This window comes from Acidocella sp. MX-AZ03, assembly GCF_027626035.1.
Taxonomy (GTDB): domain Bacteria; phylum Pseudomonadota; class Alphaproteobacteria; order Acetobacterales; family Acetobacteraceae; genus Acidocella; species Acidocella facilis.
On the sequence record NZ_CP110774.1, the window covers coordinates 3,645,462 to 3,699,281 of the forward strand.

A 53,820-nucleotide genomic window follows, 5' to 3' on the forward strand; every position below is an offset into this window, starting at 1 on the left:
CCTGGTGCTCTGGCGGATCGTCTCCGGGTCGGTGCTGGCGGGCAGGCCGAGGGCCTCCAGCACGGCGTTGGTCTTGTCCGGGCAGGCGGGGGCGTTGAAGGCCAGCGTATGCGGGAAGATCAGCGCGCAGGCCAGGCCATGCGGCAGATTATGGCGGCTGCCCAGCGGGTAGGCGACGGCATGGCCCGCGGTGGTGTTCACCGGGCCAAGGCAGAAACCGCCATAGAGCGAGGCCAGAGCCAGGCCGGCGCGGGCTTCTTTATCCGACCCATCCGCCACGGCGCGGGGCAGATAGCGGCCGACCAGCTGCGCGCCGGTCAGCGCGTAGGTGTCGATCAGCGGGTGCGCCTTGCGGCTGGTATAGGCTTCCACGCAATGGGCCAGCGCATCGACGCCGGTGGCGGCGGTGATGGCGGCGGGCACGCTCATCGTCAACTCGGGGTCGATGATGGCGAGGTCGGCCAGCATGTTGGCACTCTGCACCGCCAGCTTGTTGCGGGTGGCCGGGTCCGTCACCAGCGCGCGGATGCCGGCCTCGCTGCCGGTGCCCGACGTGGTGCTGATCTGCGCGAGCTTCACCTTGCGGGCGGGGCTTTGTCCGGGCCGACGACATCATGGATGCTCTCGCCGCTGCCGGGCAGCACCGCGACCAGCTTGGCCAGATCCATGGCGCTGCCGCCGCCGAAGCCGATGACGAAATCCGGCTTGAACTCTTCCGCCAGCTTCAGCGCGGCGTTGAGGTTGTGCACGTCCGGCTCGGGCTTCACCTCGCCAAACACCGCGACCTCGCCTTCCAGGCCGAGCAGATTGATGCGGGTAGCATTGAAGGCATCCGCCACCACCAAAGTGCGGGTGAGGCCGTGCCGGGCCGCGAAGCGCGCCAGCCGCGCCAGGGCGCCGGCGCCGAAGGCGATTTCGGCGGGCTGCAGCAGCTCGATCGGTGCGTGCAGCGCGACAGGTTGAAGCTTCATCTCAAACAATCCCTTTGCGGTGGCGAGCGCGCCCCAGGCTCTGCCTGGTGGGCCGGGCCGTCAATCCCGTAAGGGCAAAGCTGGACGTCACTTGTTGTAAATTTGTTCATTCCCTAGCGGCGGGTTCAGGCAGCGTCAAGTCTGGGTGGTGGGGCGGAGAGGGTCGGCTTGCTTTGGATTTAGCTTGTCCGCATCGCGATTCAGGCTTGACGATTCTTTCGGCGGCCATTATGGGGCAAGTTACAAATTTACAACAAGTCTTGCGCTGCGCGGCAATGCGGCGCTTCAACAAGGGAACCTGTCCTATGGATCTAGACCCCGCCCGCTCTGAGGCCGGCGCCGCCTCTTTGAATGTCGGCCAGCGCGCGCCCGCGCGCAATCCGGATCAGCGCGCCTCGCGCATCCGCTGGGGTGTGGCCACCTTCATGTGGTTCGCCATCGCGATCAATTATATCGACCGCACCGTGCTGGCCGCCGCCGCCCCCACGCTGATCAAGACGCTGTCGATCCCGGTCGACATGATGGGCATCGTGCTGTCCGCCTTCTTCTGGTCCTACGCGCTGATGCAGATGCCGGCCGGCTGGTTCAGCGACAAGTTCGGGCAGAAAAAGGGGCTGGGCTTCGCCGTGCTGCTCTGGTCGGTCGCCACCTCCGCCACCAGCATGGTGAGCGGCTTTGCCTCGCTGTTCGCGATGCGTCTGGGCCTGGGCATCGGCGAGGCCGGGGCCTATCCGAGCAATGCCGGCATCACCGCGAAATGGTTCCCGCTGCGCGAGCGCGCCACCATCGCCGGGCTGTTCGACAGCGCCTCCAAATTCGGCGGCGCGGTGGCGATGCCGCTGATTGTCTGGCTGATCGCCGCCTATGGCTGGCGCATGACCTTCCTGATCATCGGCGCCATGGGCGTGGTCTGGAGCATCGCCTGGTTCGGCTTCTTCCGCGAGACGCCGGAGCAGCATCCCGGCGTGAACGCGGCTGAGCTGGCTTATATCCGCGAGGGCCAGGCCCAGCATGCCACTGAAGGCAAGGCGCCGCTGCCCTGGTACGCGCTGCTGCGCCACCGCAATGTCTGGGCGATGTGCCTGGGCTTTTTCACCATCAACTATATCTCCTACTTCTTCATCACCTGGCTGCCGACCTATCTGGTGAAACAGGAGCATATGACGATGCTGAAGATGGGCTTCGTCGCCATGCTGCCGCTGCTGGTGGGCATGCTCATCGAGGTCGCGGCCGGCTGGGCCTCGGACCGGGCGCTGGAATCCGGCCGTTACAGCCTCACCGCCGTGCGCAAATTCTTCCTGATCTTCGGGCTGGTTCTGGCCATGTCCATCGGCCTGGCGCCGCTGACGCATAATGTCGTCGCCATCGTCGCCTTGCTCTGCCTGGCCAAGGCCGGCACCACCATCTCCGCCTCGCAGGTCTGGGCGCTGCCGGCTGACGTGGCGCCGCGCAGCATGACCAGCACGCTGGCGGGGTTGCAGAACATGGTGTCGAATTTCGGCGGTGTCGTCGGGCCGATCGTCACCGGCTTCATCGTCGCCAGCACCGGCTCCTTCAACGCGGCTCTGTTCGCCTCCGCGCTGATCGGTCTGGTGGGGATCCTGATCTATGCCTTCCTGCTGGGCAAGGTGAAGCCGATCGCGGTCTGAGACCGGCGGGCTGAAACGGGGGGCGTCGCGTGCGGCCCCCTATTTTGTTTGAGGAGAGATGCCTTGGGTTTGACTGTCGTGACATTGGGCGGTGCGCTGGCGCCGGAGGGTGAGGCGCTGCTGGCGCAGGCCGGGATCAAGAGCGTCTCCACCCAGCCTTATCCCGGCAAGGACGAGGTGATCGCCCTGCTCGCGCAAACCCAGGCCGATGCGGTGGTGGTGCGGCTGGTGGACAGGCTGGATGCCGAGATCATGCGGGCTTCGCCCAAGCTCAAGATCATCGCCAAACATGGTGCCGGCACCAATGATATCGATGTCGCCGCCGCCGGCGCGCTGAACATCCCGGTGATCGCCGCGGTCGGCGCCAATGCCCATTCCGTCGCCGAGCATACGATCGCGCTGATGCTGGGGCTGGCCAAGGATATGCGCAACCAGGATGCTTTCGTGCGCCAGGGCGGCTGGGACAAAACATTCTACAAGGGCCGCGAGCTGCGCGGCAGCGTGCTGGGGCTGATCGGGGCGGGGATGATCGGCCGGCTGGTGGCCGGCATGGCGCGCGCGCTGGGGCTTTCGGTGCTGTGCTACGACCCTACGCCCCGACCGGATCGCTGGGCGAGGGCATCGAGCGGACCGACAGCCTGGAGAGCCTGCTGCGCCAGAGCGATATTGTCAGCCTGCATTGCCCGCTGACCGAGGCCACGCGCGGGCTGATCAATGCGCAGACGCTGGCGCTGATGAAGCCCAGCGCCTTCCTGATCAACACCGCCCGCGGCGAGGTGGTGGACGAGCCGGCCTTGCTGGCGGCGCTGACCGGAGGGCGCATCGCCGGGGCCGGGCTGGACAGCTTCGCCCAGGAGCCGCCCGCCGCCGACAACCCGCTCTGGGGGCTGGAGAATGTCATCGTCTCCTCGCATTGCGGCGGGGTGACGCCGGAGGCGCGGCGTGAGGTCTCGCTGATGAGCGTGCGCAATGTGATGGCCTTCCTGAATGGCGAGGTGCTGGCGCAGCGCCTGTTCGTGAAGGGCTGAAGGGGTTTGAACATGCGGGCGCGGGCAAGCGGCGCCGGCATCGCATCGGTGCCGGGTTGATCGCGCGCTTCAAGGCGAGCTGGGGCTTGCCGGTGGCGATGACCGTGTTCATCATTGCCGGCGCGGTGCTCTCGGCGATCATTTCTGGCTTCCCGACGCAGAAATGGCTGGTGGAGGGCGAGGTAGAAGCCGGGCGCGCCGCCGCCTATAGAGCAATATGCATTTAGGTTGACGCGGCAGCGTCACCCTAAATGCATGAAATTGCTCGCCAAAACATGAGTAGAGCGAGTGGGTGTAAACCCATCTCGCTCTTGCCTGGAGAGCTGAGTTTGACGCAGACCGATCCCCGCTGGCCCGGCCAGACCCGTTATCCCGATCCCGCTTTCGAGATCCTGGATCAATCCTTCGTCCGCTACCGGCTGGATGCGGCGGCGGTGGAGCGGCTTTATACCGGGACGCGCTGGGGGAAGGGCCGGTCTGGGTGCCGGCCGGGCGTTATCTGCTCTGGTCGGATATTCCGAATAACCGGGTGCTGCGCTGGCACGAGACGAACGGGAGCGTGGACGAATTCCGCCGCCCGTCCGACTTCACCAACGGCGCCACCCGCGACCGCGAGGGAAGGGTGCTGTGGTGCGAGCATCTGCACCGGCGGGTGATGCGGTTGGAGCATGATGGCAGCACCACCGTGCTGGCGGACAGCTTCAACGGCAAGCGCCTGAACGCGCCCAACGATATCGTGGTGAAATCCGACGGCTCGATCTGGTTTTCCGATCCGACCTTTGGCATTCGCGGCTTCTATGAGGGCGAGAAAGCCGCGCCGGAGCTGCCGACCTATCTCTACCGGATCGACGGCCAGACCGGTGAACTGAGCGTTGCCGCCGACGATATCGAGGGCCCGAACGGCCTGGCCTTCTCGCCGGATGAGAAACTGCTTTACGTCGCGGAAACCGGTATCGCGCCCAGGCGGATGCGGGTTTATGAGCTGGCCGCCGATGGCAGGACGCTGACCAAAGGCCGTATCTTCATCGCCTGCCAGCAGGGCGAGCGGCCGGACGGATTCCGGGTGGATGTGGACGGCAATCTCTGGTGCGGCTGGGGCATGGGCGAGGGGCTGGACGGGGTGCGGATTTATAACCCGGCGGGCGAGGCGATCGGCCATATCCATCTGCCGGAGCGCGCGGCCAATCTCTGCTTTGGCGGCCGGCATCGCAACCGGCTGTTCATCGCGGCCAGCACCAGCCTCTATGCCGTCTACGTCAACACCCAGGGCGCGCTGGGGGGCTGAGGCGTGGCGGATGGTTTGCCGATAGCGCTAACATTTGTTAGGACCGCAGCGTGTTGGAAAAACCCGAAGCCGCGATGAAGCCGCAAGAGAGCCAGACCTCGGGTCTGGCTGACCAAGTCTATCACAGCATTCTCTCGGGCATTCAGAACGGCGCCTACGCGCCTCATAGCCGCCTGCCGAGTGAGCATCAGCTCGCCAGCCAATTCGATGTCTCGCGGCCGGTGGTGCGCACCGCTTTGGCGCGGCTCAAGCAGGAAAAATTCATCGTCTCCCGCCAGGGCGCCGGCAGCTTTGTCCGCCCGCCCGCCGTGCAGCCGCCGCTGGGCTTCGCGCCGGTGGAGAATATCGCCGATATTCAGCGCTGCTATGAATACCGGCTGACGCTGGAGCCGGAAGCCGCCAGCTTCGCCGCGCTGCGCTATAACCAGAGCGCCATGGCGAAGATCGAGGCGGCGCTGGAGACGATGGCGCAGGCCACCCGCCAGGGGCAGCATCGCGACGATGTGGATTTCGCCTTCCATCTCGCCATCGCCGAGGCCTCCAACAATCATTACTACCACCAGTCGCTGCAGGCGCTGCAGCCGCATATCGCGGTGGGGATGCATATTCACGGCATCTCGCTGATGGGGCCGAAACAAGGGCTGGATTACGTGCTGGAGGAGCATCGGCGCATCGCCGAGGCGATCAGATCTCGCCAGCCGGAGGCGGCGCGCACACTGATGGCCGCGCATCTGCGCGCCTCGCGCGACCGGCTGTTCGATGGGCGGATGCTCGACCTCTCATTGCGTTGATAAGGCCTGATTTTCGATGACGACGCCCGCCGGCGAGCGGGGCGATTTCGGCTGGCTATATGCTTAATTGCGTATTTTGAGCAAATTTTTGGTTGATGCGCGCATGTCGTGCTGTTATCCCGCCCTTCATTCGCTCAAATCAGTCAGTAAAATTAAAATTGGAGAACGCCCATGCAATTGCCCCTGAAAAAAATGATCGAGGCCGTGCCTGGCGGCATGATGATCGTGCCGTTGGCCATTGGCTGCTTGTTCAACAGCTTCGCGCCAGGCACGCCGCATTTCTTCGGCTCCTTCACCGGGGCGCTGTTCTCCGGCGCGCTGCCGATTCTGGCGGTGTTCTATGTCTGCATGGGCAGCTCGATCAGCGTCCGCACGCTGCCGATGGTCGCCGGCAAGGGGGGGTGCTGCTGGTGGCGAAAATCCTGCTCGGCATCGTCTGCGGCGTGGTGCTTGGGCATTTCCTGGGTGAAGGGCCGATCACGTCCGGCTGGTTCGCCGGTCTGTCCACCCTGGCCGTGGTCGCCGCCATCAATGACACCAATGGCGGGCTCTATATGGCGCTGATGGGCCAGTACGGCACCGCCGACGAGGCCGCCGCCTATTCCGTGATGTCGCTGGAATCCGGCCCGTTCCTGACGATGGTGACGCTGGGTGCCGCCGGGCTCTCCGCCTTCCCCTGGCAGACGCTGGTGGGTGCCATCCTGCCGCTGGCGGCGGGCATCATCATCGGCAATCTCGACCGTGAGATGCGCGATTTCCTTGGCCGCGCCACTCCGGTGATGATCCCCTTCTTCGCCTTTGCGCTCGGTGCCTCGCTCGACCTGCACAAGGTCTGGGCGGCGGGGCTGCTGGGGCTCTGCCTCGGGCTGTTCGTGCTGGTGGTCTCCGGCATCGTCATGCTGCTGGCGGATAAGGCGACCGGAGGCAAAGGCACGGCCGGGTTGGCCGCGGCCTCCACCGCCGGCAATGCCGCCGCGGTGCCGACCCTGGTGGCCAGCGCCAACCATGCCTATGCGGCGGCGGCGGCGCCGGCCACGGTGCTGGTGGCGGCGGCGGTGATCGTCACCTCCATCCTCACCCGCCGATGACCGCCTGGTGGGCGCGGCGCGTGGCGGCGAAGGCGGGGGCATGAGCCTGCCCCGCCGCAAATTGCTGATCGTCGCGGACGATCTTTCCGGCGCGGCGGATTGCGCCATTCCCTGCGTCGCCGCCGGGTTGAAGACGCTGGTGACGCTGGGCGAGACCGCCGCCGCCGCGCCAGCGGCGGAGGTGCTGTCGCTCGATGCGGATACGCGCCGCCTGGCCCGCATGAGGCCGCGGCGCGGACCAGCGCGCTGCTGGCCGATCTCGGCGCGGCCGGCCAGCTCTGGTTCAAGAAATTCGACTCGACCCTGCGCGGCAATATCGGCGCCGAGCTGGCCGCCGCCTTGGCGGCGCAGCGCGGCTTCGCGCCGGAGGCCTTCGCCCTCATCGCCCCGCCTTCCCGGCCACCGGCCGGCAGACGCGCGGCGGGCAGCAATATCTGCACGGTGTGAAGGTGGAAGAGACCGAGGTCTGGAAGCGCGAAGGCATTACCGGGCGCGCCCATATGCCGAGCCTGCTGGAAGAGGCCGGGCTGAGGACCGATGTGGTCGGGCTGGAGAGCGTGCGCGCCGGCCCCCAGGCGCTCCGCGCCGCCCTGGCCCGCGCCGCCGAGAGCCATGATGCCGTGGTTTGCGATGCGGAGAGCGATGAGGATCTGCGCGCCATCGCGCAGGCCGCCGCTGGCTTGGGCCGGCCGGCCTTGTGGGCCGGTGCCGCCGGGCTGGCCCGGCAGCTGCCGCTGGCCCTGGGCTTGAGCGGCGCGGTGGAGGAGGCCGCAATGGCGCCGGTCGAAGGGCCGATTTTGTTCGTCGTCGGCAGCATGTCCGGCGTCTCCCACCAGCAGGTGGCGCGGCTGATCGAGGATGAGAGCGTGCTCAACCTGCCGATCGCCCCGCAAATTCTGCGCGAGGGCGAGGGCAGCGAAGGCTGGCGGGCGGCGCAGGCGGCGCTGGCGGCGGCCTTGGATGCCGGCCAGGATGTCGCGGTGCAGCTCGGGCTCGAAGAGCAGGTGAATGTCGGCGAGGGGCTGCTGCTTTGCCACGCTCTGGCGCGGCTGGTCGCCCCCTTCGCGGCACGCATTGGCGGGCTGTTTTCCACCGGCGGCGAGACCGCGCGGGCCGTGCTGGTGGCGTTTGGCGCCGCCGGGCTGCGGCTGGTCGGCGAGATCGAACCCGGGGTGCCGCTCTCGGTCACCGAGGGGGCGCCAGCGGGCCGCACGGCCTGGCGGTGATCACCAAGGCCGGCGCCTTCGGGCAGCCGGAGACCATGGTCCGTTGCCGCGCCGTGCTGCGCCGGCCCGCGCTGCTGCACGCTTCTTATCGTAACGCCTGAAAAGGATGCCTCTTTATGTCTAAGCCCGTGATCGCCATCACCATGGGGGACGCCGCCGGCGTCGGCCCGGAAATCATCATGAAGAGCTTCACCCATCCGGACCTGTTGGCGAAGTGCCGGCCGCTGGTCATCGGCGATGCGGCGCGGCTGGAGGTGGCCGGCAGGATCGTCGGCGCCGCGCTGAAGGTGAACAGGCTGGCCCGGGTGAGGAGGACAAGGCCCTCTTTGCCCCGGGCAGCGTGGATTGCATCGATCTCGGGCTGATCCCGGCCGACATGCCCTGGGGCAAGCTCTCCCCGGTGGCGGGCGATGCCGCCTATCAGTTCATCAAGACCGCGACCGGGCTGGCGATGGCGGGCAAGGTGCAGGCGATCTGTACCGCGCCGCTGAACAAGGAAGCCTTGCATGCGGGTGGGCATAAATATCCCGGCCATACCGAGATGCTGGCGGCGCTGACCAACACGCCGGAAGTTTCGATGATGCTGACCGCGCCGAAGCTGCGCGTGATTCATGTCACCACCCATATCGGCATCATCGATGCGATCAAGAAGATCGAGCCGGGGCTGGTGGAGCGGGTGATTACCCGTGGCTACGAGGTGCTGGAGAAAGCCAAGCTGCCGCGCAAGAAGATCGGTGTCTGCGGCATCAACCCGCATGCGGGTGAGAACGGGCTGTTCGGTTATGGCGAGGAGGAGCAGAAAATCGTCCCCGCGGTGAAGGCCTGCCGCGCCAAGGGCTGGGACGTGGAGGGCCCGCTGCCGGCGGACACTTTGTTCTTCCGCGCCGGGCGCGGGGATTTCGACATGGTGGTGGCAATGTATCACGACCAGGGCCATGGCCCGGTGAAGGTGCTGGGGCTGGAAGCCGGGGTGAATATCACGGTCGGCCTGCCGGTGATCCGCACCTCGGTCGATCACGGCACAGCCTTCGACATTGCCGGCAAGGGCATCGTCGATGAGCGCTCGATGCTGGAAGCGATCCGCGCCGCCATCGACCTGGCGGCACGCTAAAGAGCAAAAGTTTTTTGGTGCCGCTTTTTTTCAAAAAAGCGGCGAAAACGTCTGGGGCGGTGGCAACGACGTTGCCAACCCCCGGCCTTCGTGGGGGCTTTTTGAAAAAAGCCCCCACACCCCAAAACTTTTGCCACTTTAGGTGCGGGGGTTTGGCGCTTGCCGGGGCTTCGACCCCAGGCTACGCCAGGGGGATGAGGGAGGGACGCTTTTGAGACTCGCCGGCCAGCGCCGCCAGACCATTCTCGCCCGGCTGCGCGCCGGTGCCCTTGATGTCGAGGCGCTGAGCGCTGAGCTGGGGGTTTCCGCCTCCACCATCCGGCGCGATCTCGCCCGCCTCGCGGCCGGCGGCCAGGTGCTGCGCACCTATGGCGGCGCCGCCGTGCCCGAACAATCTTTGCAGGTCCGCGCCGGGGTGAATATGGAGCAGAAACGCGCCATCGCCCGGCTTGCCGCCAGCTTCGTGCAACAAGGCGAAACCCTGCTGCTGGATGCCGGCACCACCACCGGCGCCCTGGCCGCCGAACTGGCCGGGATGCAAGGGCTGCATGTCATCACCAATGGCCTCACCGCCCTCAACGCTTTGGCTGGCAAGCCGGGCGTGGAGCTGAGCGTGCTCGGCGGGCAGCTGCGCCAGATCAGCCTCGGCACCGTCGGCCCGCCGCCGAGCACGCGCTGCGCCGCCTCACCGCCCGGCGCACCTTTCTGGGGGCGGATGGCGTCGTCGCCGGGCGCGGAATCTGCGAGGCAACGGACGCCCAATCCGCGCTGAAGGAGCTGATGGTGGCGCAGGGCCAGGAGGTTTACGTGCTGGCCGATGCCGATAAGCTCGGCCGCGCCATCTCGCCGAGCTGGACGCCGCTGCCGGCAAGCTGGACGCTGATCACCGATGCCCGCGCCAGCGCCGCGCAGCTGGCGCCGTTTCGCGCCTTGCCGGGTGTCACCGTTCTCATCGCCTGATCCCATCCCGCCGCGCCTGCGTATGAAGCGGATGACCCTCTCCGCCCGCCTGCGCGCCTATCTCGACCATCCGGATCCATTGGCCGCGACGGTCAATCTGGTCGCCTTCGTGGTCGGGGCGAATGGGCCGTTTTATCCGCTTTACGCGATGGCGCTGATCGGCCGGCCTGGCGCCTGGCTGTTCATCACCATGGCCGCCAGCCCGGTCTTTCTCGCCATCCCGGCTTTGGCCCGGCGTAACGGCCTGGCCGGGCGCATCGCGCTGCCGCTTTTTGGCACGCTCAACACGCTCTGGTGCGCAAAGCTGATCGGCCCGGCCTCGGGCGTGGAATTGCTGCTGCTGCCCTGCATCGTCATCGCTGGTCTTTCCTTGCGGCCCAGTGAGACACTCTGGCGCTGGGGGCTGATCGGGCTGCCGATGGCGGCACATCTGGCGCTCTCACCTGTCTACGGCACGGGGCTGCTCGGCTTCAGCCCGGCGCAGGAGGCCGCCTTGTTCCGGCTCGATCTCGGCAGCACGGCGACGCTGCTGGCCTTTCTCGGGCTGGTCTATGGCAGGCTGCTCCCCGTCGCGCCGGAAACATAAATCGCGCACGACTCAATTCGCTTGACGGGGTGGATCATGGGCTGTAGATGAATCGTACACGATTAAATCGTGAATAACTTAAATTGAAAGGATCAGACCATGAGCGTTGACGCGAAATACAAAACCACAGCCACCGCAACCGGCGGCGGGCGCGATGGCAAGACCAGCCTGGCCGATGGCACCATGGCGCTGCAGCTGAGCGTGCCCAAGGAGCTGGGTGGCCCGGGCGGCGACGGCGCCAACCCGGAAAAACTCTTCGCGCTGGGCTATTCCGCCTGCTTCCTGGGCGCGATGCGCGTCGCCGCCGGCCAGACCAACATCAAAATCCCCGAGGGCACCGAAGTCACCGCCACCATCGGCATCGGCCCGCGTTCGGACGGCGGCTTTGGCATCACCGCCGCGCTGGATGTGAAGCTGCCCGGCCTCGCCGCGGATGAGGCGCGCAAACTGGTGGACGTGACGCACGGGATCTGCCCTTATTCCAACGCCATCAAGGCCAGCGTGGACGTGCAAACCACCACCCACGGCTGAGGATACCGGACGGGGCGCCCCGCCACACGGCAAAGCGCGCCCCGCCGCACAAAACAGGAGGCGTGGATGAACCCGACCCGTGTGCCCGAGACCCGTTTCCACACCCGCGTGCGCAACGCGGCCCTGGGCGGCCCAACCCGTATGAGTGGAAAGAGATCGGCAGCCAGGATGTGTTCGCCGGCAAGCGCGTGGTGCTGTTCGCGCTGCCGGGCGCCTTCACCCCCTCTTGTTCGGACAGCCATTTGCCGGGCTATGAGCAGGGCTATGACGAATTCCGCGCCTTGGGTGTGGATGAGGTGGTTTGCCTCTCGGTCAACGACGCCTTCGTGATGTTCAACTGGGCGAAGAGCCGCAACATCGAAAAACTGCGCATGCTGCCCGACGGCAACGCGGATTTCACCCGGCTGATGGGCATGCTGGTGGACCGCCGGCGCCACGGCATGGGGCTGCGCAGCTGGCGCTATTCCATGCTGGTGGAGGATGGCGCGATCACCGCTTTGTTCGCCGAGCCGGGATTTCGCGACGATCCGGACGGGGTGGGGGTCAGCGTCTCCGATGCCGGAACGATGTTGGCGCATCTGCGGCGCCTTTGAGTTTTCCACCGCCGCCTTATGGTGTGGAATCAAGGGCTTGGTTGGGGGTTTTGAGACCAGAGCGATTTGCTTGGCCGATGTTTTTGTGTTTTAAATCAAAGGGTTGCTGGATTGCTGTCGCGAGCGGGCCGATTATTGCGCCGCCGTGGCGGGCGCGGGGCTTATCCCGGTTGTTGCACTGCAATCCACATAGATATCCACAAGCTTATCAAGCCTCTTGTGGATAAATCAGGCCTCGGCGATCAGCCGGCCGCTTTCATGCATGCCCAGGCTCTGCAGCGCCCGCAGCGACAGGTTGAGGCCGCGATGCAGCTGGCTCGCGCGGCGCGAGGCGCTGCCGGATTTGCGGGAGAATTGCGCCAGGGCGGCGCGCAGCTCCTCGGCCAGGCGGGCGGCGGGCAGGGCCTCGTTCTCGCGCAGCCGGGCGGCGGCGTCGTCGAAGGAGCGGGCCTGCATCTGCGTCATCGCCGCGGTGATGGCGGAGAAGACCGGCTGCGCCTCCTGCATGCGCTGCTCGATCTCGCCGGCTTCGCTCTGGATCTCGTGCGGCTGGCCGCTCAGCATCAGCCGGTCCAGCCGGTTCAGCCGCTCGTTCAAATCCCGCACCACCCCCAGCGCATCCGCGAGCGTGCCGGCGATGGCCTCCAGCCGTCCGGCATCCGGGAAGGGCGGGGTTTCCATCAGCGTGTGCCCTTCAGCACGGTGGCGATGGCCTTCGCCAGATCCTCCGGCTCGACACTGTAGGTGCCGGCGGCCAGCGCGTTTTTGATCTGCGCCACCGCCGCCTCGTCCACCCCGTCGCTGGCCTGGGCCGCGCTCACCAGATGCCCGGCACCGGCGGCGGCGGCGCTGAGGGTGACGGCGTCCGTCTCAGCGCCCTGGGGGCTGGCGCTCGCGCCGCCGGCAGCGCCGGTGCTGTTCGCCTGTTGCGCGTAGGCGGGACCGGACGGGCCGGGCAGGGAGCCGATCGAGTTGGTCATGCCGCATCCTGTGTCGGCAGATTGCTGCGCATGTCACGGTCCAGCTGCGCCAGCGCGCGGTCATAATCCTCCAAGGCGGCGGCATTGTTTTGCGCATTGGCACGCAGCAGGCAGAACATCAGCGCGGTATAGATGGTCTGCAGCGCCGCGCCCAGCTGCGCCTCCTCGCCGGACTGGGCGATGCCGGACATGGTGCCAAGCAGGGTTTGCGCGCGCATGATCATGTCGATCTTGGTCGGGCCATCGCCGGCCTCGATCGCCTGGCGGGCGCGCTTGCCATAGAGGCGCAGCGCGCGCCAGCCGGGGGCGAGCCAATCCATCGCGGCGGGACCATCGAACATGCTGGTGCGGTAGGTGGTGGAGCTGCTCATGGACATGTCCTATCGATTAACCGGAGCTCGAGCTGTTGCTGCTCAGGAACACGGAAAGGTAGGCCTGCGAAATCGAGGCGCTGGTCTGCGAGCTTTCCGCAGTGGCATATTGGTTCAGCAAATTATTGATCAGTGCGGTATCGATCTTGGTCATCTGGGTAATCTGGGTGGTGATCGAATTATCGGTGGTGGTCAAGCCGGCGGTGGCCGCGCCGATGGTGCCGGTGGAGGCTGAGCCGGAGCCGATCGCCGCCTTGGTCACGGTGGAAAGGCTGGTGTAAATCTGCGAAACCAGCGTCTGCACCGCTTTCGGATTCTTCGCGTAGGCGCTGGCGAAGCTGGTGGAATCGAAGCTGATGGCACCCGAGGTGCCGACCTTCAGGCCGATCGAGGCGGCGCTGATGCCGCTGGCCTGGGCCTCGCTGACCGAACTCATCAACTGGCTGGAAAGATCGGTCGCGGTGAAATTGCCAAGCAGCGGGCCGCTCTTTGTCGAGGCCGAGGCGCTGGCGGCGCTGGCCTTCGCCGCCGAGGCGGAGGAGACATATTTGATCTGGCCGGCGATGGTCGAGATCGCCTTGTTGAGATCGGTGGAGACCTGCGAGAGTGCGGTGGACAGGCTGGAGGGCGAGGAGGCGACGCTGATGCTGGTGCTGCCGGAGGCGGCGAGCTTCACCGTCAACCCGTTGACCGCGTTGCTGAGTGTATTGCTGGCGCTGGTGATCGGCACGCCATTCAGCGACAGGCTGGCATCCTTCGCACTCTGCGTCAGCGTTTCGCTGCCGGGGGACGCGGCGCTGTAGGAGAAGCGCGAGAGCGCGCCGGTGCCGGTAACGGAGAAGGCCCCGGCGCTGCCGGTGGCGCTGCTCTGCAGCACCAGCCGGGTGCCGGAGGCGGCGGTGACGATGTTGGCTTTCACCCCGCCCGCCTGTTTGTTGATGGCGGCGGCGATGCCGGTCAGCGTCATGCTGGCGGAGCTGACCGCGACGGTCTCGGTGGCACCGCCTTTCATCGTGAAGGTCATCGAGCCCGCGCCGCCGGAGAGCGTGGCGCCGGCCGAGCCCTGCAGCGCGGAATAGATGGATTGCCCAGTGGCGAGCTTGATGTTGGAGAGCGTGTAGGTGCCGGTGGCGGCACTGTTGGTGGCGCTGGCGGTGGCGATGGTGGTCTGCGCGCTGGTGGCGGTGCGGTTATTGATGCTGGCGACATCCTTGATGCCGGAGAGGGCGCTCGACAGAGTGGAAACCGAACTCTGGATCGACCCCAGGCGGAAATTTCCGCCTTGTCGGTGGTGATTTCGTTTTTCAGCGCGGTGACCGGCAGCTCCAGCGTCTTTTCATAGCTCGCCACCTGCGTCTGGATGGTTGCTGAACTGAGCGAGGAGATTGACGAGGTCATGGGCCGGGACCGCTTCTCGGATGTGAGGGAGGGAAGGCGGCTGGCCGGGGTTACCGGCCAGCCCGTTTGGATTACGGCAGCAGGCTCACATAAGCCTGTTGCAGCTGGGTGGAGGATTTCAGCGCGGCCACGCCGGACTGCGCCTGGATCTGCGCTTCCGTCAGCTTGGTGCTGACGCTCGGGATGTTGGCATCCTGCACCACGCCCAGCGCCGAGTTCAGATTGGTGCTGGTGGTGTTCATGTTGTTGATGTTGGCGGTGAGGCTCTGCTGCACCGCGCCGAGCTGGCCACCCTGGTTGTTCAGACCGGCCAGCGCGTATTTGATGACGTTCATCGCGTCATTAGCGCCGGAGGTGGTGCTGACATTGATATTGGCCAGCGAGTCCAGCTTGGAGGTCGTGGTCTGGCCGATATTGGCGGTGCCGGAGGTGGAGAAGGCACCGGAAGATTGCAGCTGCACCTGGCCTTGGGCGAGGGCAGAGGCGGTACCGGTCGAACCGCCGATGACGGCCGCCGTGGCCCCCGTGGTGGTCAGCCCCTTGGAGGTGGCGCTGGTGGCGGCAGCGGTGATGGCGATGTTGTCGCCATTCGCCTGGGTCAGCGTCACCGCGCTGCCGGCGGAGTTCAGCGTCGCGGAGATGCCGTTGGTGGTGGTGCCGCCATTGATCTGCGAGACCAGCTCGGAGAGGCTGGAGGCATTCACCGTCACCGCCTTGCCGACGGCGGAGGCGGAGGAGGTGCCTGCACCCGTGGCAGCGCCGATTTTGAAGGAGTAGTTGCCAGAACCGCCACCGGCAGCAGCCTTCAGGGTGATGGTGTTGGTGGCCTGGGCCTGTACGCCGGTGGTGGACGAGGTGTCGTTCACGGCGGTGGCGAGGCTGGCAGCGGATTCCGTTGCGGTGATACCGGACAGCGTCGAGGTCGCGCCATTGGAACCGGTGATCGACAGGCTGCCGGCGGTGAAGGCGCCGGTGCCGCCGGTGGTGACTTCACCGCTGGAGGCGTTGGCGCCGGACTTGTAGGTGCCGGACGCCGCCTTGGTTGCCCACATGCCAATCGCGCTCGCCATCGTGCTGCCGATGGACAGGCTCATCGTCTGGCCTTCATTGGCGCCGACCTGCAGCTGCACGCCCTGGAAGGTGCCGTTGAGCAGATTGACATCGTTGAACTGGGTCTGCCCGGCGATGGTGGAAACCTGGCTGACCAGCTGGCTGGTTTCGGACTGCAGGGACTGCGATTCCGCCGAGGTCTGGGTGCCGTTGGCGGCCTGCACGGCGATCGTGTTCAGCTGCTGCACGATGCCGACCTGCTGGGTCAGCGCGCCGTCGGCGGTCTGCAGCAGGGACACACCCTGGTTGGCGTTGGAGACAGCCTGGGTGAGGCCGTTGATCTGCGAGGTGAAGCCCTGCGCGGTGATGTAGCCCGCGGGATTGTCGGCCGGAGAATTGATCGACAGACCGGTGGAGAGCTGGTTTTCGAGATTATTGGTGGTGCTGGTGGTGTTGGTCAGCGAATTCAGCGCGGTGAGCGCGCCGGTATTCGTCACAATGGAACCTACGGCCGACATAAATACCTCCATGGTTGCGGTTGCCGTACGCTATTATCGCCACGAGGTTGCGAAGATTTCCTGGAACCTACCAAAAAAATGTAGGCTGGCGTGATTTTTTTTGAATCAATGCCTGCAAACCCGGCAAACGCGCCGCGCCGGTGTGAACAGCCTACATGATGTAGGCTGTTCACGAGCCGAGATCCACAACCGGTCCGCTCGCGGTCAGCAGCGCGGAGAAGCGCCGGCCGGAGCCAGGGTTGGTCATCAGGATGGTATCGCCGATGCGCCCGGTCTGGTCCGCCACGGCATTGACGCTGACCACGACGCCGCCATCCTTCACCTGCACCGCCACCGTCTGCCCGGTGCTCACCACCACCGGCTGTGCCACCGCATCGCTGGTGATCACCGCCCCGGCTGCAGCGAGAGCCTGGCCTGCGCGCCGATCAGCTGCTGCGCCCCGGCGAAGGTCTGCCGGCCGGCGAACAGGCTGACGGGTTTTTCGGCGAGGCTGACATCATCTTCGCTCAGCGTCTGCCCGGCTTGGATGGGCCGGGCCGCGACCTCCACCAGCTGCTGCGCGGCGACATTGGCGGTGAGATACAGCACCCAGACCGGGGCGGGGCAGTGCACCGCCGCCTCCTGGTAGGGGGCGTTGCCGGTGATGGCGACGCTGAGCGGCGCGGTGCAGGCCGGCATGTAGGCGGCGGCCTTGGCTTGCGAGATGGTGACCTGCGCGCCTGGCGGGGCGAGGGCGAGGGCGGCCTGCTTCGCCGCCGCCACCACATCATCCGGGTTTTCATGCGCGCTGTCGGCAAGGGCGGGTCGCGCCATCACGCCAAGCGCGGGGCCAGCCAGGGCCAGGAGCAAAATCCGCTTCATTGCGCCGCCTCCAACAGGGCCTGCGGCTGCGCCCAGGGCGTGGGCAGCTCCTCCACCGAAGGCAGCGCCAGCGCGGCCTCCCTCGTGGCTTTGCCGGAGGCCAGCGTGCCGCGCAGATCCTTCACCGCGCAGAGCAGCCGGCTCTTCCAGAGCGACGCCGCCTGGCCCAGCCGCTCGGCGGGCAGGCTGGCGGGGGTGTCCAGCCGCTGGTCGAGGATCAGATGCGCCCCGGCGGCGGCGGCGAGCAGGGTGAAATAGCAATCCCCCAACGCCGCCTTGCCCGCCGGGCGCAGCAGCACATGCGGGGCCAGCCCGGCCAGATCCCGCGCCCAGAGCGCCTCGTCCAGATGCCGGGGCAGGCGCGTCACCTCGCCCTCATAGCTCGCACCTGGCTGCTCGACGATGATCCAGCTCACCTCCTCGGCGGTCTCGTTGACCAGGGCCGTGAACCAGGACGGGGTATCGCCCTCGTCGAACCAGAGTACGCGCGGGCGGGTGTTCATGCCGGTGCCCAGGGTCAGGCTCTCCCAGTTGGCGCGGCGCAGGGCCGGGCGCCAGAGCTGCGGGGCGGGCGCGCCCAAAGCCCGCAGCGCGCCGACCAGGGCCGGGGAGGTGGCATAGACCGCCTGGGCCCGCTGCGCCGCCAGCTCCGCCCCCGGCCGGAGCGGCGCCGAGAACAAGGCGGTGTAGGGCGCATCGGCCAGAGGCGCGGTGCCGTCCGGGTTCACCCGCACCCAGCTGGCGGCATCGCGCCGGCCAAGCTCGGCGGCGGTCACCGGTTCCGGGCCCCAGCCGGCATCCAGCCGGGCGGTGGCGCGCAAGGCGCGGGCGGCGGCGAGGATCGGCTCCGCCCCGGCCCCGGGCCGGTGAACAGCACCGAGGTCGCATCCTCCGGTGTTGGGGCGATGAAGCCGGTGCGGGTTTCCGGCACCAGCAGATCCTCGCGTAGCGAGAGGGCGGGGTGGTGGTAGTCATCGCGCCAGGGCAGCGCGGCGGCAGCCGGGCTGCCGGTGCGAAAGCGCCCCTCCTGGTCGATCTCGAAGATCGGCGTTGCCGCCTCGAAGCTGGCATCCGGGGTCCAGACCAGACGCTGGCCGCCAGCGCGCAGCTGGGCGCAGAGATCGATCCAGAACGCATCGCCGGAGAGCTCGGCCAGGGCGCAGCCGCGCAGCAGCTCGGTGCGGGCCAGCAGGCCGGGCGGGGTGATGGCGCTGGCTTCCTGGTCCACCAGCAGCCAGGCCCCCATGCGCCCGGAGTCCGGCGCGTAACCATGGCCAAGCCGCACCGGCGCGCCGATGACGATGGGCCCTTGCAGCATTGGCTGGCTGGTGCCGCCGGCACCGGGCACCAGCGTGCGCCCACCGGCCATCGCCACGCCTGGATCCGCCAGCTTGGTGCGCAGCACGGACAGCCAGTCCGGCGTGGCGGGGGTGGCGCGGGCATCCAGAATGGCGAGATGCGGCGCCTCCACCAGCGCCAGCGCGGCGGCGAAGGCGGCCGCGCCGGTGGCGGTGATCGCCCGCACGCTCTGCCCCAGCCCGGCGCGCTGCGCGTCGATCTGCGCGAAATAATCCGCCACGTCCGGGCGCGGCGCGAAGGCGGCCAGGATGATCGGCAGCCTTGCCACCGGCGGCTCCAGCAGCGCGGTGAGGCGCTGATTGACGCTGGCGACATCCGCGCCATCGCACAGCAGCAGGAGGGCGGTGCCGGGATCGGCGACCTTCCGCTCATGCCGGAACAGCCCGACAAATTGCCGCTTGCCGATGGCGGCCGGCATGCCCAGCCGGGCGAGATGGCTGGCCAGCGCCGCTTCAGCGGCGGCGACGAAATCCTCCACCGCGATATCGTCGCGCCGGGCCGCATTGTCGCGCACGAACAGCGCCTCGGGCAGGCGCACGACGCGCGGCGCGGTCTCGCTCAGGCGCAGCTGGTAATCATATTCCTCAGCCCCGGCGCGGCTGCTATCGAACCCGCCAAGCCGCGTCAGTGTGGCGCCCTTGTACCAGACCCAGTCCCCAGATAGGCGGATTGGCGCAGCCGGGTGACATCCCAGCCCGGCTTGTAGCGCACCCAGGGGGCGTCCGCGCTGGGCACGATCTCGTCGCAATAAAGCAGATCCGGCATCCCGGCGCGCGCCGCTTCCAGGGCGAAGCGCTGCAGCGCGTCGGGGTCGAGCCTGTCGCCGGCATTCAGCGCCGCGACATAATCATAGTCGCGGGCCAGCGCGTTCAGCGTGGCGCAGAGCGTGGCACTCACCCCGCCCGGGACGGCCGGGGCCTCGATGGTCTCGATGCCTTCCACCGTTGCCGGATCGACCGAGACCAGCCGGATCAGCTCCGCCTGGCGCCATTGGCCTTGCAGCGTCGCCAGCGTCTCGCCGATGGCGCTCGCGCGCCCGCCGGGGGCGGCGATGACCACGGCGATGCGCGGCAGGATGGTCTGTTCGGCGCAGAGGCGCGCCAGCCGGGCCTGGGCGGCATCGTCCAGCCGCTCGGGCGGGCGCAGCGCCGCCGCCGGGGCGGGGGCATTGGCCGCCGGCAGCTCCACCGGGCCGCCAAGGCCGGGCAGGGCGCGCAGCCGGCTATCGCGGATTTCCGCCAGGAAGCTGGCGATTTCGGCGGTCTGGGTGCCGATTTCATCCCACAAGGCCGGGCTGTGATCGCCAGCCTCGATCGCCTCCCACAGCCGCGCCACCAGCCGCTCCAGCGGCGGGTACAGCCCTTCCGCCGGCAGCGCCTTGCTGCGGTTCAGCTCGCCGGTGAGATAGGCTTTCGCCTGCGCCATGCCATCCGGGCGCAGCCTGGTCAGCGGCAGGCCGAGATCCGCCTCCAGCTGCCGGAAGCAGGCCTCGGGATGCGCCAGCAAATGGCCATAAGTCAGCCAGCTGCGCTTCAGATGCCTGGCATTGCGCTCCGCCGCGGTGGCGTAGCCCAGCCAGAGCAGCAGCGCATGCGCGCGCGAGAGCCCGTTTTTCAGCAGCTGGCTGGCGGCGGAGGTCGCGGGGTCGCGGAAAATATGCACCACATGCGGGGTGTGCCCGGCCTGGCGCACGGCGTTTTCGTAAAGCGGCAGCAAATGGCAGAGATGCGGATGCTTGATGCCCCAGAGCTTGGTCGCGGGCGGAAAGCGGCGGCGCAAAATCTGGTCCAGCCGGGCGGTGAAGCGCGCCAGCTCCGGGCGCGTATGCCAGCCCTCCGGCAGCGCCGCGACATCGCCCCATTGCATGCCGAGGCTGTTCATCAGCTCCACATCGAACTGGATCAGCTCCGGAACTTCGTAGAAGCCGAGCGGATTATGCTCGTTGGCGGCGGCTTCGCTCTGGATCTCGACGCCGAGCTTGGTGAGCGCGCCCGAAAGGCCGGAGGTGCCGCTGCGATAATAGCCGACGATGAAGATCACATCAGACACGCTGGGAAATCCTTAGAGATACTGAAACAGGCTGAGGCCCTGCACGGCGGCGAAGCTTTTCATCGCCGCCTCCATCGCCGTCATGCTCTGGTCCAGATTGGTCAAGGCCGTCGGCATATCCACCGCCGTTGCCGCGTTGTCCGCGGTCTGGATGGTGGCGGAGGCGGTGGCGTTGCTGGTGCTGGCGGTCTGCACCGCCTGCAGCGTCACGCCGGTCTGCGCCTGGGCGGTGAGCACGTCGGACTGGTATTGCGCCAGCCCGGCCAGGCTCTGGTTCAGCGCCTGGCGCGTCTGCGCCGCGCCGGCGGCGCCGCCGCCCGCGGTGCTCAGTGTGCTGACGAGATTCTGCAGCAGCGTGAACACGCTTTGCGGGCGCGAGGGGGAGAGGGTGAAGCTGTCGCCAGCCGCCGGGCTGCCCTGGATCTGGTAGCTGGAGCCGGCGACCTGGATGCTGGTGGTGCTGTCAGCCGCGCTGGAGACGGTGCCGCTGGCCACCACATTGCCGCTGGCATCCGTGGCGCTGTAGGTCATGCCGCTGGTGCCTTGCGCGAAGGCGATGGTGATGTTGCCGCTGCCCTGCTGGAAGGCGCTGGCCTGGGCGCTGTTGGCCACACCTTCGGAGATCAGCGTGGCGGTGCCGGTATTGCTGCTGGCGGCGGCGATGCTGGCGGTGCCATCACCCGACAGGCCGGAGACGAAGACCTCGCCATTGGTCACCGCCGAGGCCTGGGCGCTGGGCGAAATCGAAGCCTGGCTGCTGCCGCCATCGCCGAGATAGACGATCTGGCCGGTGGTCGGGTCGCGCTGGAAGGGCTCGATGGAGCCGCGCGTGCCGGCGAACACGTAGGAGCCGCTGGTGCCTTGCGTGTTGGCGAGCGAGAGCATCTGCTGCTGGTCCACCTGCACCTGGGTGGCGAGGGAGGCCATGTCCTGCGGGTTGGTGGTGGCGTTCAGCGCTTGCTCGACCACCGATTGCACCGAATTCAGCAAGGCGCTGACGGAGCCGTAGGTATCCGAAACGGTGCCAAGCTGGGACTGGATCGCGGCCTGATTGGTGTTGTCGCTGGCGAGCGAGGCCACCTGATCCTGGCCGATGGCGGCGGCGGCGTAGGCGGCCGGGTTCTGGTCGGGCGTTTGCACCGCGAGGCCGGTGGAGATTTCCTGCTGCAGCAGACTGATCTGCGATTCCTGCTTGGCCAGCGAATTGCTGAAATTGGTGTAGAGAGAGAGATCCATTTTCAACGCTCCTTGCGGCGGGCGAGGGGAGGGCGCGTTCGGCCCGGGTTTCGGCTTCCAGCGCGTCGCGGCGCCGGGCGGTGTCGGTGGCGCTGGCCAATTTGCGGCGCTGCGCCTGGGCTTCCAGCAATTGCGCGCGGGCGGTGGCGATGCTGGCCTCGGCGCGGACGGCGCTCTGGCCGACCTGCTCCAGCGCGCTCAACCCGGCCTCGGCGAACAGCCCGGCGCTGCGGATCTGCGCGGCACTCACGGTCTGGCCGGTTTGCACGCTGGCGGCGAGCCGGGCGCGGTAGGCATGCAGCACCTGCTGCTGGCCTTGCGCCTGCGCCAAAGCGGCCTGGGCGCGGCGCAGCGTCTCGGCGCGCTTCGCCTCCTCGGCCGCGGCCAGCACTTCCAGCTTGCTCAGCAATGAGGATTTCACGAGCTGGCCTCTATCAGCGCGGTGCGCAGCGCGGCCAGGCTCTGCGGGTAGGTGGCGGCTTCGGTGACGCCCTGGCGGATCACATCCTCCATCGCCGGGGCGCGCTTCAGCGCCTCGTCCAGCAGCTTGTCGCGCCCCGGCGCGTAGGCACCGAGATCGATGATGTCCTGCTTCTCCGCCCGGCGCGCCCAGAGCGCGCGGTAGCGCGATGCCAGCGCCTTGTGCTCCTCGCCGATCAGCCCCGGCATCACCCGCGAGAGCGAGGCGGAGATGTCGATTGGCGGATACATCGCGGCTTCAACGAGTTTTCGCGAGAGTACGATATGCCCATCCAGCACCGCGCGGGCGGTATCGGCGATCGGATCGCCGACATGATCGTCGCCTTCGACGAGAACGGTGTAGATCGCGGTGATCGAGCCCTGGCCGGGGCCGCCATTGCCGGCTCGTTCCACGTAGGCGGAAAGCGCGCCGAAGGCCGAAGGCGGATACCCCTTCACCGCCGGCGGCTCGCCCGCCGCGAGGCCGATCTCACGCAGCGCCATCGCCAGGCGCGTCAGGCTGTCCACCACCAGCAGCACATTCTGCCCTTGCGCGCGGAAATATTCCGCCATTGCCGCCGCCCGGTAGGCGCCATGCACCCGCCCCAGCGCGGTATCATCCGCCGGCGAGGCGACGACGACGCAACGCGACCGCGCCGCGCCGAGATGATCCTCGATGAATTCGCGAATCTCGCGCCCGCGCTCGCCGATCATCGCCACCACCACCACATCGGCCTTGGCGTTGCGCGCCATCATGCCGAGCAAAGTGGTCTTGCCAACGCCCGAGCCGGCGAACAGGCCGATGCGCATGCCCTGGCCCATCGTGTTCAGCGCATCGATGGCGCGCACGCCGGATTCGAAAACCTCTTCGATGCGGGCACGATGCATCGGATTCACCGGGCGCCCGCGCAAGGGCCAGCTGGCGGTCAGCGCGGGCGGCGCCAGCCCGTCCAAAGGCGCGCCGTGCCCATCCAGCACCCGGCCCAGCAGCGCCTCGCCAACCAGAGGCGCGGTGCCGGTGGCATCCACATGCACCCGCGCGCCGCGGGCGATGCCGCGCGTACCCTGTTCGGCCATCACCAACAGCCCGTCAGCCTCGAAGCCGACCACCTCGGCCGGTAGGCTGGCACTGTCCCCTTCGATCAGACAGCGCGCGCCCACCGGCGCGCGGACGCCGCTGACATGCAAAATCTCGCCATTGGCGCGCACAATACGGCCATAGCGTCGAGCCTGGGCGACGCCACCCAGACCGTCGAGCCGCGCGCGCGCCTGCGCCTGCACATTCGCCATGTTGAGGCTCATGATGCCTCCTCTTCGGCAAACTCATCGGCTGGGCGGGTGTTTCCGGCAGGCCGAGCGAGGCCGCCACCGCCGCGAGCCGGCTGGGCAGCGTCGCATCCCACTCGGTGCGGTTGACCGGATCGCCATCGGGCCAGAGCAGCTCGACGCGCGCGCCGCCGCGCTCAATTGCCGCGTCATGGCGTAGCGTGACCGTCTGTAGATCGAGAAGTTCCTGTACGGGCTTGGCATCTTCCGGATGCAAAGTCAGCACCAGGCTTTGCCGCGGGGCGCGCTCGGCGGCGGCTTCCTCCAGCAATTGCGCCACCAGCCGGGCCAGACCCTCCGGCCGGGCGATGGCTTCCACGCCGATCACATGCCGGGCGATGATCATCGCGAGATTGGTGGCCAGCTCCGCGAGTTCGGTTTCCTTCTGTGCCAGCGGGGCGGCGAGCTGCGCGGCGGCGGCGCGCAACGCCTTCGCCGCGTCGTCCAGCGCCTGGGTTTTCGCCGTGTAGGAAGCGCGGCCTTCGGCTTCGCCTTTGGCCAGGCCTTGCGCTTGCGCCTCATCCCGCAGCATTGCCAGCGCCGCGCGCACGCGCGCGTCAATCTCCGCCTCCTGTGCCGCCGGGTTGGGCGGTGGCGGCGATGCAGGCACGCTGCTGTTGATGCGGCGGAATACCATCAGCCTTCGCCCGCCGGCCGGCTAAGGCGTGTGAGGCCGCGCCGTATGTAGGCGAGCAGGATGGCCCCCACCGGCAGCGCCAGCGCCAGCACCGCGTAGGCGACGAGGCCTGTGGCCAGCGCCCCGGCCAGCCACACCGCGATGGACGGAAGGCTGAACCAGGAGGGCTGCGTGGCGGCGGCGCGCAGACACATGATGGCGATGACGACGAGCCCCGGCTTCAACGGCAGGCCGCCGGATTTTCCTGAAGATTTCTTCGCTTTTGCCATGATCCTGCCCTACTTCGCCGCCGCCGGCGCGGCCTTGCTGCCGGGGTCCGGCGCGTGAATGACGATAACGACACGCCGGTTCTGCTCGCGTCCATCGGCATTGTCGTTGCTGGCGATGGGATCGAACTCGCCATAGCCCTGCGCCGCCAGTTGCTCGCCGCCGATGCCGGCATTCTGGAACAGCTCCACCACGCTCACCGCGCGCGCCGCCGAGAGCGCCCAGTTAGAGGAGAATTGCGCATCATGAATCGGCTGATTATCCGTGTAGCCGCCAACGAAAATCTTGAATTTCGGCGGCAGGCTGGTCAGGCTCGCGGCAATCTGTTTCAGCAGCGTCTGCGCGGAGGGAGTCAGTGTCGACTGGCCGGAGGAGAACAGTACGGAATCATTCAGCCGGATGGTTAGCGTCAGCGGGTCACTCTGCATGCCGACCTGATGCGCGCCGATCATCGGCTGCAGCATTTTCGAGAGCTGGTTCTGGGCATTCTGCAATTGCAGCATATCCTGCGTCAGCTGATGGATCATCTGCTTCTGCACCGGCGTGTTGGCGGAGGCCGGCGATTCCACCGGTTTGGGCACAGGCGAGGGCTGGTGATTCATCACGCCGCGATCCGCCGAGCTTTCGGCTTTGATCATGCCTGGCGGGGCGTGGAAGGCCTTCAGGAAGCTTTGCGCCTCCTCGTCCATCTTGTGCTTGTCACGCACCGAGGACGCATAGAGCACCACGAAAAACGCCAGCAGCAGCGTGATGAAATCCGCGTAGGAGATCACCCAGCGCTCATGATTGCCATGGCTCTCCTTGCGTTTTTTCCGGCGCGGGGCGGGCGCGTCGGACATCAGGCGGCTTCCATCTCGGCCGCGGGCGTCTCAGCCTCGGCGGCGGCGGCGGGGGCGATGTCCTTCGGCTTGCCGGGGATGACTGTGAGCAGTTCGTCGCGGATCACCGAGGCTGGCTTCTGCTGGGCCAGCATGACGAAACCATCGACGAGGATGAAGCGGGCATGTTCGGTCTCCTCGGCGATGGCGGCCAGGCGCGCGCCCATCGGGAGGTAGAACAGATTGGCGGTGCCCACGCCATATACGGTGGCGATGAAGGCGGTGGCGATGCCAGCACCCAGCAGTTCCGGATGGTTCAGCTCCATCATCACATGGATCAGCCCCAACACCGCGCCCATCACCCCGATGGTCGGCGAAAATCCGCCGGCGGATTCCCAGAATTTTGCCGGCAGATGCTCCGCCGCGCCGAGTGTTTCCACCATCACCGTCAGCTTCTCGCGCAAGGCCGGCGCCGGGGTGTTATCGACGATCAGCTGCAAAGCCTTGGCCTGCAACGGGTCTTTCTGCTGCTCGATGAAGGGTTCCAGCGCCAGCGTGCCCTGTTGGCGTGACAAGGCGGCCCATTCGGTGATGCGCACGACGAATTCATGCAGATCCACCTTCGGCGGTTTCACCAGCCAGCCCGCGCCCTTGATGCCTTTCAGCAGACCGCCTACCCCGAACTGCACCATCAACGCCGCCAGCGTGCCGCCCAGCACGATGATGCAGGCGGTGAGGCTGAACAGCGAGGAGAGCGGGTCGTTATCCGAGATCGCACCGAGCACGACAACGAGAATTCCGCAGATGAGGCCGAGAACGCTGGTCATGTGGCGGGAACTCCTTCAAGCTTGGCGCGCACCAGGGTAGAGAGCCGCGCCAGCGCCCGGGCGCGCAGCTTGGAGGCGTAGCTGTCGCTGACATCCAGCACCAGGGCGATTTCACGGTTATTCAACTCTTCAAAAAAATGCAGCGCCAGCATCTGATATTCCTCAGGCTCCAGCTCGCGCAGCGCTTCCACCAGCACGCCCTGGCGCTCGCTCTGCAGCATCAGGCTCAGCGGATCTTCCGGCAGCATGCCGTTTTCCTCGGCATGCAGATCGATCATCGTCTCATCCGTGCCTTGCGTGAAACGGAAGCTTTTCGAGCGGCGCAGCCCGTCCAGCATCGCGCCCTTGATGCGCCGCATCGCGTAGGTCTGGAAGGTGACGCCGTAGGCGTCCTCGAACCGGCCATGCGCCTCCAGCAGGCCGACCGCACCCCATTGCAGCAGATCATCCAGCTCCGCCCAGGGCATGCGGGATTTCAGCAGCAAGGCGGTGCGCTTGATCCAGTTGCCGTAGGTTGGCATGTCGGCGGCGCAGATCTCAGCCATGGGCGGCGCCCGGCTCGGCCACCTGCACCACCTGCATCGGCATGCTGGGCGGAATTTCATCCAGCGAGAGCACCGGCAGCGTTCCGGCGATCACCCGCGCCACGGCGCGGCGCAGCGGGGCTTGCGTCACCAGCACCGGACGCAGCCCTTTCGCCTTCATCGCGGCATTCGCGGCCTCGGCGGCCTGGCGCAGATGCGCGGCACTTTCCGGCTCAATCTCGCCGGCGGCGGCCGTGTCCTTGCCGGCGCGCAGGGATTTCGAAACCAGCTCCTCCAGCCGCTGCGGCAGCACCGCGACTTTCAGCACGCTCTCCTGCCCGGCGGCCTGGGCGACGATGAAGCGGCCGAGGCGCATGCGCACGGCAGCCAGCAGCCGCTCCGGATCTTTGATGCCGGTATCGGCGGATTCCACCATCGCCTCGGCGATGCGCTCGAAATCGCGCACCGGCACCTCTTCCGCCAGCAGCCCTTGCAGCACCTGGCGCACCAGCCCGGCGGCCATCGCGGCGCGTAGGTCTTCGGCGAGGCGCGGCGTGGTTTCAGCAAGTTTGGTGAGCAAGCCTTCCACCTGCGGGCGGCCCAGCAGCTCGGCGCCATAGCGCTTCAGCACCTCGGCGAAATGCGTGGCGATGGCGGAGGAGGCATCCACCACCGTGTAGCCAAGCTCCTCGGCCTGGGCGATGGCGGTTTGCGGAATCCACACCGCCGGCTGGCCGAAGGCGGGGTCTTTCACATGCCGGCCGATTTTCAGCCTGTCGATGACCAGATTGCCTTCAATCGCCAGCCATTGATTGGGCCAGGCCTCGCCGCCGCCAATCGCTGCCCCGCGCAATGTGAAGCGGTAGGCATTCGGCGGCAGGTCCGAGGAATCCCTGATATGCACGGCGGGGATCAAAAATCCCATGGCGCGGCCATAGCGCTGGCGCACGGCGGTGAGGCGGCCGAGCAGCTTGCCTTCGCCAGCCGCCACCAAAGGCGCCAGGGCAAAGCCGATGCTCATGCCCAGCGGATCGACGCCGGTGACATCCGCCAGCGCGTCCGGCTTGGCTTCGGCTTTGGCCCCCTTGGCGGCCCCGGCGGCTTCCGGCTGGGCCAACGCCTCGCGCGCCTGGCGCGCGGCCCGCCAGGCGGCGAATCCCAGCGCCCCACCCAGCGCGAAGAAGGGCAGATGCGCCATGTCCGGCATCAGCCCGATGGCGATGGTGATCGCCGCCGCCAGCGCCAGCGCCTGCGGATATTTCCAGAGCTGGGATTTGATCTGCGCGCCGATATCCTCGCCGGTGGCAACGCGCGTCACCACCAGACCCGCCGCCACCGAGATGGTCAGAGACGGGATCTGTGCCGCCAAGCCGTCGCCCACCGTCAGCAGCGTGTAGGTGCGCGCGGCATCGCCCAAAGGCAGCCCGGCCTGCAGCGTGCCGATGATCAGCCCGCCCAGCATGTTGATTGCCAGGATGATCATCGCCGCGATCACGTCGCCGCGCACGAATTTCGAGGCGCCATCCATGGCCCCGAAAAAATCCGCCTCCCGGCGCAGCATGTCGCGCCGGCGCTCCGCCGCCTGCGGGGTGAGCACACCGGCATTGATCTCGGCGTCGATCGCCATCTGCCGCCCAGGCAGGCTGTCCAGCATGAAGCGGGCCGAGACTTCCGCGACGCGCGAGGCGCCCTTGGTCACCACCACGAAATTGATGATGATCAAAATCACAAAGATGATGCCGCCGACGACATAGTTGCCGCCCACGGCGAATTGCCCGAAGGCCTCGATCACATGCCCCGCCGCGCCCGGCCCGCTGGCGCCGTTGAGCAGAATGGCGCGCGCGGTGGCGACATTCAGCGCCAGGCGCATCAGTGTCGTCGCCAGCAAGATCGAGGGGAAGGCCGAGAATTCAGCCGGCGAGGCGATGTAGAGCGAGGCGCCCAGGATCACCAGGCCAGCGGAGATATTGATGGCAAAGAGCAGCGAGATCGCCGCCGGCGGCAGCGGCACCACCAGCATGACGAGGATCAGCAGGACCAGGATCGGCCCCGCGAACTGCGCCGCGTTCAGCTTGGGAAAACCGGAGAGGGCGGCGGCCTCAGCCATGCACCAGCCCCGGAATCGCGCCGAACAGATGCAACGCGTAATGCTCCACCCCGCCCAGCATCATCGGCCCGGCGAGCGAGGTGAGCACCGCCACCCCGGCCAGCTTCAACACGAAGGGCACCGAGGCTTCCTTCACCTGCGTCGCGGTCTGCAGCGCGCCGGTGACAACGCCGATCACCAGCAGCAGCAGCAGGATCGGCCCCGCCAGCTCCGCAAAGGCGATCCAGGCGCCGGCATCGACATCGCTATTGGTCATTCGGCCGCCTCTTGCTGCGGCTCGGTTTCGGCTTCGGCCTCGCCGGCCAGGCCGGTGATGCGAATGCCGTAGCGCTCGCCATCGCCGATGGCGACAACCTCGCCATGCGCCAGCTTCAGCCCGTTGGCGTAAATCACCAGCGGCTCGCCGACGCGCTGGTCCAGCGCGATCACCTGGCCCTGGCGCAAGGCCCGCATCTCCTTCACGCTGAGCGCCGCGCGGCCCAGCTCCACGGCGATGGCCACCTGCACGCGGTCGAGCAGCTTGCTGCCATCCAGCGCGTGGCCCTGGCCGGGCAACGGGCTCAGCGGTTCAAGCGCGATCTCGGGGGGGTGTCGGTCATGGTCTGTCCCTTCTGGAGGTCCTGGCCGGGGCTCACCCGGCAGGCGATGGCGCCTTCGAACTGGCCATATTCGGCCCGGAAAAGATCCACCCCGCCGGAGACGGCGATGGCTTCCGGCAGCAGGCTGAGCGGCAGCAGCGCGCCCGGCCGCAGCGCGCTGACCAGCGACATCGGCAGATGCCCGCGGGCGATTTCGAAACAGAGCGGCAGCTTCACCGCCTCGCTGCTGGCGGCCAGGCGCGCGGCCCAGCCCTCATCGGCGGCGTTGCGGGCATTCGCGCCGCTCTGCGCCAGCAGCTTCTGCTCCAGCGCATCCAGCGGGGCGAAGGGCAGGGCGATGGTGATGCGCCCCTGGCCGAGCGCGGTTTCGAACTGGCCGGTGATCTCGATCATCCAGTCCTGCGCCTCGGCGACGCCCAGCATCGCATGCGCGGTCTCGTAGCTGGAGGCGAGCAGCGGCGCGATGCCGAGCGGGGCGAGGGAGTCGGAGGCGGATTTATACACCGCCTCGATCAACTGCCGGCCGATGCGCAGCTCCATCGCTGAAAGATCATGCGCCGGGGCGCTGGAGGGGATGGAGGCGCCGCACATGCCATCGACGATGGCGCCCAGCAAAGCCCCGTCCAGCGCCAGCAGCGCGCGCCCGCGCAAGGGGGCGAGATCCGCATGGCCGGCCAGCAGCACATCCGGCAGCCGCTCCAGCACCGCCTCATGCGGGGCGATGCCGGTTTTGCTGGAGAGCAGCGAGACCGGGCTGCGGGTGGTCTTGAACAAAGCCAGCGCGATCTGGCGCATGAAGCGCGCCGAGAGCGTCTCCATCAGCCCCGGCCGCAGCCCCGGGGCGCGGACATGGTTGAGCAGGTCCAGCGGTTTGATGTCGGTTGGGTCGCGCAGCAAGGCGCTGGGGGCGTCAAGCATAGGCGCGCACCCCGGTATCGGTGGTCACAGGCGCGGAGGCCGGCGCGGCGCTGGCGCTCTGCGCCGGGCGCTGGACTTGCGGCTGGGCGGGGGCCTGCTGGCCCTGGCCGCCGGAACTCACATCCGCCTGGCCGAGGCTGAGCCCGGCATTGCCCACCGCCTGGCGGAACCCGTCCATGCCGTTATGCAGCGCCTGCGCGGCATGGGCGGTGCTGGGGATGAAGGTGACGTTGAGCTGCCCGGTGGCGCTAAGGCCGAGATTGATGGTGAGCTGGCCGAGATCCGGCGGGTCGAGCCGCAGCGTCGCCTGGGACTGGCCGTGCTGGTGCAAAGCCGAGACCGTCGCGGCGAGGGCGGCGGGGGCGAGCGAGGTCGCCTCCATCCCGGTGCTGGCGGTGACGGGCGTGGTGGTGGCAGCCTGGGTGGTGGTGGCATTGGCCTGGGCGCCGCCAGGGGCGGCCATGGCCAGGGCGGCAGGCAGCGGGGCGGTGGTGCTGGTGGTGGGCAGGCTGGCGGTGCCGGGCAGGGCGCTGTCTTTGCCTTTCACACTGGCGGTGACGGCAAGGGCGGCGGCGGGTGCGGCGCTGGCCGCCGGGCAGGGGCGGCGGCGCTGGTGGAGGCGGTGGCGGAAGCGGGGGCGCTGGCCGCGCGCGGGGCGGGCTGCGGGGCGCTGACGCTGGGCTGGGCCACGTCCTGCGCGGCATCCTTCGCGGTGGCCGCTGCGGGCGGCGTCGGGGCCTGATCACTGGCGGGGGATGTGGAGGCGGGCGCGTCGGCGGTGAGGGTGGGGCTGGATTTGGCGGTCCCGCTGCTGGCGGCGTTGCCGGTTGCGGGCGCGCTGACTTCGCTCTTGCCGGCGGCGCTGCTGGCGGTTTTGCTGTCCGCCTTGCTCTCGGTCTTGCTGGGTGGGGCGGCGGGCTGGCTCTGGCCGCTCGCCACCCCCAGCACCAAAGCGGCGAGCGCGCCGAGGCCGTTATTGTCGCTGCCATCCTCATGCTTATGCGGGCCAGCGCTCTGGCTGGCGTCGCTGGCGGTGGGGGCGGCGGCGTGAGTCGTCGAGTCGGTGGGGCTGGCGGGCGTCTGGCCGGTGGCGGGCTGGTCGGTCGGCGGCGCGCTGTCGCGGCTCTGTGTGACGTCACGGCTCTCGGCGGCAGGCTGCGGGGCAGGCGGCGTGCTGCTTTGCTGGGCCGTCTGCAAGGCGCTGCTCCAGTCATCGGACGCGCCACCGGCATTTTGCGCGGCGTCGGCCGGCGCGCTCTGCATGTAGAAAGTGGCGTTCTGCGGGGAGACGCTCTGGATGCCAGCGCTCTGCATATTATAGCCGCTCTCGGCCGGCATCGCGTTGCTGGGCGGGAGCGCCTGCATCAGAGCAGCTCCTCGCTGGCGCGCACCGCGATCTTGCCTTCTTCCGCCAGCCGCAGCGCCACCGCGACGATTTCCGCTTGCGCCGCCAGCACATCGGCGCGGCGCAGGCCGGGGCCGCCGGTCAGCTCCTCGTTCAGCACCTCGCGCTGGCGCGCCGAGATATTGGCGAAGAAGCGCTCCTTCAGCTCCGTATCCGCCAGCCGCAGCGCCGGGGCCAGCAGCTCCGGCGAGATCTCGCGCAGCAGCATCCGCAACGCCGCATCCGGCAGGCGCACCAGATCCGGGAAGGTGAACAAATTCTCGCGGATCTTTTCCGCCGTCGGGCTGTCATGCGCCTCGATGCCGCCCAGCACCTGCTGCATCTTATCCGCCTGCAGCTGGTTGAGGATTTCCGCCGCCAGCTTCGGCCCGCCGAGATTGGCGACGCGCTTGCCACCGGAGGCCGCCGCCTGCATCATCTCATCGACCATCTGCTGCAATTCCAGCACCGCGTTGGGCGAGACCACATCCAGGATGGAGAAGCGATACAGCGCTTCCGCCGCCAGCTCCTCGGGCAGGAAGGTGAGCATCTCGGCGGCGATTTCCTGCGGAATATGCGCCAGCAGCAGCGCGATGGTCTGCGGCCGCTCATTCGCCATCTGCACCGCCAGGGTCTGCGGTCGCATTGCGCCGGCAGCTGGAAGGCGCGGGTGGCGTTCTGGCGGGCCAGCCTACGCAAAATCTCACGCGCCTGCGCTTCGCCGAAGGCGTTGATCAGCGTGCGGTGCAGGAATTTCAGCGCCGGGCCGCTCAGGCCCTGCTCGCCCATATCCGCGACGAAACGCTGCATCACCTGGTTGCGCAGGCCAAAGGGCACGTTGCGCATCGCCGTCATCGCGGTCGAGATCTTGGTCACCAGCGCGTCGTCCATCTCGCGCAGCACCAGTGCCGCGGCCTCTTCGCCCAGCTCCTGCAGCACCACCGCCACACGCTCGACGCCGCTCAGCGGATCCGCCGGCGGCATCGGAGCCAGTTTAACGGTAGGTTTGGAGGCGGTAACGCTCATCGCTCCTTCCCCTCCGTATCATCGGCCCAGCTTTGCAGCAGGCTGGCGACCCCGCGCGGATTCTGCGCCACCTGTTCACGCAGCGGGGTGAAATTCACCGCCGGGGTGATCATCTCCGGCCGCAGCACCGGCGGCGGTGCTGGCGGCGGTGGCGGTAGCGGCGGGGTGAGGATGGCTTTCAGATCCACACTCTTCAGCCGGCGCGAGAGCGGCAGCGCCAGGCCCAACAGCACGAACAAGGCCGCCAACAGCTCCAGCGCCGCATGGGTGAGGGCGCCGCTGGACTCTCCCAGCACCGCGCCGCTGCCGATCGGCTGCGCATGGAAGGGCGCGGCCAGCACATTCACGCTGACGGCGGGATAGGAGAAGGCGCTGGCGATGGCGCTCTTCACCTGCGCGGTGGAAAGCTGGCCCAGCGCCGCCTGGTTGAGCACCACCGAGACCGCGATGCCCTTCACCGCCCAATCCGGATGGGTGATGTCGCTGTCGCTGACATCGTTCTGGTAGGTCTGGTCCTGCTGGCTGCTGACCTGCTGCGGGCTTTGCGCGCCTTGGGCGCTGGCGGTAGTGGCGGGGCTGGTTGCCGGGGCGCCGCCGGCTTGGGTTGGCACCGGCGCCGGATTGGCGGTGGTGGCGGCCGGCGGCTGGTTGGAGAGCGCGCCGGGAATGCCGATGGCGGCTTCCTGGGTGGCGCCGCTCTGCTGGGAGCTGTCCTGCACCGCGTGCTGCACCAGATGGCCGGGACCATAGAGCGTCTGATGCGTGCGGACCTGGGTGAAATCCACATCCGCGCTGATGCCGGTGCGAAAATTCCCAGCGCCGACCAGCGGGGTTAGAATATCCGCGACGCGCGCCGCGGCCTGCGCCTCGATATCGCCAGTGGTGGCGAGCTGGGCGGCGTTGCCGGCCGCCCCGGTCTGCGGAAACACCGTGGCGCCGGCGGTGGTCTCGACCGTGATCTGCTCCGGCGTCATCCCCGGCACCGCGCCGGCGACCAGCCCGGCGATCGCCACACCCTGCGCCTGCGCGGCGGCGGGCGCGGCGTCGATCACCACCGAGGCGGAGGGTTTCGGCTGGTCGGCCAGGAACGGCGTCTGCGCCGGGATCGCCAGAAAGACCTGCGCCGCGCGCACGCCCTGCAGCCCTTCGATGGAATGCTGCAGCGAGAGTTCCAGCGCCTGGTTGCCCATCGCCTGCTGCGCCTGGTCGGAGGCGGTCATCGGCGCGTTTTCCACCTGCGTCCAGGCATTATTCACATCATCGCCCGGCACCTGCGCGGCGCCGAGCTGCAGCCGGGCCTGCGCCAGCTGCGGGGCCGGCACCAGGATCACATCCCCGGCCTCGCGCAATTGATAGGGTATGCCGAGCTTCTGCAGCGTCGCGATCACCTTGCCGCCCTCGGCCGGGCTCAATCCCTCCTGCAGCACCGCGTAGGGCGGCGAGGAGAATTCCAGCCAGCCGACCAGCGCCGCCGAGGCGGCGATGACAGCCCCGCCCGCCAGCAGCAGGCGCGGCGCCTGCGCGGCCTGGGTACGCACCCGAACGAGCTGCGTGCGCCAATCGGCCATCGGCTCAGAACTGCATATTCATGATCGATTGGTAGGCCGAGACGGCTTCGTTGCGCACCGCGACGGTGGCACTCCAGGCGGTCTCCGCCTTGTCGCTGGCCACCAGCGCCTGCGCCAGGCTGGCGCCGGGCACCCCCGCGGCATAGCTGGCCTCAGCGGTGCCGGCCTGCGCCTGCGCGCCCGAAACCTCCTGCAACGCCGCATTGGCGAGGTCGAGAAAGCTGCCATCCGCCCCCGTCGCGGGCTGTGAGGCGCCGGCCGTGGCGAGGCCGGCGGTAACAGGCAGAATGGCACCGATGCTCATGGATAACGATCCTTACCCAAAACTAACTGAATCGTTAGATAACGGTCTGTTGGATAATTTAGCCGCGTGCCCAGGGCAAGGATTATCTGCCGACTTCACGGATTAATGTAGGTTCTATCCACACAAATCATTCAGCCTACATTTGGTTTGTAGATTTATTAGTTTTTTGAGGCTGTTTTGTCGAATAAATGATATTATGTTTTGTGTCTCGTGTAGGTAGGCCAAAATGCTTTGTGAACACACCAAATAGATTTCTGTGGAATACGGCATTTGTCACCGCTTTTTGTCTTGCTAAATTCTAACATTTCGTGAAGGTTTCGGGCGAGATGCAGCCCGGATTTCTCTCCTTCTACGGCGCCGTCCTGAATGTCGCGCAGGATCGCCAGAATTTGATCGCGAATAATATCGCGAACGCGGACACGCCCGGATTCAAGGCGGCGGACGTGGATTTCACCGCCTCCCTGGCGCAGCAGCTGGAGAGCCCCGGGGCCACGCCGCAGGCGCAGTACCGCGCCGATGCCACGGTCGGCCTCAACGGCAATGATGTCGATCTCGATGCCGAGCGCGTCGAGGATGCGCAGAATGGCGAGATGATGCAGGGTGCTTCGACCTTCCTGCGCCAATCCACGGCCGATCTGATCACCGCGTTGCGGCCCAACCCCAACGGCACCTGAGCTTTAAAGGAGAGCGCGCATGACCGGAATTTTCAGCATCGTCGGCTCCGCGCTGGATGCCCAGAATCTGCGCATGTCGGCGGTGGCCTCCAACCTCGCCAATGCCGATACCGCCACCGCGCCCGGCGCGCAGCCTTACCGCGCCGAGGAGCCGGTGTTCGAGGCCGCACCTGTGGTGGATGCGGGCAGCGGCGCCGCGCTGGGGGTGAGCGTTCTGGGTGTTGACCATAGTGCCGCCGCCCCGCACCAGACCTACGATCCCTCCAGCCCCTACGCGAATGCGCAAGGCTATGTCACCGGGTCGAATGTCGATCGTGCCCAGGAGATGGTCAACATGATCGACAGCTCCAACAGCTATTCCGCCTCGGTCGCGGTGCTGGAGCAGGCCAGCCGGATCGACCAGCAGATGATCCAATCCTTCCAGGTGTCCTGACCATGACCTCGCTCGCCACCAGCGCCACCGGCAGCGTCAACGCCGCCTCCGTCGCGGCCTCGACCACCGCCAGCACCAGCGCCTCCTCCGGCTCCGGCTCGGCCGCCGGCGCGCTGACGCAGAATGATTTTCTCAAGCTGCTGACAGCGCAATTGCAATATCAAAGCCCGATGAACCCGGCCGACCCGACGCAGATGGCCTCGGAATTCGCGCAGATCGCCACCGTCGATGGGGTGAACAAGCTCAATACCCAGGTGAGCACGCTGCAAAGCGTCACCGCCGCCAGCCAGATGGGCCAGGCGGCGGATCTGGTCGGCAAGCAGGTGGCGGTGCCGGGCGATACCATCACCGCCAATTCATCCGGCAGCGCCACCGGCGCCTTCACTTTGCCGAGTGCCGCGAGCGACGTTACCGCCACCATCCTGAACGCCAATGGTTCGGTCGCCGGCACCATGGATCTGGGCGCGCTGGGGCCGGTCAGCAGAGCTTCCACTGGACCGGCGGGAGTGCCGGCAAGCAATATACCTACAGCATTTCCGCGCATGACAGCACGAACAATGCGGTGCAGGCGACAACCTACGCGGTCTACACGGTCGAGGGTGTGAATCTCTCTTCCTCCTCGCCGACCTTGAATGTCGCTGGCAGCACCACGCCGCTGGCTGTGTCCTCCGTTTCCACCGTTCTGGGAGCTTCCTGATGTCCTTGCAGACCGCCCTTTCCGGCCTCGATGCCGCCCAGACCGGGCTCAACACCGTCTCCAACGATCTCGCCAATGCCAGCACCACGGCGTTCAAGAGCCAGACCTCCTTGTTCGAGGATGTCTACCCGACCGGCGAAACCGGCGTTCCCGGCTATGGCGCGGCGACGGAGGGCATGGATACCAACATCTCCCAGGGCGGCCTGACCAGCACCGGCAACGGGCTGGATGCGGCGATTCAGGGCAATGGCTATTTCGTCGTCTCCAATAACGGCACCCAGCAATATACCCGCGATGGCGCCTTCAAGCTCAGCAGCGACGGCACGCTGCAAACCCTCACCGGGTCTTCGGTGATGGGCTATACCGGGGCCGCCACCTCCGGCACGCTCAGCGCGCTGAGCGTTTCCACCGGCGCCATGAAGGCCACCGCCAGCGCCAATCTCGGTGTTGATCTCGACCTGAATTCCGGCGACACCCAGATCCCCGCCACCACCGCCTTCAACGCGGCGGATCGCAGCACCTACAGCGAAAGCACCTCCACCGTCGCCTACGATTCGCTGGGCAACGCCAATACGGTGAAGCTCTATATGGTGCAGAACCAGGCCACGGGCGGCGCCACGCCGAGCTGGACGGTCTATGCCCAGCCGGCGACCTCGGCCGGCACCAATGTCGGCAGCGCGCAGCAGCTCACCACGCTGAACTTCAACACCGATGGCACCCTGGCCAGCGGCAGCCCGGCGACGCTGAATGTGAACTGGGGCAATGGCGCCGCCAATTCCGCGCTGAGCTTCAACTTCGCCGGCACCAGCCTGGCGGCGCAGAATTTCGCCGTGGCCGGGCTGACCAATGACGGCTACGCCGCGGGCACCTATAGCGGCAGCTCGGTCAATTCCTCCGGCCAGCTCGTCTCCACCTACTCCAACGGGCAGACCATCACCAACGGCACCCTCGCGCTGGCCAATTTCATCAATCCGGAAGGGCTGCAGGATGTCTCCGGCAATCTCTACGCCAGCACCAACAGCTCCGGTGTGGCGGTGGTGAACGCGCCCGGCAACGGCCAGTCCGGCACGGTCGAGGGCGGCTATCTGGAAGCCTCCAACGCTTCCACCTCCTCGCTCCTGGTCTCGCTGATCCAGTATCAGCAGGCCTACCAGGCCGATACCTCCGTGCTGCAGACCGAGCAGCAGGACGCCCAGCGCCTCGTGCAGATCTGACGGTAGGTTAGAGAGGCCGCGATGCAGACCAGTTCGCTCTTCACCGCGATGTCCGGGCTTGAGGATATCGACGCGCAGCTGCAGGCGGTCTCGGCCAACATCGCCAACGCCAACACGCCAGGCTACGCGGCGGTGCAGGCGCAGGCGGAAACCGCGACCTACACGGGGGCGAACGCGCCGCCGGGCGGGGCGGTGGTCGCCACCCTCCCGGGGCCGGACCTCAAACAGGGCAGCATGACCCATACCGGGGATGATCTCGATGTCGGCCTCTCCGGCGATAGCTGGCTGACGGTGCAGACCGCCAACGGCACCGCGCTGACCCGCGACGGCGCGCTCTCCATCTCCAATGCCGGCCTGCTCACCGACAGCTCCGGCAACCCGGTGCTGGGCCTGGGCGGCACGCCGATCAGCCTGCCGCAGCTCTCCAGCATCAAGATCGGAGCGGATGGCACCATCTCCGGTGTCGTCGCCGGCTCCGGCGGATCGCTGGCGCAGGCCTTCGGGCAGATCGCCATGGTCGCGAGCCCGAGCGGCAGCCTCACCCCGCTGGGCAACTCCCTCTACCAGGCGCAGCCCGGCGCCCCGCTGGTACCCTCCGCCGATGGTGCTTTGCATCAGGGCTATCTCAACGGCAGCAATGTCGATCCGACGATGGCGATGATGCAGATGATCGATGACAGCAAATCCTATGAGTTGCAGGCACAGCTGACGAAAAGCCAGAGCAGTGCGAGCAGCGATCTGAACACCCTCCTCGCGCAAGGATAAGAGCATGAACCCGACCCTCGACACTGTCGCCAGCGGGCTCGAAGCCAGCCAGACGATGATGGACACGATCGCCGATAATCTGGCGAACGCGAACACCACCGCCTACAAATCCGAGACGCCGGAATTCCAGACGCTGCTCTATCAGAACCAGACGCAGCCGGGTGCCGATGCCACCGGGCAGACGCAATACCCCTCCGGGCTGGAGCTGGGCACCGGCGTGAAGGTGGCCTCGATCAAGCAGATCGAAACCCAAGGCACGCTGACCAGCACCAGCAACCCGTATGATCTGGCGATCAACGGCGCCGGTTATTTCCAGGTGCAGCTGCCCTCCGGCCAGACCGCCTACACGCGCGATGGCTCCTTCCAGGTCAATCAGAGCGGCCAGCTGGTCACCGCCAATGGCGACCAGCTGATCCCGGCGATCACCATCCCCTCCAACGCTACCTCGGTCACCGTCGGCACGGATGGCACGGTCTCGGTGACGGAGGCGAATTCCAGCACCTCCACCCAGGTCGGGCAGATCCAGCTCGCCAACTTCATCAATGCCCAGGGGCTGCAGCCGCTGGGCAATAATCTCTACGCCCAGACCACCTCTTCGGGAGCCCCCACCGTCGGCGCGCCGCAGACCAACGGGCTCGGTTCGATCAACCAGGATTATCTGGAAAGCTCGAATGTCGATGTCGTGCAGCAGATGGTGAGCATGATCTCGGCCGAGCGCACCTACCAGCTCGGCACCCAGGTCGCCACCTCCGTCGGCTCCGAGCTTGGCTATCTGGCCAACGCCGCGCAGGGCGCATGAATCCTAGGCTGCCTCTGGCGCTGCTGGCGCTGCTGGCCGGCTGCGCCACCCACCCGCCGACGCAGACGCAGCTGGTCAAGCCCGCCCCGTTTCCGGTGGATGTGCAGCCCCAGCCGGAAGCGGTGAACGGCTCGGTGTTTTCCGGCGGCACCGCCGGCTCGCTCTACGCGCCGCGCCGGGACTGGAAGATCGGCGATCTGATCACCATCGACATCGTCACCAGCTCCACCGCCAGCAACAGCGACAATGCCGGGCTGACCCGCAAGGGCAGCATCAATGATTCGATGACCAATTTCATGGGCATCCCGATGAGCTTCGGCCATATCAATGGCGGCAGCCTCTCGCCTTCCATCGGCGCCAGCTCGGATCAGCAATATACCGGCACCGGCTCGGATGTTGCCGCCAACGACATTACCGGCGCGGTCGAGGCGGTGGTGACCGGGGTGGACCCGAACGGCACGCTGGCCATCCAGGGCCGCACCAATGTCAACATCAACGGCAACGTCACCAGCATCGTCGTCACCGGCTATGCCAGTCCGGACGACATCGCCGCCAACGCCACCATCTCCTCGGACAATATCGCCAACATGAATGTGCAATATGTCGGCAACGGGCCGATCAATGATGCGCATACCGTGCCCTGGCTGCAGCGCGTTCTCTCCAAGGTTTCGCCGTTTTGAAGAACGTCCTGCTCCTGCTTGGGCTTTTGGCGTTGGCTCCGGCCGCGTGGGCGCAGACGACGATCGGCGAGCTGGTCAGCGTGCAGGGCGCGCCGCCGAACCAGCTTTTCGGCTACGGCCTCGTCGTCGGCTTGCCCGGCACCGGCGACCAGACCACCCAGGTGCCCTACACCCAGCAGGCCATTCTCAACATGCTGCGCAACATGGGTGTGGCGATGAACAATGTCAGCACGATGATGCCGCAGGATGTCGCTTCGGTGATGGTCACCGCGGAAGTGCCGGCCTTCGCGCATCAGGGCCAGAAGATCGACGTGACCGTCTCCGCCGTTGGCAATGCCGCCTCGCTCGCCGGCGGCGTGCTGCTGCCCACCCCGCTGCGCGGCGGCAACGGCAATATCTACGCCCAGGCGCAGGGCCCGCTGCTGGTCTCCGGTTTTGCCGCGGGTGCAGGCGGCACCAGTACGAAAGTGAACGTGCCCACCACCGGCACGCTGCCGGGCGGGGCCATCCTGGCCAGCAGCATTCCCGCGAACTTCGCCGTCAACGGCATGTCCGCGCTGCTGGTGGATGATCCCAGCTTCCAGACCGCGCAGCGCATCGCCGATACCATCAACCGCGCCTTCGGCCCCAACACCGCCAATGCGGTCTCGCCGGGCGAGGTGGATGTCACCGCCGCCGCCGGCGCCAGCCCGGTCGGCTTCATGGCGGATCTGCTCGCCCTGCCGATCACCGCGCCGCAGCCCGAGCCGCTGATCATCGTCGATGCGCAGAGCGGCACCATCGTGATGAATGAAGGTGTGACACTCGGCCCCGCCGTGGTCAGCCATGGCGACCTCACGGTAAGCATCCAGACGCAGAATGCCGTGAGCCAGCCTGGGCCGTTCTCCAACGGCACCACGGTTGGCGTGCGCAACACCGCGGTCAGCGCCAAGCAATCCAAGGCGCAGGTGATCATGCTGCCGCATGCGGCAACCTTGCAGCAGGTGGCGGCGGCGCTGAATGCGGTGGGGGCCAGCCCGCAGGATCTCATCGCCATCATCGAGGCGCTGAAAGAGGCCGGGGCGATCAAGGGCCGGATCAAGGTGATCTGAGATGAGCCTGATCCCGCCCACCGGCCATGCCCCGCCCTCGCGCCAGGCGATCACCCAGCAGGTCGAGAAAATGACCGGCATGCTGTGGTACCAGGTGCTGTCCTCGATGAACGAGACCGGCATGGATGCATCCAGCCTCGGCCCCGGTGGTTCTGAATTTCAGAGCATGTTCCTGTGGAATATCGCGCAGAATGATTTCGGCGGGCTGGACGGGCAGATGGTGCAGGCGGCGTTGCGCCAATATGGCGAGGCCAGCGCGCTGCCGCAGAGCGCCACCCCGGCCCTCTCGCAGCTGCCCCCGGCGCGCTGGAGTCGCTGCTGAGCGCGGCGCCGGGGGCAAGCATGGCGCCGGTCAGCGAAAGCCCGCTGGCGGCCCCGCAGGCGGAGGCCGAGTCTGGCGCGGCCTCCGATCTCATCGGCCAGGCCAAGAGCTTCGCCAAGCAGATCTGGCCGGCGGTGGAGCAGGCGGCGCAGACTCTGGGGGTGCCGCCGGTCGGCATTCTCGCGCAGGCGGCGCTGGAAACCGGCTGGGGCGCGGCTGCCCCCGGCCATAATCTCTTCGGCATGAAAGCCGCCCCGGGCGATGAAGCCACCACCCGGGCCACCAGCGAGATGGTGGATGGCGTGCTGACCCAAACCAGCGCCGCCTTCAAGGATTACGCCACGCCCAGCGCCAGCGTGCAGGATTATGTCCGCCGCGTGCAGGATGTGTTTCCCGGCGCGGCCGGGCAGGACAGCGTGGATGGCTTCGCCACCGCCCTGCAGCAGGGCGGCTACGCGACCGACAGCCATTACGCGGCGAAAATCGTCAGCATTTCCCAATCCCCGATGATGGCGCAGGTGCTTGATGCGCTGGGCGTCACCGCAACGCAGAAGGTAGCCTCCCCATGAGCGGCATCAGCAGCGCTTTGTCCACCGCCGCCTCCGGGCTGGCTTTGTTCGAGGCCGGGATCGAGACGGTCTCCAACAACCTCACCAATGCCAGCACCGCCGGCTATGCGGTGGAGAGTGTCAGCGCCGCCGAGGCCACGGCCGGTGCCGGCCAGGCCGGGGCGGGCGTGCTCGCCCCCAACGTGACGCGCGCCAGCAGCGCCTTCGCCGCCCAGCAGCTGCGCACCGCCAATACCGGCGCCGGCGCCTCCAGCCTGCTCTCCACCCAGCTCACCGCGCTCTCCAACGCGCTCACCGGCAATGGCAATGTGCAGAGCGCGATGAGCACCTTGTTCGGCGATCTCTCCACCTTGGCCTCGGAGCCGACCAGCGATGCCCAGGCCGCCACCGTGCTCTCGGCCGCGGGCGGTGTCACCAGCGCCTTCCAGAGTGCCGGCGGCTCGATCCAGAGCGTGATGGCGCAGTCGAGCGCGACGCTGAGCACCGATGTCACCAGCGCCAACGGGCTGCTCACCCAGCTCGCCGCGATCAATAAATCCCTGCAGGGCGCGCCGAATGATTCCAGCCTGCTCGACCAGCAGCAGGCGGCGTTGAATTCGCTTTCCAGCCTGGTCGGCGTCACCGTCACCGCGCAGGCGGATGGCGGGGTGGTGGTGAGTGCCGGCGGCACCATGCTGCTCACCCAGGCCGGGGCGAAAACCTTGAGCGTTGGCACCACGGCGAAAGGCGGGCCGACCGTGCTGGTCGGCAATGACGGCACCACCCTCACCGCCGGCGAGGAGGATGGCGCGATCGGCGGCGCGCTTTACAGCTACCAGGCCGGTGCCCAGGCGCAACAGGGGCTGAACGCGCTGGCCACGGTGTTCGCCAGCGCCATGAACACCGCCCAGGCGCAAGGGCTGACCAGCAGCGGCGCCCAGGGCGGGGCTTTGTTCAGCGTGCCGGCCGCCACCGCCACCGTATCGCAAAGCAATAGCGGCGCCGCCACGGTGAGTGTCAGCGCGCTGAACGCCGCCGCCTTGCCCACCAATGGCGGCCCCTTCACCCTCACCTATAGCAGCAGCGGCTGGAGCGCGGTGAACCAGGCCACCGGCCAGAGCCTCAGCGTCACCGGCACCCCGCCCAGCGTGGCGGGCATGACGCTGGCGGTCACCGGCACCCCCGCCACCGGCGATAGCTGGACGCTGAACCCCGCCCCGGATGCCGCCAGCGCCATCGCGGTAACCGCCACCACCCCGCAGGACATCGCCGCCGCCGACCCATACGTGGCCAGTGCGGGCACGCTGCAAGCCAGCGGCGCCATCGTCGACAACAATGCCGGCAGCATCACCCCGGGCACCGATACGGTGGTGACCACGCCCAACAGCAACGCCGCCCTCGTGCCGGCGGCGGATTACGGGCAGAGCCTCATCGTCACCTTCACCTCGCCCACCGCCTACAGCATCGCCACCGCCAGCGCGCCGAATACCGTGATCGCCTCCGGCAGCTTCTCCAGCACGGCGGGGGGCAGCATCGCCGTGGCCTATCCGTCGAACAGCGCCGCCGCGGGCAGCTACTGGCAATTGCCGATCACCGGCACCCCCGCCGCCGGCGACACGCTGAGCCTGACCCCGGGCGGCGCCCAGAGCGGCTCCAACGCCACCCGCATGGCCGCCCTCTTCACCGCCGCCGGCACCACATCCTCCGGCACGCTGGAGCAGAGCGTGGTCGATCTGAGCGCCAATCTCGGCGTCGGCGCCCAGGCGGCGCAGACCAGCGCCACTGACAATGCCGATCTCGTCACCAGCGCCACCGCCAATCTGCAGACGCAGAGCGGGGTGAATTCCGACCAGCAGGCGGTGCTGCTGAGCAATTACGAGCAGGCCTACCAGGCCTCGGCGCAGGTGATCAGCGTCGCCCGCAGCATGTTCTCCTCGCTGATGACGGCGGTGGGGGCATGAAAAAGGCGGTCTTCATCGCGCTCGGCGCGGTCGTGCTGCTGGCGCTGGGCGGTGGCGGCGCCTATGCCTACCTGACCCTGACCGCCAAGCCCGGCAAGCAAGCCGCCAGGCCCGCCAAACCCTCCCCGATTTTCTTCGCGCAGCTGGCGGATCTCGTCGTCAGCATTCCCGACCAGGCGGGCGACCCGCCGGCGGATTTCGTCGATGTGACGCTGCAATTCCAGACCGGCAAGGAAGACCAGCTGGCGAATTTCTCCACCATCGAGCCGATCATCCGTTCCCAGCTCATCGGCATCCTGATGCGCCAATCGGCGAAAACGCTGAGCGACCCGGCGGTGCGCCAGCAGATCGAGCAGCAGAGCCTGGAGGTGGTGAATGCCGCGCTGCAGAGCCGCCATTACGCGCAAACCGCCCCCTTCACCGCCGCCTTCATCACCAATCTCGTGGTGCAGGATTAGTCTTTGATGCCGCCTGCCTCGCTCTGGGCCTCCTCGCTCACCTCGCTGCTGGTGATCTTCGCGCTGCTGGGCCTGGCCTGGTGGGTGGCGCGGGCCTTGCAGCGCGGGCGCTTCGGCCAGCGTGCAAGTGCCGCGCAGAAGATCAATCTCAGCCATGTGCGGTCGCTGGGCGGGCGCAATATGCTGGCGGTGGCGGAGATCGAGGGGCAGCGTTTTCTCATCGGCATCGGCCGGGACGGGGTGACGCGCATCGGCCGGCTGGATCGGCCAGATGATCGAGACGATGATGAGGCTTAAGCCGCTCCTCGCCGGGCTCATGCTGCTGGCCATTGGCGGCGTCGCCCTCGCCCATGCTGCCACGTCGGCCGCCAGCCCGGCCGCCAGCCCGGCCGCCAGCCCGGCCTCCGGCCTGGCCTTGGTGCAGTCGGTCAATGGCAAGCAGGGTGCCACCTACTCGCTCGACATTCAGGCGCTGCTGGTCATCACCGCGCTCGCCTTCCTGCCCGGCATCATTCTGCTGATGACCGCCTTCACCCGCATCATCATCGTGCTCTCCATCCTGCGCCAGGCGCTGGGGCTGCAGACCACGCCGCCGAACATGGTGCTGATCGCGCTCTCTCTGGCGCTCACCGTGTTCGTGATGCGCGGGGTGATCCAGCAGGAACAAACGGACGCCCTGCAGCCCTATCTGGACGGCAAACTCACCTTCGAGCAGGCGGTGCAGGCGGCGCAGCCGCCCTTGCAGGCCTTCATGCTCGGCCAGACCCGCGCCGAGCCGCTGCATCTCTTCGTCGATCTCTCCGGCAACCATTATGCCAGCCCGCAATCCGTGCCCTTCACCGTGCTGGTCCCGGCCTTCGCCACCTCGGAGCTGGAGACGGCGTTTCAGATCGGCTTTCTGATCTATATCCCCTTCGTGCTGATCGACCTCGCCGTCGCCTCGGTGCTGATGTCGCTCGGCATGATCATGGTCTCGCCGACGCTGATCTCGCTGCCGCTGAAGCTGCTGATGTTCGTCTCCATCCATGGCTGGGTGCTGATCCTCGGCACGCTGGCCAACAGTTTCGCGGTGCCGGGCCATTGATGGCGCCGCTTTATCTGCGCCTGCTGCACCAGGCGCTGGCCACCGAGCTGATGGTGCTGCTGCCGGTGATCGGCATCATCCTGGCGATGGGCTTTGTCATCGGGTATCTGCAGGCCGCGACCCAGCTTGAGGATGCCACACTTTCGCTGATGCCCAAGCTGCTGGCGATGATTGGGCTCAGCCTCACCGGCGCCTTCGGCATATTGCCGCTGCTGGAGCGCTTCGCCACCAGCTGGATCGCGCATGCGCCGCAGCTGGTGCGGCTGAGCTGGGGCTGAGATGGCGCTGAGCCAGGCGCTGGTGATGCAGTGGCTGGGCCAGTTCCTCTGGCCCTTCCTGCGCCTGACCGGGCTGATGCTCACCGCCCCGCTGCTCAGCTCGGCGATGATGCCGGCGATGGTGAAGGCGATCATCGCTGCCGCCTTCGCCCTGGCCATGGCCGGCTGGCTGCCGCATCTGCCGCCCTACCCGGCGGACCCGTTCACCGCGATCGGCCTCGGCCTCACCCAGATCGCTTTCGGGGCGGCCATCGGCATGGTGATGCAGCTGATCGTCCAGGCCATCGCCAGTGTCGGCGAGATCGCCGGGCTGTCGATGAGCCTCAGCTTCGCGGAATTGCAGATGCTGGGCGCCAGCGGCGACACCCCGGTGCTCTATGACATCATGAGCTGGGCCGGGCTGGTCGGCTTCATGGCGGCGGGCGGGGTGGAATGGCTGTTCAGCGCGCTGTTCAATTCCTTCGATCACGGGGTTGGCCTGCCCAATCTCGGCGTCTGGGGCGGTTATGCGCAGCTCGGCAATATGCTGATCGGCAGCGCGGTGGCGCTGTCGCTGCCGGTGATCGCCGTGGCACTCTGCATCAATCTCACCATTGGCCTCACCACCGTGTTCGCGCCGCAGCTCAATCTGCTTTCCATCGGTTTTCCGCTGCTGATCCTGGGCGGGCTCTGGGTGATGACGGAATCGGTGTTCTATATCGGCCACGCGCTGCGCTTCATGCTGCAGGCCGGGATGCAGACTCTCGGCGGGCTGATCCATGGCTGAGGGCGGCGCGGAAGACAAGAAACATGCCCCCACCGCGCGCCGCCTCGCCCAGGCGCAGGAGAAGGGCAATATCCGCCGCTCGCAGGATTTCCCGCGCGCCGCCATCATCATCGCCATCATCATCGCCGGGCTCACCGCCGCGGGGGGCTTGGGCGGGCGGCTGGCGGCGGACATGGCGGGCTGCCTGGCCCAGGCCGGCACCGCATCGCTGGGTGCGGCCAGCGGCTGGGAAGCGGCGATGCTGCACGATATCGCGCCGCTGCTGCTGTTGCTGGCTTTGCTGGCGGTGGCGGCCAGCTTCGCCTCCGGCGGCTTCGTCTTCACCCTCAACCCGCTGATGCCGGATTTCGCGGCGCTGATGCCCGATCGCGGCCTCTCGCAGATCTTCTCCACCACCGGCTTGATCGAGAACGCCAAGAATCTGCTGAAAGTCGCGGTGATCGGCGGGGCAGGGGGGCTGATGATCCTGCTGCATCACGACGAATTCGCGGGCCTCGCCGGGCCGCTGCGGCCGGACCCTGAGACCGTGCTGCTGCTGGTGCTGCAGGTGCTGGGCGCCTCCGGCCTGGCGGTGCTGGTGCTGGGGCGGGGGATCTGGCCTTACAGATCTGGCTGCACCGGCGCAGCCTGCGCATGTCCGACAGCGAGATGCGTGAGGAGATGAAGGATGTCGCCGGCAATCCGCATGTGAAATCCCAGCAGCGCCGGCTCGCCCGCAAGATGGCCCGGGCCCGGCAGATGCAGCGCATCCCCGAGGCCAGCGTCATCGTCACCAACCCGACCCATTATGCCTGCGCCATACGCTACCGGAAGGGCGCGGACCGCGCGCCCTTGCTGCTGGCGAAAGGCGCGGGCTGCAGGCGGAGGAGATCATCTCCCGGGCCCGCGCCTTCGGCATCCCGCTGGTGGAGGCCCCGCCGCTGGCGCGCGCGGTCTATCGCTATGTGGAGCCGGACGAGCATGTGCCGGTGGCCCTCTACCGCGCCTGCGCCGAGGTGCTGGCCTATGTCTGGCGCCTGCAGGCCTGGCGGGCGCGCGGCGGTGAGCGCCCGCAACCGCCCAAACCGGGCAGCGGCGAGATCACCGTGCCGGGCCGGCGGCGCGTGACCGAGGATTAAGCCGCTTTGGCAAGGCAGCAGGGTGCGGTCGAATCCCCCAAAAGCAGCTTTTGGCGGGTCTCTTAACCCCTCAGCGCAACGCCACGAAACGCGACAAGGCGGTGCGGGTGACGCGGTAATGTTTCGCCAGCTCGCTCACCCGGCCTGGCGGAATGCGGTTTTCACGCACCCATTGGCAGACCGACGGATGCGCGATGCCCACCGTATCCGCCACATCCTTCACCCCGCCGAACGCTTCGATCACGTCCCGAACGGTGGGGGCCTGTTCGACAATATCCCGGCGCTCCTTTTGAGTCGGCCGCCGCTCATAGCTGGGTCTGCGTGCCATCTTTCCTTGTCCTTCTCGGTCCGGCTCATAGTCTGGCAGCTTTTGCCAGCAGCCATTATGTTTTGGTAACGATATAGGTTCTTTATCGAAACTGCAAATCCGTGCTTTACGGGTATGCAAAAAAATATAGACATGCAAGTCTAAGTTTTTAGTTAATTTTTTAAAGTGAGACCGCCTACATCAACCCTACCGAGAAAGTCTTAAGGAATGGCAATGATTTATCCACAGCGTCCGGGATAACATTGTGGATAAGGCTGTGGAGGGGCGGTGAAGACCCGGGACAAACAAGGCCCGGAACGGGACCGGGAGCGCCCCGGCCCGCATGCTTTATCTGTTTGAAAACGATATGTTTTTTGGCCGCGCCAGGGGCGGTGAGGGATTTTTTTCAGGAGGCCTGAAAAAAATTCGGACATTTTCGCGGCGGGTGGAAAACCGCAGGCGGCTTCTTGGCGTTTTCGGGCGATATGGGAGGAGGCCGGATGGCCTACTTGTATGGCCTACTTGTCATGTAGGGCTGCCGGCGCGGCGTCCTGCGCCCTCGCCGGCAGTGCTGGGCTGGCTTTACGTCCCCTGCGCCGCCTTGAACGCCTCATAGCGCGCCTTGTTTTCCTCGTTCGGCGGGTACAGCCCGGGCAGCGCCGCCCCGGCCTCGATCTGGGCATAGATCCAGCTTTCCTGGCGCTCCTGCTCGACGGCGATGGCGACCACCTCCGCCAGCAGCGCCTGCGGGATCACCACCGCGCCGTCATCGTCCACGACGATGACGTCGTTCGGGAACACCGCGACGCCGCCGCAGCCCACCGGCTCCTGCCAGCCGACGAAGGTAAGCCCGGCGACGGAAGGCGGGGCGGCGATGCCGGCGCACCAGACCGGCAGCTCGCTCGCCAGCACCCCGGCGGCATCGCGCACCACCCCGTCCGTCACCAGCGCGGCGACACCGCGCAGGCGCATGCGCCGGCAGAGTATGTCACCGAAAATCCCGGCATCGGTGACGCCCATCGCATCGACGACGGCGATGCAGCCCTCCGGCATCGCCTCGATGGCGGCACGGGTGGAGATCGGCGAGGCCCAGGAGGCCGGGGTGGCCAGATCCTCACGCGCCGGCACGAAGCGCAGGGTGAAGGCTGGGCCGACCAGGCGCGTCTGCCCCGCCTTCAGCGGCTTTGTGCCGCGCAGCCAGACATTGCGCAGCCCTTTCTTCAGCAGCACCGTGGTCAGGGTGGCAGTGGAAATGCCCTCCAGCGTGGCGATGGTGGTGGCGTCGAGCTTCATCGATAGCTCCCCTCAGGCCCCGTACCCAACCACGCCTTTGATCTCCAGGAACTCATCCAGCCCCCAATGCGACCATTCGCGGCCATTGCCGGATTGCTTGAAGCCGCCGAAGGGGGCGGAAATCTTCGTCGGCGGGGCGTTGATATAGACCGTCCCGGCGCGCATCCGGCTCGCCACCGCCCGTGCCTTGGCCAGATCCTCGGACTGGATATAGGCGGCCAGCCCGTACACCGTGTTGTTCGCCTCGGCGATCGCGGCTTCCTCGCTGTCATAGGGCATGATCGCGAGCACCGGCCCGAAAATCTCTTCCCGGGCGATGCGCATCTCCGGCGTCACCCCGGCGAACACGGTCGGGCGCACATAATAGCCCCGGCTCAGCCCCTCCGGCCGGCCTGGCCCGCCGGCCACCAGCGTCGCCCCCTCGGCGATCCCCGCCTCGATCAGCCCCTGGATCTTATCGAACTGGATCTTGCTCACCACCGGGCCGAGATTGGAGTTCTCCGAGCGCGGATCGCCCACCACGAAATTCGCCGCGGCGGCCCGGGCCAGCTCCACCACCTCCTCATGGCGGGCGCGCGGCACCAGCATGCGCGAGGGCGCGTTGCAGCTCTGGCCGCTATTGGAGAATAGATTGGCCACACCCTGCGGCACCGCCTTGGCGAAATCCGCCTCCGGCAGCAGGATATTGGGGGATTTGCCGCCCAACTCCTGGTGCACGCGCTTCACCGTGTCCGCCGCCGCCTTGGCGACGAGAATGCCCGCCCGGGTGGAGCCGGTGAAGCTCATCATATCCACATCCGGATGCGCGGAGAGCGCCGCGCCGACGCTGGCGCCATCGCCATTCACCAGGTTGAACACGCCCTTGGGCACGCCGGCTTTTTCCATCACCTCGGCGAAGATGATGCCGGTGAGCGGCGCCACCTCGGAAGGCTTCAGCACCATGGTGCAGCCCGCCGCCAGCGCCGGGCCGACCTTGCAGGTGATCTGGTTCAGCGGCCAGTTCCACGGGGTGATCATCCCCACCACGCCGATCGGCTCTTTGACGATCTGCATGTCGCCTTCCATCCAGGCGAATTTATACTCTTTCATCACCCGCACGATCTCGCGCAGATGCGCCTGGCCGATCCAGGCCTGCGCGTCGCGGGCGAAGGCCAGCGGGGCGCCCATCTCCTGGCTGCAGGCCTGGGCGATATCCTCATAGCGCTTGTCATATTCCGCCAGCACCGACTCCAGCAGCTGCAGCCGCTCCCTCGGGCTGGTGCGCGAGAAGCTCTCGAAGGCCGCCTTCGCCGCCGCCACCGCCTTGTCCACATCGCCAGCGGAGCCGCCGGAAATGGTGGTGAAGGCCTCTTCGGTCGAGGGGTCGATCACCTCGATCGCCTGCGGGGTGATCGGGTCCACCCACGCCCCATCGATGAAGAACTGCATATTATGGCTCATAAAAACGCTCCGCGTCATGAATTTGCGGCGATCCTACCGGCAGAAGGGGGCGGCTTGTCAAACCCGGGCCCCTCTGCGGAGGACCGCCGCATGTCCATAAGCTGACAGGGTTTACATGTTTCCGTTGGGTTACAGCCGGGGCTTTTGCGTTGATCCCGCCTGTAACCGCCCCACCTCTTTTTCAGCATTGTCCAAAAAGGAGCACATCATGCCCGACGATCAACGCCAGATTGTGGATCAGCTGGCCAAACGTCCCTACGCGCAGACGATGGTCGGCCACAAGGCCCTGGTGACGGGCGCCAGCTCCGGCCTTGGCCGTGCCTCGGCCCTCGGCATGGCCCGCGCCGGGGCGGATCTGGTGATCGATTATAATGGCAGCCCGGAGGCGGCTGACGAGCTGGCGCATGAGATCGAAGCGCTGGGAAGGCGCGCCATCACCGTGCAGGCGGATGTCTCCAAGGAAGAGGATGTGGAGGCGCTGTTCGCCGCCGGGGTGAAGGAATATGGCACGCTGCACGCGGTGCTGAGCAATGCCGGCATCCAGCGCGACGCGGCTTTGCTGGACATGACGCTGGAACAGTGGAACGCGGTGATCGGCGTCAACCTCACCGGCCAGTTCCTCACCGTGCGCGCGGCGGTGCGCGAATATAAACGCCGCGGCCCGCAGCCGGAGGTCTCGGCGGCGCTGGGCAAGATCGTCTGCATGAGCTCGGTGCATCAGCAAATTCCCTGGGCCGGCCACGTGAATTACGCGGCCTCGAAAGGCGGCATCAACATGATGATGCGCAGCATCGCCCAGGAAGTGGCGCCGATGCGGGTGCGGGTGAATGCGGTGGCGCCGGGGGCGATCCGCACGCCGATCAACCATGATGCCTGGGCGACGCAGGAGGCCTACGATAATCTGATGAAGCTGGTGCCCTATAACCGCATCGGCGAGCCGGACGATATTTCCCGCGCTGTCACCTGGCTGCTTTCGGATGAGTCCGACTACGTCACCGGCGCCACTTTGTTCGTCGATGGCGGCATGACGCTGTATCCCGGCTTCGCGCACGGGGATAACATCATGGCGGCGAAAATCGAGGATTATGCCGTTATCGGCAATGGCGAGACGGCGGCTTTGGTCTGCCGCGACGGCTCGGTGGACTGGCTGTGCATGCCGCGCTTCGACAGCGCGGCCTGTTTCGCGGCTCTGCTCGGCGATGAAAGCAATGGCCGTTGGCGCATCGCCCCCAGCGGCGCGCACCGCTCGCACCGCGCCTACCGGGGCAAGACGCTGATCCTGGAGACGTTCTATGAAACCGATGGCGGCAGCGCCAAGCTCATCGATTTCATGGCGCGTGAGGAAGGGCGTTCTTATCTCTGCCGGCGGGTGGAGGGGATTTCCGGCACAATCGAAATGAATGCCGCTTTGTGCGTGCGTTTCGATTACGGCGCCTCCATCCCCTGGGTGACGCAGCTGGGGGATGGGCGGCTGAAATTCGTCGTCGGGCCGGACCAGCTGGTGCTGCAATCGAGCATCCGCCCGGCCGACGGCGCCATTCGTGACCAGCTGCATTTCACCGTCAAACAAGGCGAGATCATGGATTTCGCTCTGGGCTGGACGCTCTCCTACCGCGACGAACCGCCGCCGGTTGATTTGCAGGCGGCGCTGGCGGAGACAGAGGATTTCTGGACCGGATGGGCGGCGCGCTTCCCCGGTGCGGGCAAATATAGCGATGAAGTGCAGCGCTCGCTGATCACGCTGAAATCGCTGGCGCATTTCGAAACCGGTGGGATCGTCGCGGCCGTCACCACCTCGCTGCCCGAGCAGCTCGGCGGCGAGCGCAACTGGGATTACCGCTTCTGCTGGCTGCGCGATGCGACGCTGACCCTCTACGCCTTGCTCGAATCCAATTATGTGGAGGAGGCGAAGCGCTGGCGCCATTGGCTCTCGCGCGCCATCGCCGGCAGTGCCGAGCAATTGCAGATCATGTACCGGCTGGATGGCGCGCGCCGGCTCGATGAATATGAGCTGGACTGGCTCCCCGGCTATGAAAACTCCAAGCCGGTGCGCATCGGCAATGCCGCCTCCGGCCAGGTGCAGCTCGATATCTATGGCGAGGTGCTGGACGCGCTCTATTTCGCCCGCAAGCAGAATCTGCCGCAGGAAGAGGGCGTATGGAATCTCGTTCTGGAATTGCTGGAGCGGCTGGCGAAGATCTGGGACCAGCCGGATGATGGCATCTGGGAAATGCGCGGCGGGCGAAGGCATTTCACCCATTCCAAGGTGATGGCCTGGGTGGCGTTCGACCGCGCGGTGCGCCTGGTCGAGGACTATGGCCATGAAGGGCCGGTCGGCGAATGGCGGCGCATCCGAAAGGCGATTCACGAGGAGGTCTGTGCCAAAGGCTTCGATAAATCCCGTAATTGCTTCGTGCAATATTACGGCGCGAAGGAGGTTGATGCCTCCTTGCTGCTGATCGCGCTCACCGGCTTCCTGCCGGCGGATGATCCGCGTGTCGCCGGCACGGTGAAGGCGATCGAGGAAGATTTGCTCAGCGAAGGTTTCGTGCTGCGCTACCGCACCGAGGCCGGGACGGACGGGCTCTCCGGCAATGAAGGCGCGTTCCTCGCCTGCAGCTTCTGGCTCGTTGATAATTACGTGCTGCTCGGCCGCTTCCAGGAGGCGGAGGAATTGTTTGAAAAACTCCTGTCCCTGCGCAACGATCTCGGCTTGCTGGCGGAGGAGTATGACGCCAGGGCGAAGCGGCAGGTCGGCAATTTCCCGCAGGCTTTCTCGCATATCGGCCTGATCAACTCCGCCTACAACCTCACCCGCGCCAACGGCCCGGCGGCCAAACGCGCCGACGGCGATGGCGCGGCGGCGCCGGTGACATCCTCGGAGGCGGTCTGATATGGCTGAGCATTACGATGTCATCGTCATTGGCAGCGGCCCAGGTGGCGCCAGTTTCGCGCAGCGTCTGGCGCGCACCGGCAAGAAAATCCTGATGCTGGAGCGCGGCGATTATCTGCCGCGCGCGCGCGCCAACTGGGATGCGAAAACCGTGTTCATGCAAGGCGCCTACCAGGCGCGGGAGGATTGGCGGGATAAGGACGGGAAAATCTTCCATCCCGGCCTGCATTATTTCGTCGGCGGCAATTCCAAGGTCTATGGCGCGGCTCTGTTCCGCCTGCGCGAGCGCGATTTCGGCCTGCTCGCGCATGAGGACGGCCCATCCCCCGCCTGGCCGCTGAGCTACCAGGATTTCGCCCCTTGGTATGACGAGGCGGAGGCGCTGTTCAGCATCCATGGCCAGGCCGGCGAAGACCCGACCGAGCCGCCGCGTGGCGCCTTTCCGCACCCGCCGGTCTCGCACGAGCCGGTGATCGGCGACCTCGCCGCGCGTCTCTCCAGGCAGAATCTGCATCCGTTCCATATGCCGCTGGGCATCAAGCTGACCGAGGCGCATGGCAAGCCCACGCCTGAGAGCGTGTGCATACGCTGCGA

At 67.1% G+C, this 53,820-nt stretch carries 60 protein-coding genes and 9 pseudogenes (2 of these 69 running past the window's edge); 37 read left to right on the forward strand and 32 right to left on the reverse strand.

Annotated features, from left to right (window positions below):
* Both GT370_RS21785 and GT370_RS21790 read right to left on the reverse strand, forming a co-directional pair.
* Window positions 1-468: the 5' portion of an iron-containing alcohol dehydrogenase gene (locus tag GT370_RS21785; protein ID WP_442865553.1), read on the reverse strand. 171 nt of this gene lie to the left of the window's left edge; only the first 468 of its 639 coding nucleotides appear in the window; the start codon lies at window positions 466-468; the stop codon falls past the left edge of the window.
* A 30-nt stretch (window positions 469-498) separates the two neighbouring features.
* Window positions 499-971: pseudogene (locus GT370_RS21790) on the reverse strand (iron-containing alcohol dehydrogenase); the annotation flags it as partial.
* 305 nt (window positions 972-1,276) lie between these two features.
* Here GT370_RS21790 and GT370_RS20095 point away from each other — a divergent pair.
* From GT370_RS20095 to GT370_RS20165, 15 genes and pseudogenes are all read left to right on the forward strand, one after another.
* The gene (locus GT370_RS20095; RefSeq protein ID WP_008495525.1) at window positions 1,277-2,620 is read left to right on the forward strand and encodes an MFS transporter; all 1,344 of its coding nucleotides are present in this window, start codon (window positions 1,277-1,279) and stop codon (window positions 2,618-2,620) included.
* A gap of 63 nt (window positions 2,621-2,683) precedes the next feature.
* A complete protein-coding gene (locus GT370_RS20100) occupies window positions 2,684-3,310 on the forward strand; it encodes an NAD(P)-dependent oxidoreductase (RefSeq protein ID WP_270183661.1) in 627 nt (208 codons plus the stop codon).
* On the forward strand, window positions 3,199-3,648 hold the full coding sequence (locus tag GT370_RS20105; RefSeq protein WP_270183662.1) for an NAD(P)-dependent oxidoreductase: 450 nt from the start codon (window positions 3,199-3,201) through the stop codon (window positions 3,646-3,648). Before GT370_RS20100 ends, GT370_RS20105 begins: the two co-directional genes overlap by 112 nt.
* A 56-nt stretch (window positions 3,649-3,704) precedes the next feature.
* Entirely contained in the window at window positions 3,705-3,875 is a 171-nt protein-coding gene (locus GT370_RS20110) for a hypothetical protein (RefSeq protein WP_168118454.1), read from the forward strand.
* Between the two features lie 102 nt (window positions 3,876-3,977).
* Window positions 3,978-4,933, forward strand: a pseudogene (locus tag GT370_RS20115) (SMP-30/gluconolactonase/LRE family protein).
* Window positions 4,934-4,983: 50 nt separating this feature from the next.
* Complete coding sequence (locus GT370_RS20120; RefSeq protein ID WP_234731521.1) at window positions 4,984-5,724, forward strand: FadR/GntR family transcriptional regulator; 741 nt, start codon at window positions 4,984-4,986, stop codon at window positions 5,722-5,724.
* A gap of 219 nt (window positions 5,725-5,943) precedes the next feature.
* Window positions 5,944-6,812, forward strand: a pseudogene (locus GT370_RS20125) (2-keto-3-deoxygluconate permease).
* 40 nt (window positions 6,813-6,852) lie between these two features.
* Window positions 6,853-7,483 (forward strand): annotated as a pseudogene (locus tag GT370_RS20130) (four-carbon acid sugar kinase family protein); the annotation flags it as partial.
* 102 nt (window positions 7,484-7,585) lie between these two features.
* Window positions 7,586-8,038, forward strand: coding sequence for a nucleotide-binding domain containing protein (locus GT370_RS20135; protein ID WP_270184440.1), 453 nt, complete (start codon window positions 7,586-7,588; stop codon window positions 8,036-8,038).
* A gap of 116 nt (window positions 8,039-8,154) precedes the next feature.
* Window positions 8,155-8,403, forward strand: a complete 249-nt coding sequence (locus tag GT370_RS20140) for a hypothetical protein (RefSeq protein WP_270183663.1) — start codon at window positions 8,155-8,157, stop codon at window positions 8,401-8,403.
* Window positions 8,379-9,149, forward strand: coding sequence for a 4-hydroxythreonine-4-phosphate dehydrogenase PdxA (gene pdxA, locus GT370_RS20145; protein ID WP_270183664.1), 771 nt, complete (start codon window positions 8,379-8,381; stop codon window positions 9,147-9,149). Before GT370_RS20140 ends, pdxA begins: the two co-directional genes overlap by 25 nt.
* A gap of 142 nt (window positions 9,150-9,291) precedes the next feature.
* A pseudogene (locus GT370_RS20150) lies at window positions 9,292-10,109 on the forward strand (DeoR/GlpR family DNA-binding transcription regulator).
* 22 nt (window positions 10,110-10,131) lie between these two features.
* Window positions 10,132-10,695, forward strand: coding sequence for a hypothetical protein (locus GT370_RS20155; RefSeq protein WP_039885580.1), 564 nt, complete (start codon window positions 10,132-10,134; stop codon window positions 10,693-10,695).
* Between the two features lie 99 nt (window positions 10,696-10,794).
* Window positions 10,795-11,226: an organic hydroperoxide resistance protein gene (locus GT370_RS20160; RefSeq protein ID WP_008495534.1), complete on the forward strand. Its 432-nt coding sequence runs from the start codon at window positions 10,795-10,797 to the stop codon at window positions 11,224-11,226.
* 62 nt (window positions 11,227-11,288) lie between these two features.
* Window positions 11,289-11,819 carry a peroxiredoxin gene (locus GT370_RS20165; RefSeq protein ID WP_270183665.1) on the forward strand — a complete coding sequence of 177 codons (531 nt, stop codon included), beginning with the start codon at window positions 11,289-11,291 and terminating at the stop codon, window positions 11,817-11,819.
* 228 nt (window positions 11,820-12,047) lie between these two features.
* Here GT370_RS20165 and GT370_RS20170 read toward each other — a convergent pair whose 3' ends face one another.
* The 4 genes from GT370_RS20170 to fliD are packed head-to-tail and all read right to left on the reverse strand — an operon-like array spanning window position 12,048 to window position 14,137.
* The gene (locus tag GT370_RS20170) at window positions 12,048-12,500 is read right to left on the reverse strand and encodes a hypothetical protein (RefSeq protein ID WP_008495536.1); all 453 of its coding nucleotides are present in this window, start codon (window positions 12,498-12,500) and stop codon (window positions 12,048-12,050) included.
* A complete protein-coding gene (gene flgM / locus GT370_RS20175; protein WP_008495537.1) occupies window positions 12,500-12,799 on the reverse strand; it encodes a flagellar biosynthesis anti-sigma factor FlgM in 300 nt (99 codons plus the stop codon). The genes GT370_RS20170 and flgM overlap by 1 nt, the downstream gene beginning before the upstream one ends.
* A complete protein-coding gene (locus GT370_RS20180) occupies window positions 12,796-13,170 on the reverse strand; it encodes a flagellar protein FliS (protein ID WP_008495539.1) in 375 nt (124 codons plus the stop codon). Before GT370_RS20180 ends, flgM begins: the two co-directional genes overlap by 4 nt.
* A gap of 16 nt (window positions 13,171-13,186) precedes the next feature.
* The gene (gene fliD, locus GT370_RS20185) at window positions 13,187-14,137 is read right to left on the reverse strand and encodes a flagellar filament capping protein FliD (RefSeq protein WP_270183666.1); all 951 of its coding nucleotides are present in this window, start codon (window positions 14,135-14,137) and stop codon (window positions 13,187-13,189) included.
* Here fliD and GT370_RS20190 point away from each other — a divergent pair.
* A complete protein-coding gene (locus tag GT370_RS20190) occupies window positions 14,121-14,249 on the forward strand; it encodes a hypothetical protein (RefSeq protein WP_270183667.1) in 129 nt (42 codons plus the stop codon). The two genes, fliD and GT370_RS20190, sit on opposite strands and share 17 nt — an antisense overlap.
* A 65-nt stretch (window positions 14,250-14,314) precedes the next feature.
* Here the strand turns inward: GT370_RS20190 and GT370_RS21075 are convergent.
* The 7 genes and pseudogenes from GT370_RS21075 to flgL all read right to left on the reverse strand — a co-directional run.
* Window positions 14,315-14,437: pseudogene (locus GT370_RS21075) on the reverse strand (hypothetical protein); the annotation flags it as partial.
* A gap of 202 nt (window positions 14,438-14,639) precedes the next feature.
* Window positions 14,640-16,136, reverse strand: coding sequence for a flagellin N-terminal helical domain-containing protein (locus tag GT370_RS20200; RefSeq protein ID WP_008495541.1), 1,497 nt, complete (start codon window positions 16,134-16,136; stop codon window positions 14,640-14,642).
* A 169-nt stretch (window positions 16,137-16,305) separates the two neighbouring features.
* Window positions 16,306-16,524, reverse strand: a complete 219-nt coding sequence (locus GT370_RS20205; RefSeq protein ID WP_270183668.1) for a flagella basal body P-ring formation protein FlgA — start codon at window positions 16,522-16,524, stop codon at window positions 16,306-16,308.
* Window positions 16,521-16,997: an SAF domain-containing protein gene (locus tag GT370_RS20210; RefSeq protein ID WP_270183669.1), complete on the reverse strand. Its 477-nt coding sequence runs from the start codon at window positions 16,995-16,997 to the stop codon at window positions 16,521-16,523. The genes GT370_RS20205 and GT370_RS20210 overlap by 4 nt, the downstream gene beginning before the upstream one ends.
* Complete coding sequence (locus tag GT370_RS20215) at window positions 16,994-17,818, reverse strand: hypothetical protein (protein WP_270183670.1); 825 nt, start codon at window positions 17,816-17,818, stop codon at window positions 16,994-16,996. The genes GT370_RS20210 and GT370_RS20215 overlap by 4 nt, the downstream gene beginning before the upstream one ends.
* 1,162 nt (window positions 17,819-18,980) lie before the next feature.
* Window positions 18,981-20,405 (reverse strand): hypothetical protein, encoded by a 1,425-nt coding sequence (locus tag GT370_RS20220; RefSeq protein ID WP_270183671.1) that lies wholly within the window; start codon window positions 20,403-20,405, stop codon window positions 18,981-18,983.
* A 12-nt stretch (window positions 20,406-20,417) separates the two neighbouring features.
* Window positions 20,418-21,641 carry a flagellar hook-associated protein FlgL gene (gene flgL / locus GT370_RS20225; RefSeq protein ID WP_270183672.1) on the reverse strand — a complete coding sequence of 408 codons (1,224 nt, stop codon included), beginning with the start codon at window positions 21,639-21,641 and terminating at the stop codon, window positions 20,418-20,420.
* Window positions 21,642-21,727: 86 nt separating this feature from the next.
* Here flgL and GT370_RS20230 point away from each other — a divergent pair, with 86 nt between their 5' ends.
* Window positions 21,728-21,934: a hypothetical protein gene (locus GT370_RS20230; protein WP_270183673.1), complete on the forward strand. Its 207-nt coding sequence runs from the start codon at window positions 21,728-21,730 to the stop codon at window positions 21,932-21,934.
* Between the two features lie 124 nt (window positions 21,935-22,058).
* Here the strand turns inward: GT370_RS20230 and GT370_RS20235 are convergent, their stop codons facing one another.
* From GT370_RS20235 to fliE, 16 genes and pseudogenes are all read right to left on the reverse strand, one after another.
* Window positions 22,059-23,402, reverse strand: a complete 1,344-nt coding sequence (locus GT370_RS20235; protein ID WP_008495550.1) for a FliI/YscN family ATPase — start codon at window positions 23,400-23,402, stop codon at window positions 22,059-22,061.
* Window positions 23,403-23,553: 151 nt separating this feature from the next.
* Window positions 23,554-24,063, reverse strand: a pseudogene (locus tag GT370_RS20240) (FliH/SctL family protein); the annotation flags it as partial.
* On the reverse strand, window positions 24,063-24,332 hold the full coding sequence (locus GT370_RS20245) for a hypothetical protein (protein WP_008495553.1): 270 nt from the start codon (window positions 24,330-24,332) through the stop codon (window positions 24,063-24,065). The pseudogene GT370_RS20240 and the gene GT370_RS20245, both read right to left, overlap by 1 nt.
* 9 nt (window positions 24,333-24,341) lie before the next feature.
* Window positions 24,342-25,169 (reverse strand): flagellar motor protein MotB, encoded by an 828-nt coding sequence (locus GT370_RS20250; RefSeq protein ID WP_008495554.1) that lies wholly within the window; start codon window positions 25,167-25,169, stop codon window positions 24,342-24,344.
* Window positions 25,169-25,975 carry a MotA/TolQ/ExbB proton channel family protein gene (locus GT370_RS20255; RefSeq protein ID WP_008495555.1) on the reverse strand — a complete coding sequence of 269 codons (807 nt, stop codon included), beginning with the start codon at window positions 25,973-25,975 and terminating at the stop codon, window positions 25,169-25,171. Before GT370_RS20255 ends, GT370_RS20250 begins: the two co-directional genes overlap by 1 nt.
* On the reverse strand, window positions 25,972-26,520 hold the full coding sequence (locus tag GT370_RS20260) for a sigma-70 family RNA polymerase sigma factor (RefSeq protein ID WP_008495556.1): 549 nt from the start codon (window positions 26,518-26,520) through the stop codon (window positions 25,972-25,974). The genes GT370_RS20255 and GT370_RS20260 overlap by 4 nt, the downstream gene beginning before the upstream one ends.
* Window positions 26,513-28,606 carry a flagellar biosynthesis protein FlhA gene (locus GT370_RS20265; protein ID WP_008495557.1) on the reverse strand — a complete coding sequence of 698 codons (2,094 nt, stop codon included), beginning with the start codon at window positions 28,604-28,606 and terminating at the stop codon, window positions 26,513-26,515. The genes GT370_RS20260 and GT370_RS20265 overlap by 8 nt, the downstream gene beginning before the upstream one ends.
* On the reverse strand, window positions 28,599-28,862 hold the full coding sequence (locus GT370_RS20270; protein WP_008495558.1) for a flagellar biosynthetic protein FliQ: 264 nt from the start codon (window positions 28,860-28,862) through the stop codon (window positions 28,599-28,601). Before GT370_RS20270 ends, GT370_RS20265 begins: the two co-directional genes overlap by 8 nt.
* Window positions 28,859-29,161 carry a FliM/FliN family flagellar motor switch protein gene (locus GT370_RS20275; RefSeq protein ID WP_270183674.1) on the reverse strand — a complete coding sequence of 101 codons (303 nt, stop codon included), beginning with the start codon at window positions 29,159-29,161 and terminating at the stop codon, window positions 28,859-28,861. The genes GT370_RS20270 and GT370_RS20275 overlap by 4 nt, the downstream gene beginning before the upstream one ends.
* A 5-nt stretch (window positions 29,162-29,166) precedes the next feature.
* Window positions 29,167-30,123 (reverse strand): FliM/FliN family flagellar motor switch protein, encoded by a 957-nt coding sequence (locus GT370_RS20280; RefSeq protein ID WP_270183675.1) that lies wholly within the window; start codon window positions 30,121-30,123, stop codon window positions 29,167-29,169.
* Window positions 30,116-30,670 carry a flagellar hook-length control protein FliK gene (locus tag GT370_RS20285; RefSeq protein ID WP_270183676.1) on the reverse strand — a complete coding sequence of 185 codons (555 nt, stop codon included), beginning with the start codon at window positions 30,668-30,670 and terminating at the stop codon, window positions 30,116-30,118. The genes GT370_RS20280 and GT370_RS20285 overlap by 8 nt, the downstream gene beginning before the upstream one ends.
* On the reverse strand, window positions 30,667-31,488 hold the full coding sequence (locus GT370_RS20290) for a hypothetical protein (protein ID WP_270183677.1): 822 nt from the start codon (window positions 31,486-31,488) through the stop codon (window positions 30,667-30,669). Before GT370_RS20290 ends, GT370_RS20285 begins: the two co-directional genes overlap by 4 nt.
* Window positions 31,488-32,126 carry a FliG C-terminal domain-containing protein gene (locus GT370_RS20295; protein ID WP_270183678.1) on the reverse strand — a complete coding sequence of 213 codons (639 nt, stop codon included), beginning with the start codon at window positions 32,124-32,126 and terminating at the stop codon, window positions 31,488-31,490. The genes GT370_RS20290 and GT370_RS20295 overlap by 1 nt, the downstream gene beginning before the upstream one ends.
* A 101-nt stretch (window positions 32,127-32,227) precedes the next feature.
* Window positions 32,228-32,533 (reverse strand): annotated as a pseudogene (locus GT370_RS20300) (hypothetical protein); the annotation flags it as partial.
* Window positions 32,530-34,101, reverse strand: coding sequence for a flagellar M-ring protein FliF C-terminal domain-containing protein (locus tag GT370_RS20305; RefSeq protein WP_008495563.1), 1,572 nt, complete (start codon window positions 34,099-34,101; stop codon window positions 32,530-32,532). The pseudogene GT370_RS20300 and the gene GT370_RS20305, both read right to left, overlap by 4 nt.
* A 4-nt stretch (window positions 34,102-34,105) precedes the next feature.
* On the reverse strand, window positions 34,106-34,405 hold the full coding sequence (gene fliE, locus GT370_RS20310; protein ID WP_008495564.1) for a flagellar hook-basal body complex protein FliE: 300 nt from the start codon (window positions 34,403-34,405) through the stop codon (window positions 34,106-34,108).
* Between the two features lie 326 nt (window positions 34,406-34,731).
* Here fliE and GT370_RS20315 point away from each other — a divergent pair, with 326 nt between their 5' ends.
* The 18 genes and pseudogenes from GT370_RS20315 (at window position 34,732) to GT370_RS20400 (ending at window position 47,293) form a co-directional block, all read left to right on the forward strand.
* On the forward strand, window positions 34,732-35,079 hold the full coding sequence (locus tag GT370_RS20315; RefSeq protein ID WP_008495565.1) for a flagellar basal body rod protein FlgB: 348 nt from the start codon (window positions 34,732-34,734) through the stop codon (window positions 35,077-35,079).
* Between the two features lie 19 nt (window positions 35,080-35,098).
* Entirely contained in the window at window positions 35,099-35,512 is a 414-nt protein-coding gene (gene flgC / locus GT370_RS20320; protein WP_008495566.1) for a flagellar basal body rod protein FlgC, read from the forward strand.
* A gap of 2 nt (window positions 35,513-35,514) precedes the next feature.
* On the forward strand, window positions 35,515-36,117 hold the full coding sequence (locus tag GT370_RS20325) for a flagellar hook assembly protein FlgD (protein ID WP_270183679.1): 603 nt from the start codon (window positions 35,515-35,517) through the stop codon (window positions 36,115-36,117).
* A complete protein-coding gene (locus GT370_RS20330) occupies window positions 36,075-36,209 on the forward strand; it encodes a hypothetical protein (protein WP_333489984.1) in 135 nt (44 codons plus the stop codon). Before GT370_RS20325 ends, GT370_RS20330 begins: the two co-directional genes overlap by 43 nt.
* On the forward strand, window positions 36,209-37,423 hold the full coding sequence (locus GT370_RS20335) for a flagellar hook protein FlgE (protein WP_008495569.1): 1,215 nt from the start codon (window positions 36,209-36,211) through the stop codon (window positions 37,421-37,423). Before GT370_RS20330 ends, GT370_RS20335 begins: the two co-directional genes overlap by 1 nt.
* A 21-nt stretch (window positions 37,424-37,444) precedes the next feature.
* Window positions 37,445-38,188, forward strand: a complete 744-nt coding sequence (locus GT370_RS20340; RefSeq protein WP_008495570.1) for a flagellar hook-basal body complex protein — start codon at window positions 37,445-37,447, stop codon at window positions 38,186-38,188.
* A gap of 4 nt (window positions 38,189-38,192) precedes the next feature.
* On the forward strand, window positions 38,193-38,987 hold the full coding sequence (gene flgG / locus GT370_RS20345; RefSeq protein WP_008495571.1) for a flagellar basal-body rod protein FlgG: 795 nt from the start codon (window positions 38,193-38,195) through the stop codon (window positions 38,985-38,987).
* Complete coding sequence (locus tag GT370_RS20350) at window positions 38,984-39,667, forward strand: flagellar basal body L-ring protein FlgH (RefSeq protein WP_008495572.1); 684 nt, start codon at window positions 38,984-38,986, stop codon at window positions 39,665-39,667. Before flgG ends, GT370_RS20350 begins: the two co-directional genes overlap by 4 nt.
* 32 nt (window positions 39,668-39,699) lie before the next feature.
* A complete protein-coding gene (locus tag GT370_RS20355; protein ID WP_234731637.1) occupies window positions 39,700-40,758 on the forward strand; it encodes a flagellar basal body P-ring protein FlgI in 1,059 nt (352 codons plus the stop codon).
* A 1-nt stretch (window position 40,759) separates the two neighbouring features.
* Entirely contained in the window at window positions 40,760-41,080 is a 321-nt protein-coding gene (locus GT370_RS20360; RefSeq protein ID WP_270183680.1) for a hypothetical protein, read from the forward strand.
* A gap of 20 nt (window positions 41,081-41,100) precedes the next feature.
* Window positions 41,101-41,649: a glycoside hydrolase family 73 protein gene (locus tag GT370_RS20365; protein ID WP_270183681.1), complete on the forward strand. Its 549-nt coding sequence runs from the start codon at window positions 41,101-41,103 to the stop codon at window positions 41,647-41,649.
* Window positions 41,646-43,589, forward strand: coding sequence for a FlgK family flagellar hook-associated protein (locus GT370_RS20370; RefSeq protein WP_008495576.1), 1,944 nt, complete (start codon window positions 41,646-41,648; stop codon window positions 43,587-43,589). Before GT370_RS20365 ends, GT370_RS20370 begins: the two co-directional genes overlap by 4 nt.
* Window positions 43,586-44,047 carry a flagellar basal body-associated FliL family protein gene (locus GT370_RS20375; protein ID WP_008495577.1) on the forward strand — a complete coding sequence of 154 codons (462 nt, stop codon included), beginning with the start codon at window positions 43,586-43,588 and terminating at the stop codon, window positions 44,045-44,047. Before GT370_RS20370 ends, GT370_RS20375 begins: the two co-directional genes overlap by 4 nt.
* Window positions 44,048-44,053: 6 nt before the next feature.
* Window positions 44,054-44,344: a flagellar biosynthetic protein FliO gene (locus GT370_RS20380; RefSeq protein WP_008495578.1), complete on the forward strand. Its 291-nt coding sequence runs from the start codon at window positions 44,054-44,056 to the stop codon at window positions 44,342-44,344.
* Window positions 44,319-45,131 carry a flagellar type III secretion system pore protein FliP gene (gene fliP, locus GT370_RS20385; RefSeq protein ID WP_270183682.1) on the forward strand — a complete coding sequence of 271 codons (813 nt, stop codon included), beginning with the start codon at window positions 44,319-44,321 and terminating at the stop codon, window positions 45,129-45,131. Before GT370_RS20380 ends, fliP begins: the two co-directional genes overlap by 26 nt.
* Window positions 45,131-45,409, forward strand: a complete 279-nt coding sequence (locus GT370_RS20390; RefSeq protein WP_008495580.1) for a flagellar biosynthetic protein FliQ — start codon at window positions 45,131-45,133, stop codon at window positions 45,407-45,409. The genes fliP and GT370_RS20390 overlap by 1 nt, the downstream gene beginning before the upstream one ends.
* Before the next feature lies 1 nt (window position 45,410).
* A complete protein-coding gene (locus GT370_RS20395; protein ID WP_008495581.1) occupies window positions 45,411-46,175 on the forward strand; it encodes a flagellar biosynthetic protein FliR in 765 nt (254 codons plus the stop codon).
* A pseudogene (locus GT370_RS20400) lies at window positions 46,168-47,293 on the forward strand (EscU/YscU/HrcU family type III secretion system export apparatus switch protein). The gene GT370_RS20395 and the pseudogene GT370_RS20400 overlap by 8 nt, the downstream one beginning before the upstream one ends.
* A 70-nt stretch (window positions 47,294-47,363) precedes the next feature.
* Here GT370_RS20400 and GT370_RS20405 read toward each other — a convergent pair.
* The 3 genes from GT370_RS20405 to GT370_RS20415 all read right to left on the reverse strand — a co-directional run bounded on the left by GT370_RS20405 (window position 47,364) and on the right by GT370_RS20415 (window position 50,333).
* Window positions 47,364-47,621: a Cro/CI family transcriptional regulator gene (locus tag GT370_RS20405; RefSeq protein ID WP_008495584.1), complete on the reverse strand. Its 258-nt coding sequence runs from the start codon at window positions 47,619-47,621 to the stop codon at window positions 47,364-47,366.
* A 561-nt stretch (window positions 47,622-48,182) separates the two neighbouring features.
* Window positions 48,183-48,893, reverse strand: coding sequence for a ribonuclease activity regulator RraA (locus GT370_RS20410; protein ID WP_008495585.1), 711 nt, complete (start codon window positions 48,891-48,893; stop codon window positions 48,183-48,185).
* A gap of 12 nt (window positions 48,894-48,905) precedes the next feature.
* Complete coding sequence (locus GT370_RS20415) at window positions 48,906-50,333, reverse strand: aldehyde dehydrogenase family protein (protein WP_008495586.1); 1,428 nt, start codon at window positions 50,331-50,333, stop codon at window positions 48,906-48,908.
* Window positions 50,334-50,541: 208 nt separating this feature from the next.
* On the opposite strand from GT370_RS20415, the gene GT370_RS20420 reads away from it, so the two are divergent.
* A complete protein-coding gene (locus GT370_RS20420; RefSeq protein ID WP_270183683.1) occupies window positions 50,542-53,226 on the forward strand; it encodes an SDR family oxidoreductase in 2,685 nt (894 codons plus the stop codon).
* A gap of 1 nt (window position 53,227) precedes the next feature.
* Window positions 53,228-53,820, forward strand: partial view of a GMC oxidoreductase gene (locus tag GT370_RS20425; RefSeq protein ID WP_008495589.1) — the start only. Its footprint extends 961 nt past the window's final position; the window shows 593 of its 1,554 coding nt (coding positions 1-593); the start codon lies at window positions 53,228-53,230; its stop codon lies beyond the right edge, outside the window.

What these genes read in the sequence shown, in the direction of transcription:
- GT370_RS20095 (WP_008495525.1), top strand. Translation starts at nt 1,277, where the DNA reads ATGGATCTAGACCCCGCCCGCTCTGAGGCCGGCGCCGCCTCTTTGAAT.
- GT370_RS20135 (WP_270184440.1), top strand. Translation starts at nt 7,586, where the DNA reads ATGGCGCCGGTCGAAGGGCCGATTTTGTTCGTCGTCGGCAGCATGTCC.
- GT370_RS20140 (WP_270183663.1), top strand. Translation starts at nt 8,155, where the DNA reads ATGTCTAAGCCCGTGATCGCCATCACCATGGGGGACGCCGCCGGCGTC.
- GT370_RS20155 (WP_039885580.1), top strand. Translation starts at nt 10,132, where the DNA reads ATGAAGCGGATGACCCTCTCCGCCCGCCTGCGCGCCTATCTCGACCAT.
- GT370_RS20160 (WP_008495534.1), top strand. Translation starts at nt 10,795, where the DNA reads ATGAGCGTTGACGCGAAATACAAAACCACAGCCACCGCAACCGGCGGC.
- GT370_RS20170 (WP_008495536.1), bottom strand. Translation starts at nt 12,500, where the DNA reads ATGGAAACCCCGCCCTTCCCGGATGCCGGACGGCTGGAGGCCATCGCC.
- flgM (WP_008495537.1), bottom strand. Translation starts at nt 12,799, where the DNA reads ATGACCAACTCGATCGGCTCCCTGCCCGGCCCGTCCGGTCCCGCCTAC.
- GT370_RS20180 (WP_008495539.1), bottom strand. Translation starts at nt 13,170, where the DNA reads ATGAGCAGCTCCACCACCTACCGCACCAGCATGTTCGATGGTCCCGCC.
- GT370_RS20190 (WP_270183667.1), top strand. Translation starts at nt 14,121, where the DNA reads ATGCCGGTCAGCGTCATGCTGGCGGAGCTGACCGCGACGGTCTCGGTG.
- fliD (WP_270183666.1), bottom strand. Translation starts at nt 14,137, where the DNA reads ATGACGCTGACCGGCATCGCCGCCGCCATCAACAAACAGGCGGGCGGG.
- GT370_RS20200 (WP_008495541.1), bottom strand. Translation starts at nt 16,136, where the DNA reads ATGTCGGCCGTAGGTTCCATTGTGACGAATACCGGCGCGCTCACCGCG.
- GT370_RS20210 (WP_270183669.1), bottom strand. Translation starts at nt 16,997, where the DNA reads ATGAAGCGGATTTTGCTCCTGGCCCTGGCTGGCCCCGCGCTTGGCGTG.
- flgL (WP_270183672.1), bottom strand. Translation starts at nt 21,641, where the DNA reads ATGGATCTCTCTCTCTACACCAATTTCAGCAATTCGCTGGCCAAGCAG.
- GT370_RS20235 (WP_008495550.1), bottom strand. Translation starts at nt 23,402, where the DNA reads ATGAGCCTCAACATGGCGAATGTGCAGGCGCAGGCGCGCGCGCGGCTC.
- GT370_RS20245 (WP_008495553.1), bottom strand. Translation starts at nt 24,332, where the DNA reads ATGGCAAAAGCGAAGAAATCTTCAGGAAAATCCGGCGGCCTGCCGTTG.
- GT370_RS20250 (WP_008495554.1), bottom strand. Translation starts at nt 25,169, where the DNA reads ATGTCCGACGCGCCCGCCCCGCGCCGGAAAAAACGCAAGGAGAGCCAT.
- GT370_RS20255 (WP_008495555.1), bottom strand. Translation starts at nt 25,975, where the DNA reads ATGACCAGCGTTCTCGGCCTCATCTGCGGAATTCTCGTTGTCGTGCTC.
- GT370_RS20260 (WP_008495556.1), bottom strand. Translation starts at nt 26,520, where the DNA reads ATGGCTGAGATCTGCGCCGCCGACATGCCAACCTACGGCAACTGGATC.
- GT370_RS20265 (WP_008495557.1), bottom strand. Translation starts at nt 28,606, where the DNA reads ATGGCTGAGGCCGCCGCCCTCTCCGGTTTTCCCAAGCTGAACGCGGCG.
- GT370_RS20270 (WP_008495558.1), bottom strand. Translation starts at nt 28,862, where the DNA reads ATGACCAATAGCGATGTCGATGCCGGCGCCTGGATCGCCTTTGCGGAG.
- GT370_RS20280 (WP_270183675.1), bottom strand. Translation starts at nt 30,123, where the DNA reads ATGCTTGACGCCCCCAGCGCCTTGCTGCGCGACCCAACCGACATCAAA.
- GT370_RS20290 (WP_270183677.1), bottom strand. Translation starts at nt 31,488, where the DNA reads ATGCAGGCGCTCCCGCCCAGCAACGCGATGCCGGCCGAGAGCGGCTAT.
- GT370_RS20295 (WP_270183678.1), bottom strand. Translation starts at nt 32,126, where the DNA reads ATGGCGAATGAGCGGCCGCAGACCATCGCGCTGCTGCTGGCGCATATT.
- GT370_RS20305 (WP_008495563.1), bottom strand. Translation starts at nt 34,101, where the DNA reads ATGGCCGATTGGCGCACGCAGCTCGTTCGGGTGCGTACCCAGGCCGCG.
- fliE (WP_008495564.1), bottom strand. Translation starts at nt 34,405, where the DNA reads ATGAGCATCGGTGCCATTCTGCCTGTTACCGCCGGCCTCGCCACGGCC.
- GT370_RS20315 (WP_008495565.1), top strand. Translation starts at nt 34,732, where the DNA reads ATGCAGCCCGGATTTCTCTCCTTCTACGGCGCCGTCCTGAATGTCGCG.
- flgC (WP_008495566.1), top strand. Translation starts at nt 35,099, where the DNA reads ATGACCGGAATTTTCAGCATCGTCGGCTCCGCGCTGGATGCCCAGAAT.
- GT370_RS20325 (WP_270183679.1), top strand. Translation starts at nt 35,515, where the DNA reads ATGACCTCGCTCGCCACCAGCGCCACCGGCAGCGTCAACGCCGCCTCC.
- GT370_RS20335 (WP_008495569.1), top strand. Translation starts at nt 36,209, where the DNA reads ATGTCCTTGCAGACCGCCCTTTCCGGCCTCGATGCCGCCCAGACCGGG.
- GT370_RS20340 (WP_008495570.1), top strand. Translation starts at nt 37,445, where the DNA reads ATGCAGACCAGTTCGCTCTTCACCGCGATGTCCGGGCTTGAGGATATC.
- flgG (WP_008495571.1), top strand. Translation starts at nt 38,193, where the DNA reads ATGAACCCGACCCTCGACACTGTCGCCAGCGGGCTCGAAGCCAGCCAG.
- GT370_RS20350 (WP_008495572.1), top strand. Translation starts at nt 38,984, where the DNA reads ATGAATCCTAGGCTGCCTCTGGCGCTGCTGGCGCTGCTGGCCGGCTGC.
- GT370_RS20360 (WP_270183680.1), top strand. Translation starts at nt 40,760, where the DNA reads ATGAGCCTGATCCCGCCCACCGGCCATGCCCCGCCCTCGCGCCAGGCG.
- GT370_RS20365 (WP_270183681.1), top strand. Translation starts at nt 41,101, where the DNA reads ATGGCGCCGGTCAGCGAAAGCCCGCTGGCGGCCCCGCAGGCGGAGGCC.
- GT370_RS20370 (WP_008495576.1), top strand. Translation starts at nt 41,646, where the DNA reads ATGAGCGGCATCAGCAGCGCTTTGTCCACCGCCGCCTCCGGGCTGGCT.
- GT370_RS20375 (WP_008495577.1), top strand. Translation starts at nt 43,586, where the DNA reads ATGAAAAAGGCGGTCTTCATCGCGCTCGGCGCGGTCGTGCTGCTGGCG.
- GT370_RS20380 (WP_008495578.1), top strand. Translation starts at nt 44,054, where the DNA reads ATGCCGCCTGCCTCGCTCTGGGCCTCCTCGCTCACCTCGCTGCTGGTG.
- fliP (WP_270183682.1), top strand. Translation starts at nt 44,319, where the DNA reads ATGATCGAGACGATGATGAGGCTTAAGCCGCTCCTCGCCGGGCTCATG.
- GT370_RS20390 (WP_008495580.1), top strand. Translation starts at nt 45,131, where the DNA reads ATGGCGCCGCTTTATCTGCGCCTGCTGCACCAGGCGCTGGCCACCGAG.
- GT370_RS20395 (WP_008495581.1), top strand. Translation starts at nt 45,411, where the DNA reads ATGGCGCTGAGCCAGGCGCTGGTGATGCAGTGGCTGGGCCAGTTCCTC.
- GT370_RS20405 (WP_008495584.1), bottom strand. Translation starts at nt 47,621, where the DNA reads ATGGCACGCAGACCCAGCTATGAGCGGCGGCCGACTCAAAAGGAGCGC.
- GT370_RS20410 (WP_008495585.1), bottom strand. Translation starts at nt 48,893, where the DNA reads ATGAAGCTCGACGCCACCACCATCGCCACGCTGGAGGGCATTTCCACT.
- GT370_RS20415 (WP_008495586.1), bottom strand. Translation starts at nt 50,333, where the DNA reads ATGAGCCATAATATGCAGTTCTTCATCGATGGGGCGTGGGTGGACCCG.
- GT370_RS20420 (WP_270183683.1), top strand. Translation starts at nt 50,542, where the DNA reads ATGCCCGACGATCAACGCCAGATTGTGGATCAGCTGGCCAAACGTCCC.